The 57,671-nt window shown below is 71.8% G+C and carries 53 protein-coding genes, 2 tRNA genes and 1 pseudogene (1 of these 56 running past the window's edge); 36 read left to right on the forward strand and 20 right to left on the reverse strand.

Going from position 1 to position 57,671, the window contains the following annotated elements; all coding sequences use genetic code 11:
* The 8 genes from ACTUAL_RS11415 to ACTUAL_RS11450 form a co-directional block, all read left to right on the forward strand.
* On the forward strand, positions 1–114 hold a 114-nt coding region (locus ACTUAL_RS11415), incomplete at its 5' end, for a DUF397 domain-containing protein (RefSeq protein WP_440900266.1).
* Between the two features lie 22 nt (positions 115–136).
* Entirely contained in the window at positions 137–496 is a 360-nt protein-coding gene (locus tag ACTUAL_RS11420) for a hypothetical protein (RefSeq protein WP_440900268.1), read from the forward strand.
* Complete coding sequence (locus tag ACTUAL_RS11425) at positions 439–633, forward strand: DddA-like double-stranded DNA deaminase toxin (protein WP_440900241.1); 195 nt, start codon at positions 439–441, stop codon at positions 631–633. The genes ACTUAL_RS11420 and ACTUAL_RS11425 overlap by 58 nt, the downstream gene beginning before the upstream one ends.
* 67 nt (positions 634–700) lie before the next feature.
* Positions 701–1,300, forward strand: coding sequence for a DUF1707 SHOCT-like domain-containing protein (locus ACTUAL_RS11430; protein WP_096498149.1), 600 nt, complete (start codon positions 701–703; stop codon positions 1,298–1,300).
* Between the two features lie 36 nt (positions 1,301–1,336).
* Positions 1,337–2,872, forward strand: coding sequence for an SDR family oxidoreductase (locus ACTUAL_RS11435; RefSeq protein ID WP_232520107.1), 1,536 nt, complete (start codon positions 1,337–1,339; stop codon positions 2,870–2,872).
* A 61-nt stretch (positions 2,873–2,933) separates the two neighbouring features.
* Complete coding sequence (tdh, locus tag ACTUAL_RS11440) at positions 2,934–3,968, forward strand: L-threonine 3-dehydrogenase (RefSeq protein WP_015805731.1); 1,035 nt, start codon at positions 2,934–2,936, stop codon at positions 3,966–3,968.
* Positions 3,968–5,152 (forward strand): glycine C-acetyltransferase, encoded by a 1,185-nt coding sequence (locus ACTUAL_RS11445; RefSeq protein WP_440900242.1) that lies wholly within the window; start codon positions 3,968–3,970, stop codon positions 5,150–5,152. Before tdh ends, ACTUAL_RS11445 begins: the two co-directional genes overlap by 1 nt.
* Before the next feature lie 60 nt (positions 5,153–5,212).
* Positions 5,213–6,100 (forward strand): LysR family transcriptional regulator, encoded by an 888-nt coding sequence (locus tag ACTUAL_RS11450; protein WP_096497503.1) that lies wholly within the window; start codon positions 5,213–5,215, stop codon positions 6,098–6,100.
* Here the strand turns inward: ACTUAL_RS11450 and ACTUAL_RS11455 are convergent.
* The 3 genes from ACTUAL_RS11455 to ACTUAL_RS11465 form a co-directional block, all read right to left on the reverse strand.
* Complete coding sequence (locus ACTUAL_RS11455; RefSeq protein ID WP_440900243.1) at positions 6,097–6,531, reverse strand: DUF4303 domain-containing protein; 435 nt, start codon at positions 6,529–6,531, stop codon at positions 6,097–6,099. The genes ACTUAL_RS11450 and ACTUAL_RS11455 overlap by 4 nt on opposite strands.
* 14 nt (positions 6,532–6,545) lie before the next feature.
* Entirely contained in the window at positions 6,546–8,177 is a 1,632-nt protein-coding gene (gene ptsP, locus ACTUAL_RS11460; protein WP_440900244.1) for a phosphoenolpyruvate--protein phosphotransferase, read from the reverse strand.
* A gap of 72 nt (positions 8,178–8,249) precedes the next feature.
* Positions 8,250–9,101, reverse strand: coding sequence for a ribokinase (locus ACTUAL_RS11465; RefSeq protein WP_440900245.1), 852 nt, complete (start codon positions 9,099–9,101; stop codon positions 8,250–8,252).
* Positions 9,102–9,200: 99 nt separating this feature from the next.
* On the opposite strand from ACTUAL_RS11465, the gene ACTUAL_RS11470 reads away from it, so the two are divergent.
* On the forward strand, positions 9,201–11,081 hold the full coding sequence (locus ACTUAL_RS11470; RefSeq protein ID WP_440900246.1) for a DUF2339 domain-containing protein: 1,881 nt from the start codon (positions 9,201–9,203) through the stop codon (positions 11,079–11,081).
* Between the two features lie 279 nt (positions 11,082–11,360).
* On the opposite strand, the gene ACTUAL_RS11475 is transcribed toward ACTUAL_RS11470, so the two are convergent.
* Complete coding sequence (locus ACTUAL_RS11475) at positions 11,361–13,496, reverse strand: MMPL family transporter (RefSeq protein ID WP_440900247.1); 2,136 nt, start codon at positions 13,494–13,496, stop codon at positions 11,361–11,363.
* Between the two features lie 125 nt (positions 13,497–13,621).
* Between ACTUAL_RS11475 and ACTUAL_RS11480 the strand changes: the two genes are divergently transcribed.
* A complete protein-coding gene (locus tag ACTUAL_RS11480) occupies positions 13,622–14,368 on the forward strand; it encodes a TetR/AcrR family transcriptional regulator (RefSeq protein WP_096497508.1) in 747 nt (248 codons plus the stop codon).
* Between the two features lie 63 nt (positions 14,369–14,431).
* Here ACTUAL_RS11480 and leuS read toward each other — a convergent pair whose 3' ends face one another.
* The gene (gene leuS, locus ACTUAL_RS11485) at positions 14,432–17,233 is read right to left on the reverse strand and encodes a leucine--tRNA ligase (protein WP_440900248.1); all 2,802 of its coding nucleotides are present in this window, start codon (positions 17,231–17,233) and stop codon (positions 14,432–14,434) included.
* 302 nt (positions 17,234–17,535) lie between these two features.
* Here leuS and ACTUAL_RS11490 point away from each other — a divergent pair, with 302 nt between their 5' ends.
* Positions 17,536–17,940, forward strand: a complete 405-nt coding sequence (locus ACTUAL_RS11490; RefSeq protein WP_232520109.1) for an SdpI family protein — start codon at positions 17,536–17,538, stop codon at positions 17,938–17,940.
* Between the two features lie 22 nt (positions 17,941–17,962).
* Here the strand turns inward: ACTUAL_RS11490 and ACTUAL_RS11495 are convergent, their stop codons facing one another.
* Positions 17,963–18,544: a YqgE/AlgH family protein gene (locus ACTUAL_RS11495; RefSeq protein WP_015805744.1), complete on the reverse strand. Its 582-nt coding sequence runs from the start codon at positions 18,542–18,544 to the stop codon at positions 17,963–17,965.
* Between the two features lie 100 nt (positions 18,545–18,644).
* On the opposite strand from ACTUAL_RS11495, the gene ACTUAL_RS11500 reads away from it, so the two are divergent.
* Positions 18,645–19,964, forward strand: coding sequence for an MFS transporter (locus tag ACTUAL_RS11500; protein WP_440900249.1), 1,320 nt, complete (start codon positions 18,645–18,647; stop codon positions 19,962–19,964).
* On the opposite strand, the gene ACTUAL_RS11505 is transcribed toward ACTUAL_RS11500, so the two are convergent.
* Both ACTUAL_RS11505 and ACTUAL_RS11510 read right to left on the reverse strand, forming a co-directional pair.
* Positions 19,947–20,213: a response regulator transcription factor gene (locus ACTUAL_RS11505; protein ID WP_096497512.1), complete on the reverse strand. Its 267-nt coding sequence runs from the start codon at positions 20,211–20,213 to the stop codon at positions 19,947–19,949. The two genes, ACTUAL_RS11500 and ACTUAL_RS11505, sit on opposite strands and share 18 nt — an antisense overlap.
* Positions 20,214–20,368: 155 nt before the next feature.
* Positions 20,369–21,919: a CCA tRNA nucleotidyltransferase gene (locus ACTUAL_RS11510; protein WP_309142036.1), complete on the reverse strand. Its 1,551-nt coding sequence runs from the start codon at positions 21,917–21,919 to the stop codon at positions 20,369–20,371.
* A gap of 93 nt (positions 21,920–22,012) precedes the next feature.
* Between ACTUAL_RS11510 and ACTUAL_RS11515 the strand changes: the two genes are divergently transcribed.
* From ACTUAL_RS11515 to ACTUAL_RS11560, 10 genes are all read left to right on the forward strand, one after another.
* The gene (locus tag ACTUAL_RS11515; protein WP_440900250.1) at positions 22,013–22,537 is read left to right on the forward strand and encodes an NUDIX hydrolase; all 525 of its coding nucleotides are present in this window, start codon (positions 22,013–22,015) and stop codon (positions 22,535–22,537) included.
* Entirely contained in the window at positions 22,534–24,828 is a 2,295-nt protein-coding gene (locus ACTUAL_RS11520) for a DUF6049 family protein (protein ID WP_440900251.1), read from the forward strand. Before ACTUAL_RS11515 ends, ACTUAL_RS11520 begins: the two co-directional genes overlap by 4 nt.
* Positions 24,825–26,459: a murein biosynthesis integral membrane protein MurJ gene (murJ, locus tag ACTUAL_RS11525; protein ID WP_232520110.1), complete on the forward strand. Its 1,635-nt coding sequence runs from the start codon at positions 24,825–24,827 to the stop codon at positions 26,457–26,459. The genes ACTUAL_RS11520 and murJ overlap by 4 nt, the downstream gene beginning before the upstream one ends.
* Before the next feature lie 37 nt (positions 26,460–26,496).
* Positions 26,497–28,005 carry a protein kinase family protein gene (locus ACTUAL_RS11530; RefSeq protein WP_096497516.1) on the forward strand — a complete coding sequence of 503 codons (1,509 nt, stop codon included), beginning with the start codon at positions 26,497–26,499 and terminating at the stop codon, positions 28,003–28,005.
* A gap of 140 nt (positions 28,006–28,145) precedes the next feature.
* Complete coding sequence (gene sigM, locus ACTUAL_RS11535) at positions 28,146–28,757, forward strand: RNA polymerase sigma factor SigM (protein WP_015805751.1); 612 nt, start codon at positions 28,146–28,148, stop codon at positions 28,755–28,757.
* The gene (locus ACTUAL_RS11540) at positions 28,754–29,617 is read left to right on the forward strand and encodes an anti-sigma factor family protein (RefSeq protein ID WP_096497517.1); all 864 of its coding nucleotides are present in this window, start codon (positions 28,754–28,756) and stop codon (positions 29,615–29,617) included. The genes sigM and ACTUAL_RS11540 overlap by 4 nt, the downstream gene beginning before the upstream one ends.
* 213 nt (positions 29,618–29,830) lie before the next feature.
* Positions 29,831–30,826, forward strand: coding sequence for a thioredoxin-disulfide reductase (trxB, locus tag ACTUAL_RS11545; protein ID WP_096497518.1), 996 nt, complete (start codon positions 29,831–29,833; stop codon positions 30,824–30,826).
* 29 nt (positions 30,827–30,855) lie between these two features.
* On the forward strand, positions 30,856–31,182 hold the full coding sequence (gene trxA / locus ACTUAL_RS11550) for a thioredoxin (RefSeq protein ID WP_015805754.1): 327 nt from the start codon (positions 30,856–30,858) through the stop codon (positions 31,180–31,182).
* 196 nt (positions 31,183–31,378) lie between these two features.
* Positions 31,379–32,518, forward strand: coding sequence for an N-acetylmuramoyl-L-alanine amidase (locus ACTUAL_RS11555; RefSeq protein ID WP_015805755.1), 1,140 nt, complete (start codon positions 31,379–31,381; stop codon positions 32,516–32,518).
* A 102-nt stretch (positions 32,519–32,620) separates the two neighbouring features.
* Positions 32,621–33,079: a DUF6247 family protein gene (locus ACTUAL_RS11560; protein WP_440900252.1), complete on the forward strand. Its 459-nt coding sequence runs from the start codon at positions 32,621–32,623 to the stop codon at positions 33,077–33,079.
* A 390-nt stretch (positions 33,080–33,469) separates the two neighbouring features.
* Here the strand turns inward: ACTUAL_RS11560 and ACTUAL_RS11565 are convergent, their stop codons facing one another.
* Positions 33,470–34,102 (reverse strand): GNAT family N-acetyltransferase, encoded by a 633-nt coding sequence (locus ACTUAL_RS11565; protein WP_015805756.1) that lies wholly within the window; start codon positions 34,100–34,102, stop codon positions 33,470–33,472.
* A 151-nt stretch (positions 34,103–34,253) separates the two neighbouring features.
* On the opposite strand from ACTUAL_RS11565, the gene ACTUAL_RS11570 reads away from it, so the two are divergent.
* Both ACTUAL_RS11570 and ACTUAL_RS11575 read left to right on the forward strand, forming a co-directional pair.
* Positions 34,254–35,570, forward strand: coding sequence for an aminotransferase-like domain-containing protein (locus ACTUAL_RS11570; protein ID WP_096497521.1), 1,317 nt, complete (start codon positions 34,254–34,256; stop codon positions 35,568–35,570).
* A 13-nt stretch (positions 35,571–35,583) separates the two neighbouring features.
* Positions 35,584–36,528 (forward strand): D-alanine--D-alanine ligase family protein, encoded by a 945-nt coding sequence (locus tag ACTUAL_RS11575; protein WP_096497522.1) that lies wholly within the window; start codon positions 35,584–35,586, stop codon positions 36,526–36,528.
* 88 nt (positions 36,529–36,616) lie between these two features.
* On the opposite strand, the gene ACTUAL_RS11580 is transcribed toward ACTUAL_RS11575, so the two are convergent.
* The 9 genes from ACTUAL_RS11580 to rpmH form a co-directional block, all read right to left on the reverse strand.
* Positions 36,617–37,612 carry a ParB/RepB/Spo0J family partition protein gene (locus ACTUAL_RS11580; RefSeq protein WP_440900253.1) on the reverse strand — a complete coding sequence of 332 codons (996 nt, stop codon included), beginning with the start codon at positions 37,610–37,612 and terminating at the stop codon, positions 36,617–36,619.
* Positions 37,609–38,529, reverse strand: coding sequence for a ParA family protein (locus ACTUAL_RS11585; RefSeq protein WP_041838671.1), 921 nt, complete (start codon positions 38,527–38,529; stop codon positions 37,609–37,611). The genes ACTUAL_RS11580 and ACTUAL_RS11585 overlap by 4 nt, the downstream gene beginning before the upstream one ends.
* A 100-nt stretch (positions 38,530–38,629) precedes the next feature.
* A complete protein-coding gene (gene rsmG / locus ACTUAL_RS11590; protein ID WP_440900254.1) occupies positions 38,630–39,301 on the reverse strand; it encodes a 16S rRNA (guanine(527)-N(7))-methyltransferase RsmG in 672 nt (223 codons plus the stop codon).
* 467 nt (positions 39,302–39,768) lie between these two features.
* A complete protein-coding gene (locus tag ACTUAL_RS11595) occupies positions 39,769–40,236 on the reverse strand; it encodes an NUDIX hydrolase (protein WP_015805762.1) in 468 nt (155 codons plus the stop codon).
* A 404-nt stretch (positions 40,237–40,640) separates the two neighbouring features.
* Complete coding sequence (locus ACTUAL_RS11600) at positions 40,641–41,192, reverse strand: Jag family protein (protein ID WP_096497525.1); 552 nt, start codon at positions 41,190–41,192, stop codon at positions 40,641–40,643.
* Between the two features lie 28 nt (positions 41,193–41,220).
* Positions 41,221–42,297: a membrane protein insertase YidC gene (gene yidC, locus ACTUAL_RS11605; protein ID WP_096497526.1), complete on the reverse strand. Its 1,077-nt coding sequence runs from the start codon at positions 42,295–42,297 to the stop codon at positions 41,221–41,223.
* A 4-nt stretch (positions 42,298–42,301) separates the two neighbouring features.
* Positions 42,302–42,571, reverse strand: coding sequence for a membrane protein insertion efficiency factor YidD (gene yidD, locus ACTUAL_RS11610; protein WP_015805765.1), 270 nt, complete (start codon positions 42,569–42,571; stop codon positions 42,302–42,304).
* A complete protein-coding gene (gene rnpA / locus ACTUAL_RS11615; RefSeq protein ID WP_096497527.1) occupies positions 42,568–42,912 on the reverse strand; it encodes a ribonuclease P protein component in 345 nt (114 codons plus the stop codon). The genes yidD and rnpA overlap by 4 nt, the downstream gene beginning before the upstream one ends.
* A 13-nt stretch (positions 42,913–42,925) precedes the next feature.
* Entirely contained in the window at positions 42,926–43,069 is a 144-nt protein-coding gene (rpmH, locus tag ACTUAL_RS11620) for a 50S ribosomal protein L34 (protein WP_015805767.1), read from the reverse strand.
* Between the two features lie 432 nt (positions 43,070–43,501).
* Here rpmH and dnaA point away from each other — a divergent pair, with 432 nt between their 5' ends.
* The 11 genes and pseudogenes from dnaA to ACTUAL_RS11675 all read left to right on the forward strand — a co-directional run bounded on the left by dnaA (position 43,502) and on the right by ACTUAL_RS11675 (position 55,942).
* On the forward strand, positions 43,502–45,235 hold the full coding sequence (gene dnaA / locus ACTUAL_RS11625; protein WP_096490921.1) for a chromosomal replication initiator protein DnaA: 1,734 nt from the start codon (positions 43,502–43,504) through the stop codon (positions 45,233–45,235).
* A 797-nt stretch (positions 45,236–46,032) separates the two neighbouring features.
* On the forward strand, positions 46,033–47,169 hold the full coding sequence (dnaN, locus tag ACTUAL_RS11630) for a DNA polymerase III subunit beta (protein WP_440900255.1): 1,137 nt from the start codon (positions 46,033–46,035) through the stop codon (positions 47,167–47,169).
* A 23-nt stretch (positions 47,170–47,192) separates the two neighbouring features.
* On the forward strand, positions 47,193–48,125 hold the full coding sequence (gene gnd / locus ACTUAL_RS11635) for a phosphogluconate dehydrogenase (NAD(+)-dependent, decarboxylating) (protein ID WP_440900267.1): 933 nt from the start codon (positions 47,193–47,195) through the stop codon (positions 48,123–48,125).
* A gap of 7 nt (positions 48,126–48,132) precedes the next feature.
* A complete protein-coding gene (gene recF, locus ACTUAL_RS11640; RefSeq protein ID WP_096490924.1) occupies positions 48,133–49,248 on the forward strand; it encodes a DNA replication/repair protein RecF in 1,116 nt (371 codons plus the stop codon).
* Between the two features lie 187 nt (positions 49,249–49,435).
* A complete protein-coding gene (locus ACTUAL_RS11645) occupies positions 49,436–49,867 on the forward strand; it encodes a DUF721 domain-containing protein (RefSeq protein WP_012782642.1) in 432 nt (143 codons plus the stop codon).
* Between the two features lie 238 nt (positions 49,868–50,105).
* Positions 50,106–52,079: a DNA topoisomerase (ATP-hydrolyzing) subunit B gene (gene gyrB / locus ACTUAL_RS11650; protein WP_096490925.1), complete on the forward strand. Its 1,974-nt coding sequence runs from the start codon at positions 50,106–50,108 to the stop codon at positions 52,077–52,079.
* A gap of 46 nt (positions 52,080–52,125) precedes the next feature.
* Positions 52,126–54,645 (forward strand): DNA gyrase subunit A, encoded by a 2,520-nt coding sequence (gene gyrA, locus ACTUAL_RS11655; RefSeq protein ID WP_440900256.1) that lies wholly within the window; start codon positions 52,126–52,128, stop codon positions 54,643–54,645.
* A gap of 34 nt (positions 54,646–54,679) precedes the next feature.
* Positions 54,680–55,549, forward strand: a complete 870-nt coding sequence (locus tag ACTUAL_RS11660; protein ID WP_440900257.1) for a DUF3566 domain-containing protein — start codon at positions 54,680–54,682, stop codon at positions 55,547–55,549.
* A 54-nt stretch (positions 55,550–55,603) separates the two neighbouring features.
* Positions 55,604–55,677: transfer RNA gene (locus tag ACTUAL_RS11665), tRNA-Ile, on the forward strand.
* A 36-nt stretch (positions 55,678–55,713) separates the two neighbouring features.
* A pseudogene (locus tag ACTUAL_RS11670) lies at positions 55,714–55,824 on the forward strand (DLW-39 family protein); the annotation flags it as partial.
* A gap of 45 nt (positions 55,825–55,869) precedes the next feature.
* A tRNA-Ala gene (locus ACTUAL_RS11675) sits at positions 55,870–55,942 on the forward strand.
* Between the two features lie 337 nt (positions 55,943–56,279).
* On the opposite strand, the gene ACTUAL_RS11680 is transcribed toward ACTUAL_RS11675, so the two are convergent.
* Entirely contained in the window at positions 56,280–56,711 is a 432-nt protein-coding gene (locus ACTUAL_RS11680) for a DoxX family protein (protein ID WP_096490927.1), read from the reverse strand.
* 136 nt (positions 56,712–56,847) lie between these two features.
* On the opposite strand from ACTUAL_RS11680, the gene ACTUAL_RS11685 reads away from it, so the two are divergent.
* A complete protein-coding gene (locus ACTUAL_RS11685; RefSeq protein ID WP_096490928.1) occupies positions 56,848–57,393 on the forward strand; it encodes a DUF2020 domain-containing protein in 546 nt (181 codons plus the stop codon).
* A gap of 82 nt (positions 57,394–57,475) precedes the next feature.
* Here ACTUAL_RS11685 and ACTUAL_RS11690 read toward each other — a convergent pair whose 3' ends face one another.
* Positions 57,476–57,671, reverse strand: partial view of a hypothetical protein gene (locus ACTUAL_RS11690; RefSeq protein WP_157767418.1) — the final stretch only. It continues 410 nt past the right edge of the window; only the last 196 of its 606 coding nucleotides appear in the window; the start codon falls outside the window, past its right edge; it ends in the stop codon at positions 57,476–57,478.

The following is a 57,671-nucleotide window of genomic DNA, read 5'->3' on the forward strand; positions in this document are numbered from 1 at the left end:
TGCGTCGAGGTCGGGCGCGCGGCCGGGTGGTGCGGGGTGCGGGACTCGAAGAACCCCTCCGGGCCGGTGCCGGTCTTCGTGGCGGCGGTCAAGCTCGGCGGGTTCGCGGGGTAGCGCTGGCGTCGGGAGGCCGCAGGTGACGGAGTCGCTGCTCTCCCGGGTGTGGGCACAGGTCGCCATTGCGCTGGACCGCGCCGCTTCCGGAGCCGCGAGGTCGCTGTGGCGGATGCAGTGGAAATACCTCCAGGCCGAACGATCGCTGCTCGCTTATGTCGCTCGACTGGGTGGGGTTCTGCCCACACGATCCGTCGCGTTCCCCGGCCACGTCGAACCGGACGCGCGCTTCGGCCCCACCCCGGACCGGCACCACCCGGCACTGGTCGAGGTGCCGATCGTGTGGGCCGGGTGGCAGGAGGACCGCACGAGCACATCTCGCGAATGCTCTCCAGCGGCTTCTTCGACGGAAAACCTCTGGACACCAAGAGCGACCACTTGAGGATGCTCAACTACGCCAGCACGCACGTGGAGCCCAAAGCCGCGATCTGGGCGCGGGACTCCGGGGTGCTACCAGGCGGTCGAGGGCGTTCTCCGCGAAGGGCAGACCATGCGCGTGTGGCCGCCCGCCCCGGATAGCCTTGACCGGAGACGAGCCGCTCTTCCGGGACGAGCCGCCGTTCTTCTTGAGGGGGACCGAGTGACGATGACCGATCCCAAGCAACTCCGGGTGTCCGACGCCGAGCGCGAGCACGTCGTCGGCCTGCTGCAGAAGGCCATCGGGCGGGGGCTCATCACGCTCGACGAGTTCTCCGAGCGCACCGACCAGGCGCTCGCCTCGCGCACCAGGGGCGAGCTGAACGCCGTCCTCGTCGACCTGCCCGGCATGCTCAACTCCGAGCAGCCGGTCGAGGACGTGATCCCCGCGCAGTTCGGGGGCGCCCCCCGCGAGCGCGTGGAGCTGAAAACCACGCTGTCCCACGTCCGGCGCAAGGGGCAGTGGTCCGTCCCGCGCACGATCGTGGTGCAGAACCGGATGGGCAACACCGACCTCGACTTCCGGGAGGCGCACCTGCCTCACCCGGTCGTGACGATCGACCTGGACGTGTTCGCCGGGTCCGTGCGCATCCTGCTGCCCGAGGGCAGCTCGGTGAACACCGACGACCTGCGGCTGAGCGCCAGCGCGCTGCAGGACAGGGTCCGGTTCGAGTCCGGCGGGCGACCGCACTTCGTCGTCACGGGGAACGTGAAGGCCGGTTCGGTCGAGATCAAGGCGAAGCGGAAGTTCAGCTTCAGGAACGCCTGAGCTGCGGGATGACGCCGGTGCGCCGATGATCGGGTGGTGCGATGCCTAGTCACCGGCGCGACCGGTTACCTCGGCGGACGGCTCGTGCCCCGGCTGCTGGCCGAGGGGCACCAGGTCCGCTGCCTAGTCCGCGATCCAGGCAAGCTCCGCGACGTCCCCTGGGCGAAGCAGGTCGAGGTGGTGCGCGGCGACGTGCTCGACCCCGGCTCGCTCACCGGGGCGATGCGGGACGTGGACGTCGTGCACTACCTGGTGCACTCCCTGAACAGCCCGGACTTCGTCGACGCCGACCGGCGCGCCGCGGAGAACACGGCGCGCGCCGCCGAGGACGCGGGTGTGGGGCGGATCGTCTACCTCGGCGGGCTGCACCCGTCGCGCGGCAGGCTGTCCCCGCACCTCGCCTCGCGCAAGCAGGTCGGCGACGTCTTCCTCGCCTCGCGCGTCCCCACCGTCGTGCTCAAGGCGGCGGTGATCATCGGGTCGGGGTCGGCGAGCTTCGAGATGCTGCGCTACCTCACCGAACGCCTCCCGGTGATGGTCACCCCCCGGTGGGTGCACAGCCGGGTCCAGCCGATCGCGGTCCGCGACGTGCTGCGCTACCTCGTGCAAGCCGTCACACTGCCGAAGGACACCAACCGGTCGTTCGACATCGGCGGCCCCGAGGTGCTCACCTACCTGGAGATGATGCACCGGTACGCGCGCGCCGCCGGTCTCCCGAAGCGCCGCGTGCTGCCGGTCCCCCTGCTCACCCCCCGGCTGTCCTCGCACTGGGTCAACGTCATCACCCCCGTCCCCCGCTCGATCGCCAAGCCGCTGGTCGAGTCGCTGGTCCACGACGTGGTGTGCCACGAGAACGACCTGCTCGCGCTGCTGCCGGGTCCCCAGATCGGGTACGACCGGGCGGTGGAGCTGGCGCTCAACCGGGTCCGCGACGCCGACGTGGAGACCCGCTGGTCGAACGCCTCGCTGCCGGGCGCGCCGTCCGACCCGCTGCCGAGCGACCCCGAGTGGTCCGGCGGCTCCTCGTACACCGACATCCGCACCCACCTCACCTGCGCGACCCCCGAGCAGCTGTGGCGGGTCGTGGAGGGCATCGGCGGCGAGAACGGCTGGTACTCGTTCCCGCTGGCCTGGGCCGTGCGCGGCTGGGCGGACCGGCTGGTGGGCGGGGTGGGGCTGCGGCGCGGGCGGCGCGACCCCGGCAGGCTCCAGGTCGGCGAGGCGCTGGACTGGTGGCGGGTCGAGGAGATCGAGCGGGGCGTGCTGCTGCGGCTGCGGGCGGAGATGCGCGTCCCCGGCAAGGCCTGGCTGGAGCTGCGGGTGCAGCCGCTGGTGGACGGGAGCGCGCGCTACCTGCAGCGGGCCGTGTTCGTGCCGCGCGGGCTGGTCGGGCACCTGTACTGGTTCGCGGTGTGGCCGTTCCACGGGATCGTGTTCGGCGGCATGGTCAGCAACATCGCCACCGCGGCCGGTGCGGCCAACGCGGAGGACCGGCGGGCGTCGGCCTGGACGCCGCCACCGCCGAGGTCGGCCGAGCAGGCGCCGGGAAGATCGCCAGTGAAGCCGAGCTGACAAGCGAGTTCAGAAAGTCCTGATGGACCGAACGGCGCAACCCGGAGCAGACTCCACCGCTGTGAAGGCACTGGTCAAGGCTGAGGCCGGGCCGGGACTCTCGTTGACCGAGGTCCCCGACCCCACCCCCGGCGCGGGGGACGTGCTGGTGCGCGTCCTGCGCACCGGCATCTGCGGCACCGATCTGCACATCGACTCGTGGGACGAGTGGGCGGCGCGCACCGTGCGCGCCCCCCTCGTGCTCGGCCACGAGTTCACCGGCGAGGTCGCGGCCGTCGGCTCCTCGGTCACGGACGTCAAGGTCGGCGACCTGGTCAGCGGCGAGGGCCACCTGGTGTGCGGGGCGTGCCGCAACTGCAAGGCGGGCCGCAGGCACCTGTGCGCCAACACGCGCGGCCTGGGCGTGCACGAGAACGGCGCGTTCGCCGAGTACGTGGTGCTGCCCGAGGCGAACGCCTGGGTGCACCGCGCGCCCGTCGACCTGGACGTGGCGGCGATCTTCGACCCGTTCGGGAACGCCGTGCACACCGCGCTGTCGTTCCCGGTGATCGGCGAGGACGTGCTGATCACCGGCGCGGGCCCGATCGGGATCATGGCCGCCGCCGTGGCCAGGCACGCGGGCGCCAGGCACGTGGTGATCACCGACGTGAGCGAGCACCGGCTGGAGCTGGCCCGCGCGGTCGGCGTGGACCTGGCGCTGGACGTGTCCCGGCGGACGCTGGCCGAGGCGCAGGTCGAGCTGGGCCTGACCGAGGGCTTCGACGTCGGCATGGAGATGTCCGGCCAGCCCGTCGCGCTCCAGGACATGATCGGCAACATGGCGCACGGCGGGCGCATCGCGATGCTGGGCCTGCCCGCGTCGGACTTCGCCGTCGACTGGAGCAGCGTGGTGCTGAAGATGCTGCACCTCAAGGGCGTCTACGGCCGGGAGATGTTCGAGACCTGGTACTCGATGTCGGTGCTGCTGGAGCGCGGGCTCGACCTGTCCCCGGTGATCACGCACCGGTTCGACCACACCGACTTCCGGGAGGCCTTCGCCACGGCGCGCGGGGGCAAGTGCGGCAAGGTCATCCTCGACTGGACGGGAGCTGCCTGATGTACGGCGCGATACGCGAAGACCTGCGGGCCGGGTTGGACGAGATCAGGTCGGCCGGGCTGTACAAGTCCGAGCGGGTCATCGGCGGGCCGCAGCGGTCGGCCGTGCGGGTCGGCGAGACCGACGGCCTGCTGAACTTCTGCGCCAACAACTACCTGGGCCTCGCGGACCACCCGGTGCTGGTCAAGGCCGCGCACGACGCGCTGGACCGGTGGGGCTTCGGGATGGCGTCGGTGCGGTTCATCTGCGGGACGCAGGAGCCGCACAAGGAGCTGGAGGCGCGGCTGTCGCGGTTCCTCGGCACCGACGACACGATCCTCTACAGCTCGTGCTTCGACGCGAACGGCGGCCTGTTCGAGACGCTGCTCGGCGCCGAGGACGCGATCATCTCGGACGAGCTGAACCACGCGTCGATCATCGACGGCGTGCGGCTGTCGAAGGCGCGCCGGTTCCGCTACCGAAACCGGGACATGGCCGACCTGGAGCAGCAGCTCAAGGACGCCGCCGACGCCCGCTACCGGCTGATCGCGACCGACGGCGTGTTCTCCATGGACGGCTACCTGGCGCCGCTGGACGAGATCTGCGACCTGGCGGACAAGTACGACGCGCTGGTCATGGTCGACGACTCGCACGCGGTCGGGTTCACCGGTCCGGGTGGTCGTGGCACGCCGGAGCTGTTCGGGGTGCAGGACCGGGTGGACGTCGTCACGGGCACGCTCGGCAAGGCGCTGGGCGGGGCGAGCGGCGGGTACACGTCGGGCCGGGCGGAGATCGTGGAGATGCTGCGGCAGCGGTCGCGGCCGTACCTGTTCTCCAACTCACTGGCCCCGTCGATCACGATGGCGGCGATCGCGGCGCTGGACCTGCTGAGCTCGTCGGGCGAGCTGCTGGAGCGGCTGCGGGCGAACACCGCGCTGTTCCGGTCGCGGATGACCGAGGCGGGGTTCGACCTGCTGCCGGGCGAGCACCCGATCATCCCGGTGATGATCGGCGACGCGGCGCGGGCGGGGCGGATGGCGGAGCTGCTGCTGGAGCAGGGCGTGTACGTGATCGGGTTCTCGTACCCGGTGGTGCCGCACGGCAAGGCGCGGATCCGCACCCAGATGTCGGCGGCGCACACGACCGAGGACGTCAACCGGGCGGTGGACGCGTTCATCGCGGCGCGGGAGCGCATGACCGGCTGAGCCGGGGTGGAGCCGACGGCCCTGCGGGTCCCCGCGGGGCCGTTGGCCCACAATGCGCAGGTGATCGATCCTCGCAGGTTGCGCGTGCTGCGCGCGCTGGCCGACCACGGCACCGTGACGGCCGCGGCGGGCGCGCTGCACCTGACCCCGTCGGCGGTGTCGCAGCAGCTGGCCGCGCTGGAGTCGGAGGTGGGGCACGAGCTGCTGCGCAGGCGCGGGCGCCGGGTGGCGCTGACGGCGGCGGGCGAGCTGCTGGTGGGGCACGCGAACGCGGTGGCGGCGGAGCTGGAGCGGGCGCGGGCGTCGCTGGCGTCGTTCGCGGCGGGTGGTGGCGGGCGGGTCGTGGTGGCGGGGTTCGCGTCGGCGATCACGCAGGTGGTCGCGCCCGCGCTGGCGGTGCTGCGGGCTCGGGCGCCGGGCGTGGTAGTGCGGGTGCGCGACGCCGAGGGCAACGCGAGCGTGCCGCTGCTGCTGGACGGCGAGATCGACCTGGCGGTGACCGAGGAGTACCGGCCGGGCGGGCGGGACGACCGCCGGATCACCAGGTTCCCGCTGTACACGGAGCCGTTCGACGTGCTGCTGCCGCCGGGGCACCGGTTGGCGGGGGAGGCGGCGGTGGAGCTGCGGGAGCTGGCGGACGAGGAGTGGGTCGCGCCGCAGCTGGGGAACCCGGTGCGGGACGCGGTGGAGCTGACCTGCGAGAACGCCGGGTTCGCGCCGGTGGTGACGCACGTGTCGGATGATTTTCGGGCGATCGGGGCACTGGTGGGCGCGGGGGCCGGGGTGGCTCTGGTGCCGCGCGCGGCGGGGGCCGGGGTGCCGGTGCACGGCGTGGCGCCGCTGCGGCGGGTGTTCGCGGCGGTGCGGGCGGGGAGCGAGGAGCACCCGTTGATCCGGGGGGTGTTGAACGCGCTGTCGGAGGCGGTGAGCGGGTTGGGGCGCGGTTAGTCCTCCGCCGCCTCCGCCAACCACCGCTCCAGCACCGCCGAAGGCCGGTTCAGCCGCAGCACCCGAGTGGTGTTCGTGTGGTCCGGGGGCATGATCTCGGCGGCCAGGAGCAGGGACGCCCGTTGCGCGCCCGTGCCGAACGCGCCTTCCGCGTCCAGGACCGCCAGCGCCTCCACCGCGGTCTCCAGCGCCCGATCCGGGTCACCCCTCGGGAACCGCACCCCCGCCAGCCACTCCTCGCCCCAGGCGCAGTACGGCGAGTCCGCGTACGACCACCGCAGCCCCTCGTCGCCCACCCGCGCCAGGGCCTGCTCCGACCACGCCGTCAGCGCCAGCCGCTCGCCCTCGCCCGACGTCGTCAGCGTGACGTAGTACCAGTCCTCCCGATGGGCGCGGCGCAGGTCGGTCCAGGCCGACCGCACCGCGGCCACCACCGCCTCCAGCACTAGTGCGGCGCCCTCGCCGCCAGCTTCGCGGACGCCGGGTCGCCCGCGCCCAGCGCGCCGCGCGCGGCCAGCTGGCACAGGTCGTAGCTGGTCGTCGCCAGCTTCGCGCCGACCGTGGCCAGGGCCGTGTGGTTCATCGACAGGCTGCTCACGCCCAGCCCCACCAGCACGCACGCCAGCAGCGGGTCCGCCGCCGCCTCGCCGCAGACGCCCACCGGCTTGCCCAGGGCGGTGCCCGCCTCGCCGACCAGGGCGATCAGCCTGAGCAGCGCGGGCTGCCACGGGTCGTTCAGCGCGGCCACGGCGCCCACCTGGCGGTCCGCCGCGAACACGTACTGCGCCAAGTCGTTCGTGCCGATGGACGCGAAGTCCACCTCCGCCAGGACCTCCTTCGCGGCCAGCGCCGCCGCCGGGATCTCGATCATCACGCCGACCCGCGCGATCCCCGCCTTCCTGGCGCGCTCGGCGAACCACGCGGCCTCGGCGGCGGTCGCCACCATCGGGGCCATCACCGACACCTCGGCGCCGCTGTCCTGCGCGGCCAGGGCGATCGCCTCCAGCTGGCGCTCCAGCACGTCCGGCCGGTCGAAGGCCACGCGCAGGCCGCGCACGCCCAGCGCCGGGTTCGGCTCGGCCTCGGGGTTCAGGAACGGCAGCGGCTTGTCCGCGCCCGCGTCCAGGGTCCTGACCACCACCGGCTTGCCCGCGAACGGGGCCAGGACCGCCGCGTACGCCTTGCGCTGCTGGTCGACCGTCGGCTCCTCCGACGCCGACAGGAAGCAGAACTCGGTGCGGAACAGCCCGACGCCCTCGGCCCCCGCCGCGACGGCGGCGACCGCATCCGCCTCGGCGCCCACGTTGCCGACGACCTTCACCCGGTACCCGTCGCGCAGCGTCCCGACGCCGTTCCACTCCACGCGCGGACCGAGGTGGGCCGCGCGGACCACGCCGTCCGACTCCACGACCGCGCCCGTCTCGCCGTCCACCGACAGCGCGTCCGCGCTCAGCGACAGCACGCCCCGACAGGCCACGACCGCCGGGATGCCGAGGGAGCGGGCCAGGATCGCGGTGTGCGAGGTCGGGCCGCCCTCCTCAGTCACCAGCGCCAGCACCTTCGCCGGGTCCAGCCCGGCCGTGTCGGCGGGCGCCAGGTCGCGGGCCACCAGCACGCTGGGCGCCTCCAGGTCCGGCACACCCGGCGCGGGCACGCCCAGCAGCTCGGCGACCAGCCGGTCCCGCACGTCGCGCACGTCGCGCGCCCGCTCGGCCATGTACCCGCCCGCCGCCTCCAGCGCGGAGATGAACCCGGCGGCGGCCTGGTGGACGGCGCGCGCGGCGGGCAGCGACTCGGCGGTGACCAGCTCCTCGGCCTGGCCGAGCAGCGCCGGGTCCGCCGCCATCGCGGCGGTGGTCTCCAGCACGGCCCTCGCGTCGCCCTCCACCGTCGCGGCCTTCGCCGTCAACCGCGCGGCCACGGCCTCCGCGGCGGGGGCGATCCGCGCGGCCTCGGCGGCCGGGTCGGCCGGGGCCGGGGACGCCGGTGGCTCCCCGAGGGCCTCCGCCACCCGGACGACGGGCCCGGCGGCCCTCCCTGCACTGACCCCGACACCGCTCAGCCGCGCGTTAGCCATGATCTAGACCGTACTCCCAGGTGGGCGGCTTGTTCGAGGGTGCTTCACCACGCGGCGGGACGATCTCGCCGCTCACCGCTCGCCCAGCTCGGCCAGCGTCGGGTAGGACGGCTGCGCCCCCGCCCTGGTCACCGAGAACGCCGCCACGCGCACCGCGAACGCCGCCGCGTCCACCAGCTCCCGCCCCTGCGCCAGCCGCACCGCGAGCGCCCCGGCGAACGCGTCCCCGGCCCCCGTGGTGTCCACGACGTCCACCTCCGGCGCGGGCACCTCCAGCACCCCGGACCGGGTCACCACCGCCGCGCCGCGCGCCCCGAGGGTCACCACCACCGCGCGCGGTCCCAGCTCCAGCAGCCCCTCGAACGACGGCGCCAGCTCGGCCGCCTCGTGCTCGTTGACCACCAGCGGGTCCAGCGCGGCCAGCACGTCCGGGGCGACGCCGACCACCGGCGACAGGTTCAGCACCACCCGGACCCCGGCCGCCGACGCCGCCCGCACCGCCTCCTCCACCACCGGGACGGGCACCTCCAGCGAGCACACCAGCACCGCGAACCGCCCCCACGGGGCCTCGGCGACCACGTCCGCGTTGGCCCCCGGCGCGACCACGATCGAGTTCTCGCCGTCCGGGGTGACCGCGATGTAGGCGGCCCCGGTCGGCCGCCGGGACACCGCGACCAGCGCCGCGTCCACCCCGGCGCCCTCCAGCGACCGCCGCAGCAGCGCGCCGTTCCCGTCGTCGCCGACCGCGCCGAGCAGCGCCACCCGGCCACCGGCGCGGGCGGCGGCCACGGCCGTGTTCGCGCCCTTCCCGCCGGGCAGCACGACCGTGTCGGAACCGAGCACGGTCTCCCCGCCCGCCGGTCGCCGGGGCACGGACACCACGAGGTCGGCGTTGGCCGACCCGAGCACGAGGACCTGAGCCATGCCCGGCACTCTGCCGCACCGACGCGGTCCGGGGTGAGCAGGCGCGGGTTGAGTAGTGGTACCGATGATTTGTCCGCTTCGCGCGGCGATCCTGGACGCATGACCGGTCCGGACCCGCTGACAGCCCTGGCCGCCGAGGTCGACGCCCTGTCCCGCCGCCTGACGCAGGTGGGCGCGGAGCTGCGGACCCTGCGCCGCACGACGACACCCGCGCCGCCCCCCGAGGCCACCACGACGGCGGTGACCGCGGCGGAACCGATCGCGCCCACTCCCGAGCACGCGGTCGGGCAGGCCGTCGGAGCCGCCACCCCGGCCCAACCGCAGGCCCAGCCGCAGCCGCAGCTCACCGCGACCGGGCAGGTCCCGCCCGCGCCCCACCACCCGTTCCCGCAGCCCCCGTTCCCGCAGTACCAGCCGTACGCCCCGCCCCCCAGGGTCTCGCTGGCCGAGCGGCTGGGCCAGGACGGCGCGGGCAGCCGCCTGCTGGCCTGGGTCGGCGGCGCGGTCACCACGCTCGGCGTGGTCATGCTGCTGGTCCTGGCCGTGCAGCGCGGCTACCTGGGCCCGGTCCCGCGCGTGGTCGGCGGCGCGCTGCTGGGCGCCGCGCTGGTCGGGCTCGCGCTCCGGCTGAACCGCAAGCCGGACAACCGCACGGGCGCGCTCGCGGTCGCCGCGACCGGGTTCGCCGTGCTCTACCTGGACGTCGTCGCCACCACCGCCCTCTACGGCTACTTCCCGACCTGGCTGGGCCTGCTGTCCGGGCTGCTGGTGGCGGGCGCGGGCCTGTGGCTGGCGGTCCGCTGGGACGAGGCAGTGCTCGCGGTGGGCGTCGTGCTGGCCTGCGCGGTGTGCGCCCCGGTGATCACCGGGGTCCTCGCCGTGGAGCTGGTGCTGTTCCTGCTGGTCCTGCAGCTGGTCGCGGCCCCGGTGCACCTGCTGCGCAGCTGGCCGGTGCTGGCCGTGGCCGCCGGGCTGCCGCCCGCGCTGGGCGCGCTGCCGGTGCTGACCGCGAGCGGCGCGGCCACCTCGACCTGGCTGTCGGTCGCCGTCGCGGTGGTGGGCCTGGCGGTCGCGGTGGTCAGCGCCCGGCGCACCGGCGGGAACCCCGGCCTGGTCGCGCTGCTGGCCACCGCGCCAGCGCCGGTGCTGGTCGCCGCCCTGCTGCTGCCCGACGGCCGGGGCGAGCTGCTCGCGGGCGGGCTGGCCGCGGTGCTGCTGGGGCTGTGGGTGGTGCTGCGCCGGACCGGGAAGCCGGAGTTCGGCGGGGCCTTCTCGACGGCGCTCGCCGCGATGGGCCTGCTGGCCGCGTTCGAGGCGACCGCGCTGGTCTCGGGCCTGCGCTCGTTCGGCCCGGCGGTGCTGGCCGAGTCGGCGGCGCTGGCCGTGCTCGCGGGCCGGACGCGCTCGCGCGGCGCGCTGGTCGGCGCGCTGGCCTTCGGCGTCCCCGGCCTGCTCGCCGCGCTGGGGGAGACCCTGGAGGTCTCCCTGCTGCTGGGCTCCTTCGCGCGCGCCACCCCGACCGACCTGGTCGCGGGCGTGTTCACCGCGCTCGCGCTCGCGGCGGCGGCCGTCACCACGACCTGGGCGGCGACCAGGGCGGGCGCCGTGCCGCCGGGCCCCAACAGCTGGATCGCGGCGGGCGCGCTGGTGCTGTACTCGACGACCGGCCTGGTGGTCTGCGCCGCCCTGCTGGTCTCACCGACGGTGACCGCGTTCCTGTTCGGCCACGCGCTCGTGACGGTGGCCTGGGCGGTGGCCGCGCTGGTGCTGCTGAACCGGGGCGTGGACAGCGCGCCGCTGCGGGTCAGCGGGCTGGTGCTGGTCGGCGCGGCGCTCGTGAAGCTGGTGCTGTTCGACCTGTCGGCGCTCAACGGGTTCGCGCGGGTCCTGGCGTTCCTGGGCGCCGGACTGGTGCTGCTGGCCGCGGGCACCCGCTACGCCAAACTAGTGGCCGCGAAGAAAAAATCGGCAAATTCGTAGCACTCCGGAGCCAATCCGCCCCCGGTTACGTCATTTTGGTGGTATGCCTCACTTGGTCGGGGCAGGACCACCGGTGCTCAGCGCCGGTTGGAACCCGGCGCCGGTCGTTTCGCCCCCCGAGCGACCGGCGCCGGGTGCCGCCTGCTGCCGCCCGCTCCGCCGTCGCGGGCGGCAGCTCGCGTGCGGGCTGCCCGACCGAACCCCCGGCGGGCCGGACCGCCCCGCGGAACGCGCGGAGCCCGGCCGCCGAGGCGAACCGGGCTCCACGAGCACGTCGGGTCAGACCCGCGCGGGCTCCTTGCCGTCCTCCACCGAGCCGTCCTCCACCGAGCCGTCCTCGACCGAATCGCCCTCGTGGATCGCCATCCGCTCCTGGATGCGCTTGAGCGGACCGGGCGCCCACCAGGACGCGTCGCCGAGCATCCGCAGCACGGCGGGCACCAGCAGCATCCGGACCACGGTGGCGTCCAGCACCAGCGCGAGGATCATGCCGACGCCGACGAACCGCATCACGGTGATCTGGGAGAACGCGAACGCGCCGGTCACCACGATCAGCAGCAGGGCCGCCGCCGTGATCACCCGGCCGGTCTTGGCCAGACCGGTGGTCACCGCCTCCTCGGTGCTCGCCCCGCGCCCGCGCGCCTCGACCATGCGCGAGAGCAGGAACACCTCGTAGTCGGTGGACAGGCCGAACACCACGGCCGCCATCAGCACGACGATGCCGGACTCCAGCGGCGCGGGCGTGACGCCGAGCAGCGAGGCGCCGTGGCCCTCCTGGAACACCAGGACCAGCACGCCGAAGGTCGCCGCGAGGCTCAGCGCGCTCATGACCACGGCCTTGATCGGCAGCAGCACCGACCCGAACGCCAGGAACATCAGCACGAACGTGGCCAGCACCAGCACGCCGATCATGATCGGCAGGCCGTCCTGGATGGCCTTGAGGCTGTCCGAGACCACGGCGGTGCTGCCGCCGACGAGCAGCTCGTCACCGGGGTGGTCCAGCGCGCGCACGTCCTTGAGCGCCTGCTTGGACTCGTCGCTCAGCGGGTCGCCGTCCAGGCCCGCGTTGATCAGCCACACGCCGTCCTTGGGCTCGGCGCCGGGCTGCGCGTCCGCGACGCCGGGGACCTCGCTGACGCGCTGCATGAACGCCTGCGCCTCCTGGGGCGCGGGATTGCCGGTGAGGACGATCTTGAACCCGCCCGCGGCGAGCGCCCCGAAGTCCTCCTTGACCGTCTCGGCGGCCACCCGGACCTCGTTGCCCTCGGGCAGGACCTTCTCGGTGACCTCGCCGAACTTGACGTTCAGGAACGGCGAGCCGAGGCCGAGCAGCAGCACCACGATGGGCAGCGCGAACAGCACCGGCCGCTTCATCACGGTGGCGGCGAGCTTGCGCCAGCCGCTCTCCTTCGGCGCGCCGCGCTTGGCCCACGGCAGCGCGAGCTTGTCGATGTTCTTGCCCAGCAGGGCGAGCATCGCGGGCAGCAGGGTCAGCGAGGTGATGGCGGCGATGGCCACCGCCGCCATGCCGCCGTAGCTGAGGGACTTGAGGAAGCCGTGCGGGAAGATCAGCAGGCCCGCGAGGGCGATGATCAGCAGCGTGGCCGAGAACGCCACGGTGCGACCGGCGGAGCCGACGGTCCGCTTCACCGCGTCCTCGGTGCCGCGCCCGGCCGCCATCTCCTCGCGGAAGCGGCCGACCATGAACAGGCCGTAGTCGATCGCCATGCCGAGCCCGAGCAGGCTGGCGACGTTGACGGCGAACGAGTTGATCTCCAGACCGAGCGAGGCCGCGTGCAGCACGCCCAGCGCGCCCAGGATGGACAGGCCGCCGACGAGCACCGGCAGGGACGCCGCGACGAGCCCACCGAAGATCACCACGAGCAGGACCAGCACGATCGGGATCGACACCGCCTCGGCGGTGATCAGGTCGGACGAGGTGACCTCGTTGATCTCCCGCTGGGTCGGGATGAGCCCGCCGACGTGGCTGGTGACGCCGTCCTGGTGCAGCTGCGGCTCGATCTGCTCCAACTGCTTCATCTGCCCGTTGGAGTCGGCGGCCTGGAGCGTGATGACCGCCAGGACCTTGTCGCCCTCGGGAGCCGGGATCAGCGGCGTGACCTGCTTGACCGCGTCGTCCGGCAGCCCCTCCAGCCGGGTGGTGATCTCCTGGAGCTTGGCCGGGTCACCGGTTTCGTAGATCACCAGGACGTCGCCGTCCTGACGGCCGAAGGTGTCCTCCGTGACCGCGACCGCGCGGTCCGACTCGCTGCCCGGAGCCTCGTAACCGCCCTGGCTGAGCTTGTCGAAGACGCCGAGCCCCCACACGCCCCCTGCCACCGCCAGCAGCACCACCGCGATCACCACCACCCATCGGCGGCGGTAGGCGAGCGATCCCCACTTCGCGAACAACACGTCCTCCCTCGGTACCGTGCGTTACTGTTGCGTGAACGGTGTGAACTTCGTAAACACCGTTCACCGGATGACCGAGCCTGACCGTACGCGCGGTGAACACCGTTCACAACTCGATGGAGTGACACATGAGCGAAGCCACTCGCCGAGAACGGCTACGCGCGGAGACCGAACGCGACATCCTCACCCAGGCTCGCGCGCTTCTGACCGAGAAGGGCCGCGATTCGGTAACTCTCCGTGCCATCGCACGTGAACTGGGGATCACCGCGCCCGCGCTGTACCGCTACTACGACTCGCGCGAGGCGCTGCTCGCCCGGCTGTGCGAGGTCGTCTGCGAGGACCTGGAGAACACGCTCGGCGCCCTGCTCGCGGAGGTGCCGGACACCGCGCCGGTCGACCAGCAGGTGTACCTGGTGTGCCGGGGCTTCCGCAGGTGGGCGCTCGACCACCCGCAGGAGTTCTCGCTGGTGTTCGCCTCGACGGACGGCGATTACGCGGCGGGCCGGGAGGGCGCGGCCCCGGAGGAGCAGGTGCGGGACCGGTTCGGCCGGGTGTTCCTGGAGATCGCGGCCAGGCTGGTGGCCAGCCACCCGTTCCCCGACGAGGTGCCCGCGGGCGTGTCCGACCTGCTGCACGAGGACCTCGCGGTGTACCAGCAGGTGCTGATCAACCAGATCGAAGCGCGCGGCGCGCGCGTGGACGAGCGGACCCTCGACCAGGCGGCGATCTTCCACATCCTCCAGGCGTGGGTGCGGATCTACGGGCACGTGGCGCTGGAGGTGTTCGGGCGGTTCCCGTTCGCGGTGACCAACCCGGAGGAGATGTACGACCAGATGCTCGCCCAGCTCCTCGGCGAGCTGGGGCTCCGGGGCTGACCGACCCCGCGAACAGCGGTGGCGGGGACCCGCGGGCCCCCGCCACCGGTGCTCAGCCGCGCGTCACAGCACGATGTTGACCAACCTGCCCGGCACCACGATGACCGTCCTCGGCTCGCCGGTCAGCAGCGCCGCCACCGCCGGGTCGCCCAGCGCGGCGGCCTTGACCTCGTCCGGCGAGGCGGACGCCGACACCGTCACCCGCGCCTTGACCTTGCCGCCCACCTGCACCGGGTACAGGACGGTGTCCTCCACCAGGTAGCGCTCCTCGGCCACCGGGAACGGCCCGTGCGCCAGCGAGTCGCCGCCGCCCAGCCGCTCCCACAGCTCCTCCGCCACGTGCGGCGCCAGCGGGGCCAGCAGCTGCACGACCGGACCGGCCAGCGCCCTCGGCGCGCCCGCCGGGTAGTGCTTGGTGATGTGGTTGTTCAGCTCGATCAGCTTCGCGACCGCCGTGTTGTAGCGCAGGTTCGCGTAGTCGTCGTGCACGCCCGCGATGGTCTTGTGCAGCAGCCGCAGCGCGTCCTCGGACGGCTCGACGTCGGCCACCCGCAGCTCGCCGCTGTCCTCGTCGACCAGGTTGCGCCACAGCCGCTGCAGGAACCGCTGCGCGCCCACGACGTCCTTGGTCGCCCACGGCCGGGACACGTCCATCGGGCCCATCGACATCTCGTACACCCGGAACGTGTCGGCGCCGTAGTTGGCGCACATCTCGTCCGGCGTGACGACGTTCTTCAGGCTCTTGCCCATCTTCCCGTACTCGCGGGAGACCTCGGCGCCGTCGTGGAAGAACTTGCCGTCCTTCTCCACGACCTCCTCGGCGGCCACGTACGCGCCGCGCGCGTCGGTGTACGCGTACGCCTCGATGTAGCCCTGGTTGAACAGCCTGCGGTACGGCTCGTCGCCGGACACGTGGCCCAGGTCGAACAGCACCTTCTGCCAGAACCGCGAGTACAGCAGGTGCAGCACCGCGTGCTCGACGCCGCCGATGTACAGGTCGACGCCGCCGGGGTCGTTCGCGCCGTGCTCGGCGGGGCGCGGGCCCAGCCAGTACCGCTCGTTCTCGGCGTCCACGAACCGGCCGGGCTCGGTCGGGTCGACGTAGCGCAGCTGGTACCAGCAGGAACCCGCCCAGTTGGGCATGGTGTTGGTCTCGCGGCGGTACCGCTTGGGCCCGTCGCCCAGGTCCAGCTCGACCTCGACCCACTCCTGCGCGCGGGTCAGCGGCGGGGACGGCTCGGAGTTCGCGTCGTCCGCGTCGAAGGTGCGCGGCGAGTAGTCGTCCACCTCGGGCAGCACGACCGGCAGGTGCGACTCGGGCAGCGCGACCGGGGTGCCGTCCTCGTCGTAGACGATCGGGAAGGGCTCGCCCCAGTACCGCTGCCGGGAGAACAGCCAGTCGCGCAGCTTGTACTGCACGGTGCCCTCGCCCGCGCCGCGCTCCTCCAGCCAGGCGATGATCGCCTTCTTGGCCTCGGCGACGTCCATGCCGTCCAGGAAGCCGGAGTTGATCGCCGGGCCGACGCCGGTGAACGCCTCGCCCTCGAAGCCCTCGGCAGGCTGGACGGTGCGGATGATCGGCAGGTCGAACGCCTTGGCGAAGTCCCAGTCGCGCTGGTCCTGGCCGGGCACCGCCATGATCGCGCCGGTGCCGTAGCCCATCAGCACGTAGTCGGCGACGTAGACGGGCAGCTCGGCGCCGTTGACCGGGTTGACCGCGACCGCGCCGGTGGCGACGCCGGTCTTCTCCTTGCTCTCCTGCCGGTCCAGCTCGGACTTGCGGGCCACCTCGGCGCGGTAGGCGGCGATCGCGCCCGCCTGCACGGGGGAGGCGATCGCGTCGACCAGCGGGTGCTCGGGGGCCAGCACGACGTAGGTGGCGCCGAACAGGGTGTCGGGGCGGGTCGTGAAGACCTCGATCCGCTCCTCGGTTCCGACCGCGCCCTCGCCCGCCCGCACCTCGAACCGGACCCGCGCGCCGTGGGAGCGGCCGATCCAGTTGCGCTGCATGGACTTGACCTTCTCCGGCCAGTCCAGCCGGTCCAGGTCGTCGACCAGGCGGTCCGAGTAGGCTGTGATCCGCATCATCCACTGGCGCAGGTTGCGGCGGAACACCGGGAAGTTGCCGCGCTCGCTGCGGCCGTCGGAGGTGACCTCCTCGTTGGCCAGCACCGTGCCCAGGCCGGGGCACCAGTTCACCGGGGCCTCGGACAGGTAGGCCAGGCGGTGCTCGCCCAGGACCTTCTGCTGCTCGGCCACCGACAGCTCGGCCCACGGGCGGCCGTCCGGGGTGGCGCGCTCGCCGGACGCGAACCGCTCGACCAGCTCGGCGATCGGCCTGGCCTTCTTGACGTCCGCGTCGAACCAGGAGTTGTAGATCTGCAGGAAGATCCACTGGGTCCAGCGGTAGTAGTCCGGGTCGATCGTGGAGATGCGGCGGCGCTCGTCGTGGCCCAGGCCCAGCCTGCGGATCTGGCGCAGGTAGGTCTCGATGTTGGCCTTGGTGGTCTCGCGCGGGTGCTGGCCGGTGCGCACCGCGTACTGCTCGGCGGGCAGGCCGAACGCGTCGAAGCCCATCGTGTGCAGCACGTTCCGGCCGGTCATCCGGTGGTACCGCGCGTACACGTCCGTGCCGATGAAGCCCAGCGGGTGGCCGACGTGCAGGCCCGCGCCGGACGGGTACGGGAACATGTCCTGCACGAACAGCTTGTCGGCGGGGACCTCGCCCTTGAGCTGACCGGACGGGTTCGGCGCGTGGAAGGTGCCGCGCTCCTCCCAGCGCCGCTGCCACCGCTGCTCGATCTCGTTCGCCAGCGCCGCCGTGTAGCGGTAGGCGGGCGTGTCAGCCGCCGGTTCCGTGCTCATCGGAGTTCCCTCTCCCTATCCCTGCCCCTGACATGACGAAACCCCCCAGCCGATGACAGGCATGAGGGGTTGCCGCGCTGGACCAGGAGTCGACCGGTCAGCGCGGCTTGCTAAGGAGCAGGCGCGCCGTGCTCATGGCTCAACGGTAGCAGCGCCGCGCAACTTCGTAGCGTTGGGTGACCGGATCGCCGCTGATCAACGCGGTGGGTGGCGACGGCTGTGATCAGTGCGATACCACGTCCGGTGGTGACGAGCACGGGGCGGCGCTGTGGACCGCGTGCGGCGCGCCTACCCTCGTCTGCGTGAACATCGTCCTGTTCGTGGTGCTGCTCCTGGTCGGCCTGCCGCTCGGTGCGGCTGGGGTCCTGGGCCTGCGCGGCACCCTGCCCCGCAACCGCTTCCTGGGAGTGCGCTCGAAGGCGTCGCTGCGCGACGACGAGACGTTCGCCCTCGCCAACCGGGTGGCAGGCGTGCCGAACCTGGTCGCCGCCGCCGTCGCCGTGCTGGCCGGGATCGCCGCGCTGCTCGCCCCGGAGACCGCGCTGGTCGTCGGCCTGGTCGGGCTGGTCGGCGCGATCGGCATCGGCGCGGCCGGTGGCGTGCTCGGCCACCGCGCGGCCGAGGCCGTCCCGGAGCCCGAGCCCGCGGCGGGGTGCGGCGGCTGCGCCTGCGCCGGCGGCGGTTGCAGCGTCCTGACCAGGGCCTGAGCGCCCTCTCCCGGCGGTCCGCTCAGTTGCGGCGGACGTCCTCGGGGTAGGTGGCGAGCAGCGCCGTCGGCATCCCCTGGCGGCGCAGCACCCGACCCCACAGGTCGACGCCCGGCGGCGACAGCACGTCGTCGGGCAGACCGGGCACCACGATCCAGTCCTCCCGCTCCACCTCGCCCTCCAGCTGCCCCTCGCCCCAGCCCGCGTACCCGGCGAACACCCGCAGGCCGCGCACGCGGGGGAGCAGCGACTCGGGCTCCGAGTCCAGGTCGACCAGCGCGACCGGCCCGTGCACGCCGACCACGCCGTCCAGCGAGCGGTGGTCCTCGCCGGGGCGCAGCGCCGCCAGGCAGAGCGCGGTCTTCTGCTCGACCGGGCCGCCGATGAACACCGCCTGCGGGCGCGACACGTGCGGCCCCCAGGCGGGCAGGACGTCGTGCACGGCCACTTCGGAGGGCCGGTTCAGCACGACCCCCAGTGAGCCCTCGCCGCGGTGGTCGATGACGTAGACGACCGTACGGCGGAAGTTCGAGTCGTTCAGGGTCGGCGCCGCGACCAGCAGCGACCCCGGTTCGACCTCGGCATCAGCACCCACGGGCCCCATGATCCCAGAACCGCCCGCGCGGTGAGGCGGCGCGAGAGCCGCGGGCGCGGGGCGGACCGCTCACCCGTCGCCGACCGCGGACCCGTCCTACCCTCGGTCCGTGACCAGCGCCGACGCGGGGGTGCGCCACCTCGGGGTCCGCGGGCTCCTCGCCGCCCCCGGCTTCCGCAGGCTCCTCGCCACCCGCCTCGCCGCCCAGTGGGGTGACGGCCTGTTCCAGGCGGGCCTCGCCGGGGCGGTGCTGTTCAACCCCGAGCGGGAGGCAGAACCGGGGGCCGTCGCCGCCGGGTTCGCCGTCCTGCTGCTGCCGTACTCGCTGCTCGGGCCGTTCGCGGGCGCGCTGCTCGACCGGTGGGACCGGCGGCGGGTGCTGGTGGTCGCCGCGCTGCTGCGGGCGCTGTCCGTGCTGCTGACCGCCTCGGCCGTGGGCGCGGGGCTGGGCGGCGTCCCGCTCTGCGCGGCGGCGCTGCTGGTCACCGGGGTCAGCCGGTTCACCGGGTCGGGGCTGTCCGCCTCGCTGCCGCACGTGGTCCCGCGCGCGCACCTGGTCGAGGCGAACGCGGTCGCCACCACGGCGGGCTCGGTGACCGCCGTCGTGGGCGCGGCCACGGCCGTGCTGCTGCGCGGGGCGCTCGGCGCGGGCGACGGCGGCTCGGCCTGGACCACCGCGTGCGCGGCGGCGGGCTCGCTGCTGGCCGCCGCGCTGGCCGCCGGGTTCGCGCGGGACGCGCTCGGCCCGGACCGGGGCGCGGGCGCCGTCCCCGGTGCCACCCGCGCGCTCACCTCCGTCGCGCACGGCCTCCTGGACGGGGGCAGGGCCGTGCTGCGGACGCCCGCGGTGCGGTCGGCGCTGGCCGCGCTGGTGGCGCACCGGATGGCGTTCGGGATGTCGCTGGTGGTCACGCTGCTGCTGATGCGCAACTCGTTCACCGACCAGGGCCCGTTCCGCGCGGGACTGGCCGGGCTCGGCCAGGTCGCCGCCTGCGGCGGCGCGGGCGTGCTGCTGGCGGGCCTGGTCACCGACCGGCTCGTGGGCGCGCTCGGCCGCGCGCGGGTCGTGCCGGGCGCGCTCGGGCTCGCCGCCCTCACCCAGCTCGGGCTCGGGCTGCCGATGCGGCTGCCCGCCGTGCTCGCGGCGGCGTTCCTGCTGACCTTCGCGGGCCAGGTGGTGAAGCTCTGCGCGGACGCGGCGGTGCAGGCCGAGATCGGCGACGAGGTGCGCGGGCGGGTGTTCGCGCTCTACGACACCCTCTTCAACGTCACGCAGGTCGTCGCCGTGTCGGTGGCCGCCGCGCTGGTGGCCCACGACGGCCGCTCGCCCGGCCTGGTGCTGGCCGCCGCGCTGGTCCACCCGATCGGCGCGCTCGGCCACCTGCTGCTCGCCCGGCCGGGCGGCGGCGGCTCAGCGGGGCGCCGGTAGGGGCATCCGGATCATCCCCGCCTCATGGGCGAAGACGACGGCGGAGATCCGGTCGCGCAGGTTGAGCCTGCGCAGGATCTCCGCCACCTCCCCGCCGACCTGCCTGCTGGTCAGCCGGAGCACCCCGGCGATCTCGTGGTCGGCCAACCCCCTGGCCAGGCAGCGCAGCACGGCCCGCTGCCGCTCGTCGAGCAGTTCGAGGTCCGGCAACCGGGTGCCGCGAGCGGCGGACAGTCCCCAGGCGTTCACACGTCATCACCCCCTGTGCGCGTCGGGCGCACACAGGGTCATGCTCTCGCAACCGGCAGTCACTTCGCTAACACTTCGGAGCAAATTGGTCACTCCGGGTGGTCGTCATGATCCGACCGGTTCCTGCCCGCAGCGCCCTGACCAGGGCTTTGCCGCTATTCGACCTCGGGAGCGCCTGCGGAGTCAGCCCCTTCGGGCAACCCCTCGGCCGCCGCCCCGCCGGACGCCCCGGCTGCTCCCCCCGCGGTCCCGGAGCCCACCGACCCGACGCCCTCGGCGCGCGCCCAGGCCAGCAGCTCCACCTCGGCCTCGTCGCGGTCCAGCGGACCCCGGTCCAGCCGCAGCTCCTTGAGGAACTTCCACGCCCGCCCGACCTGCGGCCCCGGCGGCAGCCCGAGCAGCCGCATGATCTCGTTGCCGTCCAGGTCCGGCCGCACCCGGCGCAGGTCCTCCTCGGCGGCCAGCCGGTCGATCCGCTCCTCAAGGCCGTCGTACGTGCGCTGGAGGGCGTTCGCCTTGCGCTTGTTGCGCGTGGTGCAGTCGGCCCGCACGAGCTTGTGCAGCCTGCTCAGCAGCGGACCCGCGTCGGTGGCGTAGCGGCGCACCGCCGAGTCGGTCCACTCCCCGTTGCCGTACCCGTGGAACCGCAGGTGGAGGTACACCAGCTGGGCGACCTCCTCCACGACCTCCTTGGAGTACCGCAGCGCCCGCAAGCGCTTGCGCACCATCTTCGCGCCCAGCACCTCGTGGTGGTGGAACGAGACGCCGCCGCCGGACTCGAACCGCCGCGTCCCCGGCTTGCCGATGTCGTGCAGCAGCGCCGCGAGCCGCAGCACCAGGTCGGGGGAGTTGTCCTCGTCCTCCAGGTCGATCGCCTGCTGGAGCACGACCAGCGAGTGGTCGAACACGTCCTTGTGCTGGTGGTGCTCGTCGATCTCCAGCCGCATCGCGGGCAGCTCGGGCAGCACCACGGCCGCGAGCCCGGTGGACTCGAACAGCTCGACGCCGCGCCTCGGGTGCGCGCCGCACAGCAGCTTCGACAGCTCCTGCTGCACCCGCTCCGGCGTGATCCGCTCCAGCTCGCCCGCCATGGCGGTCATCGCCTCGACCACCCGGTCGGCGGGCGTGAACCCGATCTGCGACACGAACCGGGCCGCGCGCAGCATCCGCAGCGGGTCGTCGCCGAACGACTGCTGCGGCGTCGCGGGCGTGTCCAGCACCATCGCGGCGAGCGCCTCGCGACCGCCGGTCGGGTCGACCAGCTCGCGGGCCACCACGTCGAACGCCATCGCGTTGACCGTGAAGTCGCGCCGGACCAGGTCCCCCTCGACGGTGTCGCCGAAGGTCACCTCGGGGTTGCGGGTCACCCCGTCGTAGGAGTCCGCGCGGAAGGTCGTGATCTCGACGGTCCGGCCGTGCTTGGTCGCGCCGACCGTGCCGAACGCGATGCCGGTGTCCCACAGCGCGTCCGCCCAGCCGGACAGCAGCCGCTGGATCTGCTCCGGTCGTGCGTCGGTGGTGAAGTCCAGGTCGAAGTCACCCCCGGACAGCCGCCCGAGCAGCGCGTCGCGCACGCTCCCGCCGACGAGGTACAGCCGGTGCCCCGCCTCGGCGAAGCGGGCGGCGAGCTCATCGGCCACGGGGAGGTCGCTGAGCAGCTCCACGAGGGCATCGTCCCGCGAGGTGGGCGCGTTCGAACCAGACACGAGGAGGCAGCGTATCTGCCCTGGCAAAGCGGTTACCCCCGGCGATGATCGGGAGACGGCCCGTGGCGACGCCCCCGCACTACCATCAGGGCCATGTCCCAGTCGTCCGGCGGCACCGGCGGACCGGCCCCGAGGCGCAGGCCCCGGCGGCGCGGTCGGCGGTTGAAGTCGGTGGACGAGACGTCCGCGGGAGGGCTCGTGGTGGACGTCACCCGAGGCCGTGCGGCCGTCATCGGGCGGTTGGACCGGCGCGGCAGGCTCCTGTGGTCGCTGCCGAAGGGGCACATAGAGCCTGGTGAGACCCCGGAGCGGACCGCGGTGCGAGAGGTCCGGGAGGAAACCGGTATTCATAGCAGGGTAATGCGGCGGCTCGGCTCGATCGACTACTGGTTCGCAGCCGAGGACCGCAGGGTCCACAAGACCGTCCACCACTTCCTCCTCGAAGCGCTGGGCGGCGACCTTTCCGACGAAGACGTGGAGGTCACCGAGGTGGCGTGGGTGCCCCTTGGCGAACTGGACGAACGGCTCGCCTACGCGGACGAGCGGCGCCTGGTGCGCCGCGCCGCCGAACAGCGCGCCGAGTTCGGCGTTGACCTGGATGGAGCGGAGTCGGCGTGAAACGGCTGCTGTCCGTGCTGGCCGCGGTGTCGACGCTGCTCGTCGCGGGTGCGACCACCGCGCCCGCGGCGAGCGCCGACTCCCCGGAGGCGGAAGCCCGCAGCACCATCGGAGAACCACCACCCGCGACCCAGGTCTGGGCGACGCGGGCGGTGTCGAAGCAAGGTCCGCAGCCGCAGACCTTCCTCAGGCTCGACGTAGAGCAGCTCAGCCCGCGCGTGGTGATGGCGGGCAGCAGCGACTCGGTCACGATCAGCGGCAAGGTCACCAACGTGGGTGACCGCCTGCTGCGCGACATCGACCTGAGGCTGGAGCGCGGCAACGCGCTGACCAAGGAGGAGGAGGTTCGCACGGCGCTGCGCGAGGGCGCGGACTCCGAGGTCGAGCAGCCGCTGTTCACCAAGATCGCCGACAAGCTGGAGCGCGGCGAGAGCAAGGACTTCACCCTGACCGTGCCGCTGCACGGCAACGACCCCAAGTCGCTGCGGGTGGACGAGCCCGGCATCTACCCGGTGCTGGCCAACATCAACGGAACCCCGGACTTCGGCGGGCGGGCGCGGCTGGCCGCGCTCAGCACGCTGCTGCCGGTCCTGACCGTCCCCGGCGGTTCGACGCAGAACGCGCCGGGCGGCGGCTCGAAGCTGACGCTGCTGTGGCCGCTGGCCGACCGGCCCCGCCTGGTCGAGCAGCTCCCCGGTGACCGGTCGGTGCTGACCGACGACGAGCTCGCGGCCTCGCTGGCGCGCGGCGGCAGGCTGTACGGCCTGCTGGAGGGCTACAAGACGGCGCTGGACGGCGAGCTGACCGGGTCGGTCTGCCTGGCCGTCGACCCCGACCTGCTGCGCACCGTCAAGATCATGTCCCAGGGCTACCAGGTGCGCGGTCTCGGCGCGGGCAAGGGCGCCGACGACGCCAAGCTGTGGCTGGACCAGCTGCGCAGGCAGGTGAGCGGCAAGTGCGTGGTCGCGCTGGCCGACGCGGACGCCGACCTGGTGGCGCTCAGCCGCGCCGGGCTCGGCGACCTGGCCTCGAACGCGCTGGCCGAGGGCGCCCAGGTGGTCGGCGACGTGCTGGAGTCCCAGAAGCCGCTGCAGGGCGTGGTGTGGCCCGAGGACGGCGTCCTCGACCAGGCCACCCTCGACCGGCTGACCGGCCAGGGCGTCACCGGCCTCGTGCTGGAGCAGCCCGCCGTCGCGGGCACGACGGGCACCGGCCCGGTGACCGTCGGCGGGGACAAGAAGGCCTCGGCCGTCCGCGTCGACACCATGGTGTCCGACGCGCTGGTCGGCTCGGCCAGCCCGATCGCGGGCGCCACCACGGCCAGCACCGAGCAGGCCGTGTCGGTGCAGAACGCGCTCGCGGCGCTGGCGTTCCGCACCGGGTTCCAGGGCAACGACCAGAACGTCGTGGTCGCCCCGCCCCGGCGGTGGAACGCCCCCGAGGGCGAGATCTCGATGTTCCTGCAGACGATGAAGTCGCTGGTGGCGGGCGGCTACGCCAAGCCCGCGGGCCTGGAGTCGCTGCTGGACGCCACGCCCGGCGGGCAGAGCGCGGCGCTGAGCTACCCGGTCGAGGCGGGCGCCACCGAGGTGTCCCCGGCGGTGACCACCGAGCTGGCTCGGGCGTGGCGCGGCGTGCAGGACATCGCGTCCTCGATGAGCCAGCAGGACGCCGAGGCCGCCAAGCCCGAGGACCTGGTGGCCCCGCTGCGGCTGGCGCTGCTGCGCGCGGCCTCCGGGGCGTGGCGCGGCGACGAGGCCGCGGCCCGGCGCGCGCTGACCATCGGCCTCGACCGCATCGACGGCCTGGAGTCCCAGGTCACGGTGGCGGAGCCGGCCAGCCCAATCCTGCTCGGCTCGGACAACAGCCCGCTGCCGGTGAACATCTCCAACAAGCTGGACGTGCGCATCACGGTGCGGGTCGTCGTCGAGGACGTCCCCGGCGTCAGCGTGACGCAGATGCCGGACCTGGTGCTGCCCGCGCGCGGCGCGCGCCAGGTCATGGTGCCGCTGGAGGCGCTGCGGTTCGGCAAGTTCAGCGTGCACGTGCGGCTGACCACGCCGAACGGCGTCGAGCTGGGCGACCGCGCCCGGCTGGAGGTGTCCTCCAACTCCTACGGGACCATCACCATCGTCATCACGGGCGCGGCGGCGGCGCTGCTCGTCCTGCTGTCCGGGCGCCGGATCTACCGGCGGGTGCGGGCGTCGCGGGCGGCGGCCGCGCGGGTGGCGACCGAGACCAAGCACGAGGACCAGATGCCGGCCACGCCGGAGAAGTCGAGCGCGAGTTGAGCGGACCCACCACAGCACGAGAGCAGTCCAAGCAAGGGCCGTCGCTGGCGCAGGCCAGCGGCTCGATGGCCATCGCCACGATCGTCAGCCGCGCCTCCGGCCTGCTGTCCAAGCTGATGCTCATCACGATCATCGGCTCGGGCGCGCTGAACGACTCGTACCAGGCGGCGACCACGCTGCCCACGATGATCAACGAGCTGCTGCTCGGCGGTGTGCTCACCAGCGTGGCCATCCCGATGCTGGTGCGCGCCGAGAAGGAGGACCCCGACGGCGGGGAGTCCTACGCGCAGTGGCTGGTCACCATGGCGGTGACGCTGCTCGGCATCGGCACGATCATCGCGATCGCCTGCGCCCCGCTGCTGACGGCGCTGTTCGTCGGCGACGCGGACCAGGCCAAGCCCGAGCTGGTCACCGCCTTCGCCTACCTGGTGCTGCCGGGCATCGTGTTCTACGGCCTGTCGGCGCTGCTGGGCGCGATCCTGAACACCAAGAACGTGTTCGGCCTGCCCACCTGGGCCCCGGTGCTGAACAACGTCGTGGTGATCGTGACCCTGGCGGTCTACGCGCTGGTCCCCGGCGAGATCACGCTGGACCCGGTGCGGATGGGCGAGCCGAAGCTGCTGATCCTCGGCCTGGGCACGATGCTCGGCGTCGCGGTGCAGGCGTCGGTGATGGTGCCCGCGATGAAGCGGACCGGGTTCAGGTTCCGCTGGCGGTGGGGCTGGGACCGCAGGCTCGCCGAGTTCGGCGGGCTGGCGTTCTGGGTGCTGCTGTACGTGGGCCTGGGCTTCGTCAGCATGGTCGTGCTGACCCGCGTCGCCATGAACGGCACGGGCGCGCTGACCGCGTACAACTACCAGTGGCTGGTCGCGCAGGTGCCGTACGGCGTGCTGGGCGTGTCGCTGCTGACCGCGCTGATGCCCAAGATGAGCCGGGCTGCGGCCGAGAACGACACCCAGTCCCTGGTCGGCGACCTGTCGCTGGGCAACCGGATGTCGACGATCATGCTGATGCCGTTCAGCGCGCTGATGACGGTCGCTGGTGTGGCGATCGGCGTCGCGGTGTTCTCCCACGGCGCTTCCGGCCTGGAGGGCGGCGAGCGGATGGGCACCGCGCTGGCGCTGTCCGCGTTCGGCCTGGTGCCGTACGCGATCACGCTGCTCCAGCTGCGGGTGTTCTACGCGCTCAAGGACGCGCGGACGCCGACGATCATCCAGGGGATCATCGTGGTGGTCCGGATCGGGCTGCTGTACGCGTTCCTGGCGATCTCGCCCCCGGACAAGCTGGCGGCGGGCGTGTCCATCGCGATGTCGCTGAGCTTCGTGGTCGGCTGCCTGGTCGGCCAGCTGTGGCTGCGGGTGCGCCTGGGCAGGCTGCGCACCGGGTACACCGTGTGGACGGTGTGCCTGTCCGTGGTGGCGTCGGCGATCGGGTTCGGCGTGGCGACGGGTCTCGCGTGGGGCCTGGTGTCGGTGCTGGGGCTGGAGAGCCCGGTGCCGACGGCCGCGTGCGAGCTGGTCGTCCAGACCGTCGTCGGGCTCCCGCTGAGCTTCGGGCTGATGGCGCTGTTCCGGGTGCCCGAGGTCAAGCCCGCGCTCGACAAGGTGATCCGCCTGGTGCGTCGCCGGTGAACGCGGAGCGACGTCCACTTCCCGTACGCTCGGCAGCGTGAGCGGCGGTCAGGCCCACAGCACCCCGTTGGTTCCCGGCGGGGTCATCGGCGACGGCAGGTACCGGCTGCTGGCGCTGTGCGGGCGGGACAACCGGTGCGACGCGCAGCTCTGGCACGCGCGCGACGGTCAGCTGGGGCGCGACGTGGCCCTCACCGTGCTGGTCGGGATCCACACCGACCACGCGGCGGCCACGCGGGCGAAGCGGACCGCCGAGCGGGCCATGCACGCGTCCAGCTTCACCCACCCCGGTGTCGCTCGGGTGATGGAGGTGCTCACGCCGGGCAACGGCGTGAAGTTCACCGAGGGCATCCTCGCGATCATCGTCGCCGACTGGACCCAGGGCACCGACCTGGTGGAGCTGCTGGCGGGCGGGTCGCTGGGCGCGGGCGCGACGACCACGCTGGTCGAGCACCTGGCGGCGGCCGTCGAGGGCGCGCACCACGCGGGCCTCGTGCTCGGCGTGGACCACCCGCAGCGCGTCCGGGTCACCCCGGAGGGCAGGCTGCGGCTGGCGTTCCCCGGTCCGAGGCCGGACGCGATCGCGCGCGACGACGTCCGGGGCCTCGGCGCCCTGCTGTACCTGCTGCTGACCGCGAGGTGGCCGCTGCCGGGCGCCCCCGAGGGCTACCGGGCGGCGCAGACCGGTCAGGACGGCTCGCCGGTCGCGCCGAGCTCGCTGAACCCGCAGCTGCCGCACGAGCTGTCGTCGGTGGCCGTGCGGAGCCTCCAGGACACGCCGGGCGGCATCCGGACCAGCGCGGCGATCCTGCAGGTGCTGGACCAGATCTCCCGGTCCGAGGCGCAGACGGCGATGATCGAGCCGGTCGGCGGCGGCAAGGACGACGGGGTCGTGTGGACGACCCAGCGGCCCGTCGCCGGGCGGGAGCACAACCGGAAGCTGATGATCAGCGTCGGCGTGCTGGCGCTGCTGACGCTCGCGGTCATCGGGTGGCTGGGCTTCCAGATCGTCAGCTTCTTCAGCACGGACACGTCCAAGGGCAGCGGGCCGACCGTGGTGGTCGGCCAGTCGTCCCAGCCGGGGCAGCCCGACGCCCCGGTGCCCGCCGAGCCGGTGCAGCCCGCGGCGGTGGGCGTGTACGACGTGACGAACGAGCCGGACAACCCGAACCGGGCCAACCGGGCCGTGGACAACAACCCGACCACGGTGTGGCAGACCGAGGAGTACGCGCAGCCGTTCCCGGCGGTGAAGCCCGGCATCGGGCTGATGGCCTCGTTCGCGGAGCCGCTGCGGATGGCGTCGGTGTCGGTGACGTCGCCGAGCGCGGGCACGGTCGTGGAGATCCGGACGGCGCCGTCCAACGACGCGCCGCTGGAGCAGACCAGGGTGATCGCCCAGGCGACGCTGTCGGCCGGGCAGACGCAGCTGCAGCTGGGCGAGCACGAGGCCTCGCAGCACCTGCTGGTGTGGGTGACGAAGCTGGCCGAGAACGACAAGGGCAGCCAGTCCGAGATCGCCGAGGTGGTGTACGTGCGGGCTCAGTAGGACGCCCGCCCGCTCTTCCCGGACGGCGGGTCCCCCCCGTGCGGGGGGCCCGCCGTCCGGCCGTCAGCGGCCTTCGCGGGCGGCGGGGTTCCCCACCCGCACTGGCGGTAGCACGCCGGGGAGCCGATACGCTCTCCCGCGTGACCGCCGCAGCCAGCTCGGACGCCGAACTCATCTCGGCTCACGCCGCGGGTGACCCCCACGCCTTCTCCGAGCTGGTCAAACGCCACCGGGATCGGATGTGGGCGGTCGCGCTGCGGACGTTGCGCGACCCGGACGAGGCCGCCGACGCGCTCCAGGAGGCGTTCATCTCGGCGTTCCGGGCCGCCGCGGGGTTCCGGGCGGAGTCGCAGGTCACGACCTGGCTGCACCGAATAGTCGTGAACGCCTGCCTCGACCGGTTGCGGCGGCGACAAACAAGGCCGACCGTGCCGCTGCCCGAGGCAGGGCCCGGCGAGCCGGTTGCTCCGCGTGACGCAATGAGTGAACGGGAAACCCGGTTGGTGGTCCAGGCTGCGCTGAACGAGTTGCCCGAGGAGCAGCGCGCCCCGATCGTCCTGGTGGACGTGGAGGGGTACTCGGTGGCCGAGACCGCGCGGTTGCTCGGCATCGCCGAGGGGACGGTGAAGTCGCGGTGCGCCCGCGGCAGGGCCAAGCTGGCCAAAGTTCTGGGGCACCTCCGGAACCAGAGTGCAAGTGCGAACGTCCCAGGTGATGGTGTCAAGCAGCAACGTCAGTGGGAGGAACGATGACCGGCAATGTGCGGCGTCCGGGGCCGCCGTGGTCCGTCGACCTGCTGGCGGACCTGCACGCCGGAGCCCTCACAGCGCAGGAGGAGGACGAGCTCCGCGCGCGCATCGCCGACGACGCCGAAGCCCAGGAGATCCTCGCCGCGCTCGACGCCACGCTGAGCGACCTGGGTGCGCTGAGCAACCTCCCGGTCCCCCGGATGCCTGAAGACATCGCCGCCCGACTGGATGACGTGATCGCCGCCGAACAGCGCAGTCGTGTTGCCCAGGTCGGCGCGCCGGGCATCCCGCAGCAGACCGCGGTCGCTCCCGCGCTCCCCGAGGCGGGTTACCCCGCGCAGCGGCAGCTCCCGGCTTTCGCCGCACCCGCGGCCCCTCGGACGGCCGCGCACCCCCCGTCGAACGTGGTCGACCTGGCCGCGCGCAGGCGCAAGCGCCTCGGCTGGGGCGCGGGCCTGCTGACCGCGGCGGCGGCCGTGGTGGGCGTCGCCGTGGTCGTGGCGCCGCAGCCGGGCGCCGGTGACAACGTCGTCGGCCAGCCGAGCGCGGCCCCCACGTCGGCCTCTCCGGGGGTGCCGGAGGTGGAGGGCGGCAACTTCGGCCCGGTGTTCGGCGAGGTGCTGGCGGCGAAGGACTACGGGCAGCTGGAGAGCCCGGAGAAGCTCAAGCAGTGCCTGGCGGGCGGCGGCGTGACGTCGACGCCGGTCGGCTTCGCGCCGGTGAGGCTGGACGGCAGGGACGCGGTCATGTCGATCCTGCCGGGCGGCAAGTCCGGTTCGTGGCGCGTGGTCGTGCTGGACCCGAAGACCTGCGGCCCGACGAACCCGGAGGGCGTGCTGGCCGACGAGGTGATCAACCGCTAGTCCCACCTGTCGCGCGCGGGGAACCCGGTGGTGGCGGCCGGGGCGCCCGGCGCCGGGTCCGGGTGGTGACGCAGCGGGCACGGGCGAGCGCGCTGCGCCAGCTCGGGTGACACCTCGGGCCGTTGTCGACCTCACTGCGCCCGGCCGGAATTACCGCGCCCTACGATCCGTTGAGCACGATGCACGCCTGTCGCGTCAAACGGAGGTCGTAGGGTGTCGGACGTTCGGAACCTGATCATCGTGGGATCAGGGCCCGCCGGGTACACCGCGGCGGTCTACGCCGCCCGCGCGCAGCTCGAACCGCTGGTGTTCGAGGGCTCGCAGTACGGCGGCGCGCTGATGACCACGACCGAGGTGGAGAACTTCCCCGGTTTCCGGGACGGCATCATGGGGCCCGACCTCATGGAGCAGATGCGGGAGCAGGCGAAGCGGTTCGGCGCCGAGCTGCGGGCCGAGGACGTGGACGCGGTGGAGCTGGAGGGCGACGTCAAGTACGTCACCGCCAACGGCACCCGCTACGCGGCCAAGGCCGTCGTGCTGGCGATGGGCGCCGCCGCGCGCTACCTGAACGTCCCCGGCGAGCAGGAGCTGCTCGGGCGCGGCGTGTCCGCGTGCGCGACCTGCGACGGCTTCTTCTTCCGGGACCAGGACATCGCGGTGCTGGGCGGTGGCGACTCCGCGATGGAGGAGGCCACCTTCCTCACCCGGTTCGCCCGCTCGGTCACGATCATCCACCGGCGCGAGGACTTCCGCGCCTCGCGGATCATGCTGGAGCGCGCCCGCGCCAACGAGAAGATCAAGTGGCTGCTCAACTCCGAGGTGACCGAGGTCGTCGGGACGGGCGGCGCGGTCTCCGGGCTGAAGGTCCGCGACACCAGGACCGGCGAGACCGCCGAGCACCCGTTCACCGGCTTCTTCCTGGCGATCGGCCACGACCCGCGCAGCGCCCTGGTGCGCGGCCAGGTCGACGTGGACGACGAGGGCTACGTCAAGGTCAAGCCGCACAGCACCTACACCAACGTCGACGGCGTGTTCGCCGCCGGTGACCTGGTGGACCACACCTACCGCCAGGCCATCACCGCCGCCGGTTCCGGCTGCTCGGCCGCGATCGACGCCGAGCGCTGGCTGGCCGAGCACGGCAGCGACGAGGCCGCCGTCACCGCCGAGCACGTCGGCGGCGGCTACGGCGAGCCCGCCACCACCGGCTGATCCCCACCCCCACCCGAGGAGAGAACAACATGGCAGGCTCGACCGTGGTCGTGTCCGACAAGACCTTCGCCGACGACGTGCTGACCAGCGAGAAGCCCGTCCTGGTCGACTTCTGGGCGACCTGGTGCGGTCCGTGCAAGATGGTCGCCCCGGTGCTGGAGGAGATCGCGGCCGAGCACGCCGACAAGATCACCGTCGCGAAGCTGGACATCGACGCCAACCCCGGCATCGCCCGCGACTACCAGATCATGTCGGTGCCCACCCTGATCCTGTTCCAGGGCGGTCGCGCCGTGAAGCAGATCGTGGGCGCCAAGCCGAAGGCGGCGCTGCTGAACGACCTCGCCGACGTTCTCTGAGACACATCTGACGCCCACTGGGCGCAGCCCTGTTACGTGGCCCGTCCGTCTTTCGATAAGGCGGGCGGGCCACGTTCGTGTGGCCCGTGTGGGTTTCCTGCTAGCCCTGGGTGAGTCCGCCGCTGTGGCAGGGGCACAATAGGGCGATATGTCTAGCGTCGGCCCGTAGTCGACGCCCGTAGTGAGCGAGGGGTGAATGCTGCTACTCCGCCGCGGCGATGTCGGCCAGGACGTGGCCGAGGTCAGGGCCACCCTCACCAAGCTGGGGCTGCTGACCGATCCGCACGCGTCACGGGTGTTCGACCTGTCGGTGGAACACGCGGTGCGCACCTTCCAGCAGCAGCGCGGCCTCATCACCGACGGCTTGGTCGGTCCGGCCACGTACCGCGCGCTGCGCGACGCGAACTACCGGCTCGGCGACCGCCCGCTGGCGTTCCTGATCGCCCAGCCGGTGACCGGCGACGACGTGCTGACCCTCCAGGAGCGGTTGCTGGAGCTGGGCTACGACGCCGGGCGCGCGAACGGCGAGTTCGGCCAGCAGACCGAGCAGGCCCTGCGCAGCTTCCAGAGCGACTACGGCCTGGTCGTGGACGGCATGTGCGGCCCGGACACGGTGCGCGCGCTGCGCCAGCTCCAGCCGAAGGTGCGCGGCGGCAGGCCGGTGTTCCTGCGCGAGCAGGAGCGGGTGCGCAGGGCGGGCCCGAGGCTGTCCGGCAAGCGCATCATCATCGACCCCGGTCACGGCGGTGACGACCGCGGCGTGGTGGTCGACGGCGTCGCCGAGGCCGACCTGATGCTGGACCTGGCGCGCCTGCTGGAGGGCAAGATGGCCGCCACCGGCATGGAGGCCCTGCTGACCAGGGGCCCGAACAACAACCCGGACGAGAGCGAGCGGGCGAGGTTCGCGAACGACGCGGGCGCCGACCTGATCCTGTCGCTGCACCTGGACGCGAACCGGTCCCCGCACGCGTCGGGCGTGGCGAGCTTCCACTACGGCACGGGCAACGGCACGTCGTCCACGGTCGGCGAGGGCCTGGCGGGCTTCATCCAGCGCGAGATCGTGGCGCGCACCGGGATGCAGGACTGCGGCACCCACCCGAGGTCGTGGGACATGCTGCGGATGACCCGCTGCACGGCGGTCCGCGTGGAGATGGGCTACCTGACCAACGCGGGCGACCGCGAGCGCCTGATGAACCCGGCGTTCCGCGACGTGGTGGCCGAGGGCGTGCTGGTGGCGGTGAAGCGCCTGTACCTGCTGGGCAAGAACGACCAGCCGACGGGCACCTTCTCCCTGGCCGACCTGGTCCGCCACGAGGTGACGCCGCAGGCGGGCTGAGCGCAGCCCGAACGCTGATGACGAAGGCCCCTGTGTCACGTGAAACAGGGGCCTTCGTCATACGCACTAGCCAAGACTTCTGAAGAAGTTCAGAATTGACGCATGTCGACCGAGGTCCAGTGGAGTCAGCTGCAGCGCGATCCGAAGAGCGTCGCCGCGCTCGCGGACGAGGGCGACGTCCGGGTGCGCAGGCGTGACGGCGCGGACCTGCTCCTGACCAGGGAGGACCGCGTCTCGGCTTCTGCGGAGGGAGCCGTGTCCGCCGCCAAGGCGCTGCGCAACGTCCTCAGCCACCTGCCGCCGGAGGCAGCAGCGGGCGCGCTGGTCGACGAGTTCCCCTGGGTCGACGTGCTCCCCGAGGACGATCGCGCGCACTTCGTGGCCGACTTCGCCAGGGCCTTCCAGGCGTCGGCCGAGCTGGGCCAGTGGTCCGTGCTGGCCCAGGTGGTGCGGGAGTGGCGGAACACGGCGGCGGTCCACGCGGATCCTGTCCTCGCGGCCGAACTGGCCCGGCCCGTGACAGACGACTTCGGCGTGGTTCCCGCGCCACTGAAGTCGTGACGTGGCGGGCAAGCGCGGAGACCGCGTGGCCTCTCCCGGCCGTCCAGGAGCCCGGGAAGCGCGCTTTGCCACCCCAGAAGCCGCGAAGGGGTGGGAGGAGCTGTGCCGAGCGGCGCGCTCGAACACCTGGGAAGCGTGGATCGTGCTGACCGAACGGCCCACCACGCCGGAGAACCTGGCCAGGCAACACCCACTGCGCGGCTCGCTCAGCACCAAGGTCGTGGGGGCCAGGACGCTGGAGCAGTGGTAGTACGAGGTCACTTCCAGCGGGCGCATCTGGTACTGCCCTGATCCGGAGAAGCGCGTCGTCTGGGTCGTGTACGCGAGCTGCGCACACCCCAAGCAGACCGACTAACGCACAGCAGCCCGTTGCGACCGCCTGAGCGCCCCTCAGGCGGGCCGGAAGCTCGGTTCCGCCGTGGTGACCGTGACGGTGTTCAGCAGGCGCTCCAGGGCCGCCTCGACGTCTTCCTTCCACGACGACGCGCTGCGCAGCTCCAGCCTGAGCCTCGGCCAGCGCGGGTGGGGGCGGACGGTCTTGAAGCCCACCTGGAGCAGGAAGTCGGCCGGGGTGACGCAGGACGGCTTGTCCTCGGAGGGCTGGTTGTCGCCGAAGGCCTCGATCGCCTTCACGCCGCGCCGGGTCAGGTCCTTCGCGACGCCCTGCACCAGGACCCGCGCGAGGCCGCCGCCGCGGAACTCCGGCAGCACCTCCAGCGAGGTCATCAGCACCGCGTCCGGGCTCACCGGGGAGGTCGGGAACGCCAGGGAGCGGGGGACCGCGGCGGGGGGAGCGTAGAAGACCGAACCGGCGGGGATGCCGTCGCAGTAGATGATGCGACCGCAGGAGCCCCACTCCAGCAGCACGCTGGAGACCCAGGCCTCCTTCTCGAACTCGGTGTCCCCGAACTCCTCGGCCTGCTCCTTGAGGTGTGGCGCCAGCTCCCAGAACACGCACGTCCGCCCGTGCTTGGACAGGTGCTCCAGGTTGTCCAGCGTGACGCCAACGACGCGACGCGACACCCGGACCTCCAGATTGTTAACCGCAAGGCGAACCACCATGAGGATAGGCGGATGTGACCCCGGCCCGGAAGCGGGATGCCCTGAACGGGACGGTGGTTACACTCAGCCGGGACCGACCTTCCCGGTACGCAGCCACCACGGAGTGCCCCCAATGACCGCACCCGGACAGCCCGCCAAGCAGGGCCCCAGAAGTCTCGACCCGCATCTGCGCAGGTACGCGGCGCGCACCGCGGGCATGACGGCATCGGAGATCCGGGCGCTGTTCGCGGTGGCGAGCCGTCCCGAGGTGGTGTCGCTGGCGGGCGGGATGCCCCACTTGGCCGCGCTCCCGATGGAGTCGCTGAGCGCCGAGGTCGGCCAGCTCCTGGCCACCGACGGGCTCGTGGCGCTCCAGTACGGCTCCGCGCAGGGCATCCCGGTGCTGCGCGAGCAGATCTGCGACGTGATGGCCCTGGAGGGCATCTCCGCGCACCCGGACGACGTCGTGGTGACCGTCGGCTCCCAGATGGGCCTGGACATGGTCACCCGGCTGTTCTGCGACCCCGGTGACGTGGTGCTCGCCGAGGGCCCGTCGTACGTGGGCGCGCTCGGCTCGTTCGCCGCCTACCAGGCGCAGGTCGTGCACGTGGGCATGGACGCCGAGGGCCTGGTGCCCGAGGCGCTGCGGGAGGCGATCGCGGGCGTCGAGCGCGCCGGGCGCCGCATCAAGTTCCTGTACACGATCCCGAACTTCCACAACCCCGCGGGCGTCACGCTCGCCGTGCAGCGGCGGGCCGAGGTGCTGGAGATCTGCCGCAGGCACAACATCCTCGTGGTCGAGGACAACCCGTACGGGCTGCTCGGCTTCGACGGCCAGACCTACCCGGCGCTGCGCTCCAGCGACCCGGACAACGTGGTCTACCTGGGCTCGTTCTCCAAGACCTTCGCCGCGGGCCTGCGGGTCGGCTGGGTGCTCGCGCCGCACGCCGTGCGGGAGAAGCTGGTGCTGGCCGCCGAGTCCGCCACGCTGTGCCCGCCCACGCTCAACCAGATGATCGTCTCCCGCTACCTGGAGACGCACGACTGGAAGGGCCAGATCAAGACCTACCGCGAGGCCTACCGCGAGCGCCGGGACGCGGCGATCTCCGCGCTGGAGCAGCACATGCCGGTTGGTTCCACGTGGAACAAGCCCGACGGCGGGTTCTACGTGTGGCTGTCCGTGCCCGAGGGCATCGACACCAAGGCGATGCTGCCGCGCGCGATCACGCAGCGGGTGGCGTACGCCTCGGGCACCGGTTTCTACGCGGACGGGTTGGGCAGCAGGCAGCTGCGCATCTCGTACTGCTACCCGACGCCGGAGCGCATCCGGGAAGGCGTCCGCCGACTGGCGAACGTCATCAAGGACGAGATGGAGCTGCACGAGACGTTCGGGCCCGCCGCGGGTCGCGCCGTCTCCGGTCCGCAGGCCCCCTCGCCCGACACCGCATGATCAGGAGTTGACGTTGTCCAACCGCTGGGTCGCAGTGCTGTCCGGTGGCCTTTCGCACGAGCGGGAGGTGAGCCTGCGATCCGGTCGGAGGCTCTCCGCCGCCCTGCGCTCGGCCGGTCTGGTCGTGGAGGAGTGGGATGCCGACGGGCAGCTCCTCAGCAGGCTGAAGGAGCACCGGCCGGACGCCGTGGTGGTCGCCCTGCACGGCGGCGAGGGCGAGAACGGCTCGGTGCAGACCATCCTGGAGCTGGCGGGGGTGCCGTTCGTCGGCGCCGACTCGCGCGCGTGCCGCCGGGCGTGGGACAAGCCGACCGCGAAGGGCGAGCTGTCCCGCGCCGGGCTGGCCACGCCGGAGTGGGCCGTCCTGCCGCACGCGACGTTCCGCGAGCTGGGCGCGCGGCCCGTGCTCGACTCGATGATCGACCGGCTGGGCCTGCCGCTGATGCTCAAGCCCGCGCAGGGCGGGTCCGCCCTGGGCGCGCAGGTGGTGCGCGACGCCGCGGACCTGCCGTCCGCGATGGTCGGCTGCCTCGCGTACGGGGACACCGTGCTGGCGGAGCGGTTCGTCGAGGGCGTCGAGGTGGCGGTCGCGGTGGTCGACGGCCCGGACGGGCCGCACGCGCTGCCGCCGGTGGAGATCGTGCCGGAGAGCGGGGTGTACGACTACACGTCCCGGTACACCGCCGGGCTGACCGACTTCCACGCGCCCGCGCGCCTGGACGAGGTGGCGGCGAAGGCGGTGGGGGAGCTGGCGGTGTCGGCGCACCGGCTCCTCGGGCTGCGGGACGTGTCGCGGACCGACGCGATCGTGGCGCCGGACGGGACCGCGCACTTCCTCGAGGTGAACGTGTCGCCGGGGCTGACCGAGACCTCGACGCTGCCGATGGCGGTGGAGGCGGCGGGCACGTCGCTCGGGGAGATCTACGCGGCGTTGATCGAGCGCGCGGTGTCCCGCTGAGCCCGGTGCGCTGAACTTTTGCCACGAATACGGCCCGTGTCCAACCGGACACGGGCCGTATTCGTCACCGTTACATAAGTCCCTGGGGTCATCCCATGCTGTCGGAACGACCTTGCTGGGCCCCTTCCGGCGACATGAGACCGATGATCCGCTCCAGGTCGTCCACCGAGCCGAACTCGACGACGATCCGGCCCTTCCGCTGACCCAGCTCGACCTTCACGCGCGTGTCGAAGTTGTCCGACAGCCGCTCCGCCAGCTCCTGCAGCCCCGGCGCCTCCACCGGCTTCCGCTTGGCCTGCTTCGCCTTCGCGGGCTCCGCGCCCCTCGCCAGCACGACGGCCTCCTCGGTCGCCCGCACCGACATGCCCTCGGCGACGATCCGGGTTGCCAGGTCCTCCTGCGCGCCGGGGTCGTCCAGTCCGAGCAGCGCCCGCGCGTGACCGGCCGACAGCACGCCCGCCGCCACCCGGCGCTGCACGGGGAGCGGGAGCTTCAGCAGCCGGATCGTGTTGGTGACGACCGGGCGGCTGCGGCCGATCCGCTCCGCCAGCTCCTCGTGGGTGACGTCGAACTCCTGCAGCAGCTGCTGGTACGCCGCCGCCTCTTCGAGCGGGTTCAGCTGCACGCGGTGGATGTTCTCCAGCAGCGCGTCCCGCAGCATCGCGTCGTCGGCGGTCTGGCGGACGATCGCCGGGATCGTCTTCAGGCCGGCGAGCTGGGTGGCGCGCCATCGGCGCTCACCCATGACGAGTTCGTACTGACCCGGCTTGAGCAGTCGCACGACGATCGGCTGCATGAGGCCGAACTCGCGGATCGAGTGCTCCAGCTCGTGCAGCGCGTCCTCGTCGAACACGTGGCGCGGCTGCTTCGGGTTGGTCCGGATCGAGGTGACCGGCAGCTCCTGGTACACCGCGCCCGCCACCTCGACGGGCGGGGGAGCGGCGGCGGGCGGCTCCTCGACGGCCGGTCGCGCAGGGGCGCCGCTGGGGACGCTCCGGAGCGGGGCCGGTGCACCCGGCGGGGGACCGCTCGGGATGAGGGCCGCGAGCCCGCGCCCCAGGCCACCCTTGCGCTGTTCCGTCATGCCAACCCCATCTCCGAGCCGTAGACCGCGATCTCCCGAGCGGCGTCGAGGTAGCTCATCGCGCCTCGTGAGCCCGGATCGTAGGCCAGGATGGTCTGCCCGTAGCCCGGTGCCTCGGACACCTTCACGCTGCGGGGGATCACGGTCTTGAGCACGGTGTCGCCGAAGTGGCCGCGCACCTCGCTGGTCACCTGGTCGGCGAGCTTGGTGCGACCGTCGTACATCGTCAGCAGGATCGTGCTGACGTTCAGGTGCGGGTTGAGGTGCGCCTGCACCAGCTCGATGTTCCGCAGGAGCTGACCGAGCCCCTCCAGCGCGTAGTACTCGCACTGGATCGGGATCAGGACCTCCTGGGCCGCGCACATCGCGTTGACCGTCAGCAGGCCCAGCGACGGCGGGCAGTCGATGAACACGTAGTCGGGCTGGAAGTCGTCCAGCGCCTCCGGGCTCAGCGCCTCCTTGAGGCGGGACTCGCGGGCCACCATCGAGACGAGCTCGATCTCGGCGCCCGCGAGGTCGATCGTGGCGGGCACGCAGTAGAGGTTCGGGGAGGCGGTGCTCTGCTGGGCGGCCTCGGAGATGGAGATCTCGCCGATCAGCACCTCGTACACGGACGGGGTGCCGGAGCGGTGCTCGACGCCGAGCGCCGTGCTCGCGTTGCCCTGGGGGTCGAGGTCGATGACGAGAACCTTGAGCCCGTGGATGGCCAGCGCGGCGGCGAGGTTGACCGTGCTGGTCGTCTTGCCCACGCCGCCCTTCTGGTTCGCCACGGTCAAGACGCGGCGCCGGGTGGGCTTGGGGAGTTGGAGGGAGTCGGGATGCAGGACGCTAGTGGCGCGAGCTGCTTCCTCCGCGATCGGGGTCCACACGGTGCTGTCTCCTACCGGGTCCGCGTTGTCGTCAGGCCGGGACTCCAGCCCGACCCCACCTTCGTTCGGCTCGGTTTCACGTGGAACAGCCGTTTCACGTGAAACAGCGGGCTCCCGGAACTCCGGGACGAGGTGTCCGCCCACCACCTCACCGAGCCTTCCTTGCTCTGCGGTCCTTCCGGGCCGCCGGTTCAGCGCGCTCGACGACCACCAGCGTCGTCGGCACGTCGAGCACGTCACCGCCGCAAGAGGCCACGCGCGGCCGGACACCGCCGGCCCGCCGCACCGCCTCCGCGTCGCGGTCGATCTCCTCCTGCGCGCTCTCGCCCTTGAGGGCGACGAGGTGGCCGCCCGGCCGCAGCAGCGGCAGGCACCACCCGGCGAGCCGTTCGAGCGGGGCCACGGCGCGCGCCGTCACGACGTCCCTGTCCGCCAGCCGCTTCCGCACCGGCCCCTCCTCGGCCCGACCGCGCACCACCTCGACCTGCAAGCCGAGCGCGTCGACCACCTCGGCCAGCCACGCGACCCGGCGGGCCATCGGCTCCAGGAGCACCAGCTCCAGATCCGGCCGAGCGATCGCCAGGGGGATGCCGGGCAGGCCCGCACCCGAGCCTACGTCCACGACCTTGCTCCCCTGGGGAAGCAACTCCGCGACAACGGCTGAATTCAGGACGTGCCGCTCCCAGAGGCGGTCGACCTCTCGGGGACCGATGAGCCCGCGCTCGACCCCGTGCTCGGTGAGCATGGCGGTGAACTCCACCGCCTTGGCGCTGTGCTCGCCGAAGACCCGTTCAACGCGGGCATCAACTTCTCCGGTCATGTCTCCCGTTCCACGTGAAACCACACGCCGCTCAGAACGCGGGTGGGGGTGAGGGGTGCGGCCTCCGCCGGGCGTCGCGCCCGTGAACTGTGCCGACGACCACTATGACGGATCACCCCGGCGACACGCCAAACGCCGTGACGAGATCGACGCTGTTTCACGTGGAACAGGGGGTGGTGTTTCACGTGAAACGGGGGAGCGGGTCTGCGGGCGGAGCGTCACGCGCGCGACTCGGCCGCGAGGCCAACCTCAAGCGCGACCGCGCGGGGTCGCGCTCCAGGCGGGGTCGCACCGCGGTGCGACCGGACTTCGGGTGCTGCGCTTCAGGTCGGGCAGAGCGACGAACTCGGGGACGGGTCAGGCGCGTCCCGGCGCGATGCGCCTCGGCGAGCGCGGTCCGGTTCGAGCGCGTCCCGGTTCAGCGTGGCCGCGCCGAGGCACGGCCACGTTCCACGCGCGACCACGTTTCACGTGAAACTCGGCAGGTGCCCGTGCGGCGGCGCGGCGCGCAGGAGTTCCAACCCGAAGTCGACGGACTCGACGTGGTCGAGCGCGGGCACCTGGTCGAGCGGGAACCAGGCCGCCTCGTCGGTGGACCCGTCCACCTCGAAGGTCAGCTCGCCGCCGACGACCTTGGCCTCGTAGATGATGCGCAGCCGGTGGTAGTCGTACTCCAGTCCGTCGACGTTGCTGACGCGCTTGCCAACCGAGGTCTGCATCCCGAGGAGCCGCTGGACCTCCACGTGGTACCCGGTCTCCTCGTGGACCTCCCTGATGACCGCGTCGTAGGGGTCCTCGCCGAACTCGATCCCGCCACCCGGCAGGATCCACAGCTTCTCGCCGGAGCCGATCCAGCGGGAGAGGAGCATCTTCCCGTCGTCGATGACGACCGCGTAGGCAGCCACGCGGAACTTCCTCGGGTTGAGCTGAGTCATCCACGGACCGTTTCACGTGAAACACGAGAGCGGAAGAGGCTTGGCGAGTGGGGTGGATGACCTTCGCGGGAGGGGTTCGAGTGCTAGGGGTGACCGGCTGAGGCGGGAGCGCCAAGAGGCGGGTGCTTCTCCCAGAAGCGTTCTCTCCGGAAAACCGCCCGCGCGAAAAACCCACCCCGCCGAACCCCGCGCCTCCTCGCGCCCGCCCCGGACGGCTGGACGGCGCGGCAGCCGGGCAGTCGGGCAGTCGGGCAGTCGGGCAGCGTGACGGCCGAGCCACCCCGACACCTCCGGCGGCAGCACGGGCCGATTCTCGGAACCACCCCGGACAGCAGAACGGCCCGGTCCCCACCGGGGACCGGGCCGTCGTGCTCACGTCGCGCCCCTGGGGGCCGCGTCCGCGCTCAGCTCTGCGGGAGGACCACGACCCGCCGCTGGGGCTCCTCGCCCTCGCTCTCGCTGTGCACGCCCGCCACCGCGGCGACCGCGTCGTGCACGACCTTGCGCTCGAACGGGGTCATCGGGTGCAGCCGCACCTTCTCCCCGCTGGCGGCGACCTTCTCCGCCGTGGTCCGGCCCAGCTCGGCCAGCTCGGCGCGCCTGCCTGCCCGCCACCCGGCGATGTCGAGCATGAGCCTGCTCCGCACGCCGGTCTCCTGCTGCACCGCCAGGCGGGTCAGCTCCTGGAGGGACTCCAGGACCGTCCCCCTCGGGCCGACGAGCTTCTCCAGGTCGTCGCCGCCGTCGATGCTGACGATGGCTCGCCCGGCCTCGACGTCCAGGTCGATGTCGCCGTCGTAGTCCAGCAGGTCGAGCAGGCGCTCCAGGTAGTCACCGGCGATGTCGCCTTCCTGGACGAGCAAGTCCTCGGCGGAACCGGACGACCGGTTCTCCGCCACGCCCTCCGAGTCCGCCTCAGGCGCGTCCACGTCGGCCGCCTGCAACGTCTCCGACACGTTGTCTCCTCTCCAGGGACGCGAGCGCTCAGCGGCGCTTCTTGTTGCCCTGCTTCTTGCTTGGGGAACGGTCTGGGCTCAGACCGGAAATCTGGTTCGCCGAGCTGTCCGACGTCGTGCCCTCGTCCGCCGCACCGCTGTCCGGGGTGGCGGTGGGCTTGGGGGCCGTGCCGTTCTTGGGGCGCTGCGTCGGCGGCTTGAGGCCCGCCGCCTTGGCGTTGACGGCCTTCACACCCGCGTTGCGGACCGGCTTGGCGCCGGGCTTCGGCTTCGTGCCGGGCTTGGGCGCGAGGTTCTGGCGCTGCTCGATCGCCGCCGCCTTCTGGGCGGCTTCCTCGCGGTCGATGCGGCCGTACACGACGCGCTGCTGCATCAGGGTCCAGCCGTTGTTGCTCAGCCAGTAGAGCAGGATCGCGACGGGGAAGAAGAAACCACCGGCGAGCGCGCCCAGCGGGAAGACGTAGACCACCAGCTTGTTCATGATGGCGGTCTGCGGGTTCTCCGCGGCGGCCTGCGTCTGGCGGGCGACCGAGTGGCGACCGGTGAAGTGCGTGGCGACCGCGGCGACCACGGCCAGCGGGATGGCGACCGCCATGACGGCGGTGCGCGAGGTGCTGAACAGCTCCAGCTGGTCGGCGGGCATCGTGATGAACGTCGACAGGTTCGCGCCGAAGAGCTTGGCCTGGACGAACGAGTCCACCCCGGCCTTGTCGAAGAAGTAGACCTCGCCCCAGCCGGGCTTGAACGAGCGCAGCACGTGGAACAGACCGATGAACACCGGGATCTGCACCAGCATGGGCAGGCAGCCGCCGAGCGGGTTCACGCCGTGCTCGGCCTGGAGCTTCTGCATCTCCTGGGCCTGGCGCTGCCGGTCGTTCGCGTACTTCTTCTTGATCTTCTGGAGCTCGGGGGCGAACTCCTGCATCTTGCGCATCGAGCGGACCTGGCCGACGAACGGCTTGAACAGCAGGGCGCGCAGGGTGAAGACCAGGAAGATCACGGACAGGGCCCAGGCGATACCGCTCGACTCGCCGAAGATGCGCCCGAACACCCAGTGCCAACACCACAAGATGAAGGACACCGGGTAGTAGATGAAGTTGAGCACTGAGCTACTCCTCGGCAGCGACGTCGGGGACCCGTTTCGGCGGAACGGGGTCCAGGCCTCCAGGGTGCCAGGGTCCGCAGCGGCCGAGTCTGCGCACGGTCAGCCAACTGCCGCGGAGCGCACCGTGGACGGTCAGGGCTTCCACCGCGTAGGAGCTGCACGTGGGGTGGAAGCGGCAGGTGGGGGGCAGGTACGGCGAGATGAACCGCTGGTAGAAGCGGATCGGCAGCACCAGTACCCGCACCGCGGGGCGGACGGGCGCGGGGTCGGTCATCGGACCAGCCTGCGCAGCGCGGCGTCGACGTCCTCGGCCAGCTCGGCGCTCGACGCGGTCGCCGCCGGGGGCAGCGCGCGCACCACGAGGGACGAGCCGCTGGGCAGCGACGCCAGTCGGTCCCGCAGCACGTGGCGCAGCCTGCGGCTGACGCGGTGGCGGACGACGGAGTTGCCGACGGCCTTGCTCACGACGAAGCCCACCTTGGACTCTGCGTCCAAGGTGGGCTGCACCGGAATCATGGCGTGCACGACCAGCCGAGGCCGTCCTGCTCGGCGGCCTCGGCGGACCACCAGGCCGAAGTCCTGGCTGCGGGTCAGCCTGCCGGCCGCTGGGAGCACGGCGGCGCGGCGATCAGGCGGAGAGCTGCTTGCGGCCCTTGGTGCGGCGCGCGGACAGGATCGCGCGACCCGCACGGGTGCGCATCCGCAGCCGGAACCCGTGCGTCTTCGCACGACGGCGGTTGTTGGGCTGGAAGGTGCGCTTACCCTTGCTCACGGTCGGACTCCCGAGTGCTTAAAACTGCAAAGCAGGTCTGTGGTTGTCCCCTGCGCCGGTGAGGCGCGCAGGCACGCTAAACGCACCTCGCACAAGACGGGAGACTCTGTAGAGAGTACGCAGCCCGGGTGCGTTGACTCAAATCGGGGGTCCCCCGGGGCCGCGCGGGGGCGGCCGACCTGCGGTCCTTGTGGCACCGGCGGTGACCTTGTTAGCGTGCTCCCTCCGCGTGCGGTCGTGGCAGGAGCGCCAGGCGCACGGGCGAGCACGACGTCCGGGGAGCAACGGGGGGACCGCTGCGCCCGGGTCCCACGTCAATGCACAGTTGTGGATAACTCTGTGGATACCTCTATTCTCCGGGTCCACGTGTGGACGCTCCCCGCCGTGCGGGGGTCTTCCACAGGGGGAGTGCGAGGGGAGGGGAGCGCGGAGGTGTCCGACCACCAGGCCGACTTGGGTCTCGTGTGGGAGCAGGTGGTGGAGGAGCTGGCGAACAGCGCCCTCTCGTCCAGCACCCTGTCCCCGCAGCAGCGCGCGTGGATGCGGGTGACCCGGCCGATCGGCCTGCTCGACGGGACGGCCCTGCTCGCGGCGCCCAGCGACTTCGCCAAGGAGGCGATCGAGCGGGCCCTGCGCGAGCCCATCACGGCGGCGCTGTCCCGCAGGCTCGGCCGCGCGGTCTCGCTCGCGGTGAAGGTGGACTCGCCGGAGCCGCCGATGGCGAGCGGCCCGCCGACGACCCCGATCCCCGTGCCCATGCCGCCGGTCCCGCCGAGCGTCGCGCACGGCATCACCTTCGGCCAGCAGGTGCTCGGCCCGGTCGGCCCGAACGGCCAGACCTCGCTGCCCATAGGCGGTCAGGCCGACGGCCCCGCAGGTCCGCAGCCCCCGGCCCCGACCGGTCTCCCGCTGGAGCAGCCCGCGAACGCGCAGGCGCCCGCGGAGGGCGCGGAGTCGGACGCCGAGCCGGAGGAGGGCGACGAGGAGCGCGAGACGCTCGCGACCGTCAACGAGATCTGGCCGAAGTTCTCCGGCGGCGCGGGCGGTCAGCCGACCCCGCCGAGCGGGACGCCGTTCACCCGGCCCGCGAACCCGGCCTCCTCGCAGACCCGGTTGAACGAGAAGTACAACTTCGACACCTTCGTCATCGGCGCCTCGAACCGGTTCGCCCACGCGGCGGCGGTCGCGGTGGCCGAGGCTCCCGCCAGGGCGTACAACCCCTTGTTCATCTGGGGGGAGTCCGGTCTGGGGAAGACGCACCTGCTCCACGCGGTCGGGCACTACGCGCAGCGGTTGTTCCCCGGCATGCGCGTTCGCTACGTGTCGACCGAGGAATTCACGAACGACTTCATCAACTCGCTGCGCGACGACCGGAAGGTCGCCTTCCAGCGCCGCTACCGGGACATCGACGTCCTCCTCGTGGACGACATCCAGTTCCTGGAGGGCAAGGAGGGGACGCAGGAGGAGTTCTTCCACACCTTCAACACCCTCCACAACTCGAACAAGCAGATCGTGGTGTCCTCGGACCGGCCGCCGAAACGGCTGGAGACCCTGGAGGACCGGCTGCGGACGCGGTTCGAGTGGGGCCTGATCACGGACATCCAGCCGCCCGAGCTGGAGACGCGGATCGCGATCCTGCGGAAGAAGGCGGCGCAGGACCGGTTGGCGGCGCCCGCCGAGGTGCTGGAGTTCATCGCGGCCAGGGTGGTGCGGAACATCCGCGAGCTGGAGGGCGCGCTGATCCGGGTCACGGCGTTCGCGTCGCTGAACCGGCAGCCGGTCGACGTCCAGCTCGCCGAGATAGTGCTGCGCGACCTGATCCCGGACTCGCACGTCCCGGAGATCACCGCGCCCACCATCATGGCGGTGACCGCAGAGTTCTTCGAGGTCACCATCGAGGACCTGTGCGGCCCAGGGAAGACCAAGGTGCTGTCCACGGCCAGGCAGATCTCCATGTACCTGTGCCGCGAGCTGACGGACCTGTCGCTGCCGAAGATCGGGCAGACGTTCGGCGGCCGGGACCACACCACGGTCATGTACGCGGACAAGAAGATCCGCAAGGAGATGGCCGAGCGCAGGCGCATCTACGACCAGGTCCAGGAGCTCACCTCGCGCATCAAGCAGCGCTCGCGCTACCTGGTGGCGCCCCCGGTCGATCCGGCCTGACCTGGGCCTTCCAAGCCCTCGCAGGGGGCCGGTATTCCGTACTAAAAACTACCGTTCACCGCTTCAGAGCTACCGATGGGCGCTTCTCCACGAGGAGGGGCGCCCATTCCGCTTTTCCGCCACTTGGAGCGTTTTCGCAGGTGGGAGCACTGTTTCGGGCGCATCGGACGGCCGTCGAGTTGTCCACAGAGTTATCCACAGACAACTGCATATTCGGACTAAAATTCCCAACAGCAGGAATTTTCTACTGTGAGTCTGTTCCGATTCCACGAATCGTCACTCTGTGGTGTGGGGATTCCAACATAGAGTTACCGAGGGGTTGTTGAGAACCCGGGGATAACTACCCCCAAACCCGGGGATGAGCCCGGGGATAAGTCGGCCGCATCTGTGGACCGATGGGCGGACCATCTGAGTTATCCCCGGGGACACCGAGTTGTCCCCGGGTTCATCCCCGGGTTATCAACAGGGGGTCACCACCTCTGAACTGCGAAAACGGCGGTTATCCACACTTTCCACAGGCCCTACTGCTGTTGCTGTTCTCTCCCTTGAAGAGAAGAAGAACTGAAAAACAGGCGGCGGGGAGGGCGGGAGGGCTCGGTCGATCGGTGGTCGATCGGGCCTGGACCCGAGGTGACGGACTGGCGGTCGACGCTCTACGGTGGTGAGCCTGAAGTCCCCGGGGTCGAGGCCAGTCCGGACAGGGACACCGACCCCAGGGGGCGACCCGTGCCAGGACACCCCGATCGCAACCGCTCCAGTTGCGCCTCCCGCTGTGCCGCACCGAGGAAGGACGCCCCATGAAGATCCGCGTCGAGCGCGACGGTCTGGCCGACGCCGTCGCCTGGGTCGCCCGCAGCCTGCCGTCCAGGCCGCCCGTCCCGGTCCTCGGCGGCGTCCTGCTCGACGCGGGTGCGGAGGACGGCTCCGGCGACGCGCTGACCGGCTCCGGCTTCGACTACGAGGTCTCCGCCCAGTGCGGCGTCCCGGCCACCGTCTCCGACGGCGGCAAGGCCCTCGTCTCCGGCAAGCTCCTGGCCGACATCACCAAGGCGCTGCCGAACCACCCCGTCGAGATCAACGTCGACGGCGCCCGGATGACCATCAGCTGCGGCAGCGCCAAGTTCAGCCTGCCGACCATGCCGGTCGAGGACTACCCGGCGCTGCCGTCCATGCCGCAGCTCGCGGGCGAGCTCCCCGGCGAGGTCTTCGGCGAGGCCGTCGCCCAGGTCGCCGTCGCGGCGGGCAAGGACGACACGCTCCCGATGCTCACCGGCGTCCGGCTGGAGATCGCGGACGGCAAGCTCGTGCTCGTCGCCACCGACCGGTTCCGGCTGGCCATGCGCGAGTTCGAGTGGACCCCCGACGAGACGCTCGGCGACGTCGCCGTCCTCGTCCCGGCCAAGACGCTCAACGACTCCGCGAAGACGCTCGGCGCGTCCGGCGCGAAGGTCGAGCTGTCCCTCGCCGCCAACGACGGCCTCCTCGGCCTGTCCGGCAACGGCCGCCGCACCACCACCCGGCTGCTCGACGCGGACTTCCCCAAGTACCGCCAGCTGCTGCCCAGCGAGCACTCCGCCGCCGCGATCATCAGCGTCGACACCCTGGTCCAGGCGATCAAGCGGGTGTCCCTGGTCGCCGAGCGCGGCACGCAGGTCAGGCTGGAGTTCGGCGACGCGGGCCTCAAGCTCTCCGCCGGTGGTGACGACGAGGGGAGCGCCGAGGAGGAGCTGCCCGTCGACTACCAGGGCGACCCGGTGACCATCGCGTTCAACCCCACGTACCTCCTGGAGGGCCTCCAGGCCGTCCGGACGCCGAGGGCGCACTTGTCCTTCACCACACCCAGCAGGCCGGCACTGCTCAAGCCCGTGAACGAGGATGGGGAGGTGGCGGAGGGCTACGTGTACCTGCTCATGCCCGTCCGCCTGCCCGGCTGATCCACTCAGCGGGGATCTACTCGATCAGGGAGAGAACGACCGTGCAGCTCGGAATCGTCGGCCTCGGCAAAATGGGCTTCAACATGCGCGAGCGGGTCCGCCGCGCTGGTCACGAGGTCGTCGGCTACGACCGCAACCCGGACGTCAGCGACACCACGTCGCTCGCCGACCTCGCGGCCAAGCTGACCGGCCCCAGGGTGGTCTGGGTGATGGTCCCCGCCGGGGAGATCACCAGGAACACCGTCGCTGAGCTCAGCGAGGTGCTCAGCGAGGGCGACCTCGTCATCGACGGCGGCAACTCGCGGTTCACCGACGACGCCCTCAACGCCGCCAAGCTGGCCGAGAAGGGCATCGGCTACCTCGACTGCGGCGTGTCCGGCGGCGGCTGGGGCCTGGAGACCGGCTACGGCCTGATGGTCGGCGGCGCCGCCGCCGACGTCGAGCGCGCCATGCCGATCTTCGACGCGCTGCGCCCCGAGGGGCCGCGCGAGGAGGGCTTCGCGCACGCGGGCAAGCTCGGCGCGGGCCACTTCGCCAAGATGGTGCACAACGGCATCGAGTACGGCCTGATGCAGGCGTACGCCGAGGGCTTCGAGCTCCTGGAGGCCTCCGAGCTGGTCGAGAACGTGCCCGCCACCATCAAGGCGTGGCAGCGCGGCACCGTCGTCCGCTCCTGGCTGCTCGACCTGCTGGTCAACGCCCTGGAGTCGGACCCGGAGCTGGACGACCTGCGCGGCTACGTCGAGGACTCCGGCGAGGGCCGGTGGACCGTCGAGGAGGCGATCAACCACGCGGTCCCCGCGCCGGTGATCTCCGCCGCGCTGTTCGCCCGCTTCGCGTCGCGCCAGTCCGACTCGCCCGCCATGCGCGCGGTCGCGGCGCTGCGGAACCAGTTCGGCGGGCACGCCGTGCAGACCGCGGGCCCGACCTCCGGTTCCGGCAGCACGCAGGGCTGACCCCGAGTTGTACGTCCGGCACCTCCAGGTGACCGACTTCCGGTCGTGGGAGCACGCGGACCTGGCCTTCGAGCCGGGGGTCAGCGTGCTGGTCGGTCGCAACGGCCACGGCAAGACGAACCTGGTCGAAGCGCTCGGCTACGTCGCCACGCTCGGATCGCACCGGGTGGCGTCGGACGCGCCGCTGATCCGGAGCGGCGCCCAGCGCGCCGTCGTCCGGACGGCGGTGGTCAACGAGGGGCGCGAGCTCCTCGTCGAGCTGGAGATCACTCCGGGCAGGGCGAACCGGGCGCGGGTCAACCGCGGCCCGGTTCCCCGGCCCCGCGACGTGCTCGGCATCCTGCGCACGGTGCTGTTCGCGCCGGAGGACCTGTCGCTGGTCCGGGGCGACCCCGGCGAGCGCAGGCGGTTCCTGGACGAGCTGCTGACCCTGAGGGCGCCCCGGTACGCCGGGGTGCGCTCGGACTACGAGCGGGTGCTGCGGCAGCGCGGGGCGCTGCTGAAGACGGTGCGCTCGGTGCGGTCGGCGGAGCTGGGCACGCTCGACGTGTGGGACGGGCACCTGGCCAGGCACGGGGCCGAGCTGCTCGCGGCCAGGCTCGACCTGGTCGCCGCGATCGCCCCGCACGCCGCCGCCGCGTACGCCGAGGTGGCCCCCGAGTCGCGGCCCGCGCTGCTGTCCTACCGGTCGAGCCTGGGGGAGGCGTTCCCCGGCGCGCACGACCGGGAGGTGCTGGAGGACGCGCTGCTCGCCGAGCTGCACCGGCTGCGCCCGCAGGAGATCGACCGGGGGGTGTGCCTGGTCGGCCCGCACCGGGACGACCTGGAGCTGTCGCTGGGGGAGCTGCCCGCGAAGGGCTACGCCAGCCACGGCGAGTCGTGGTCGTTCGCGCTCGCGCTGCGGCTGGGCGCGTACGAGCTGCTGCGCGAGGAGGGCGCCGAGCCGGTGCTGGTGCTCGACGACGTGTTCGCCGAGCTGGACCGGGGCAGGCGGCGGCAGCTGGCGAAGGTGGCTGCGGCGGCCGAGCAGGTGTTCATCACCGCCGCGGTCGCCGAGGACGTGCCCGAGGAGCTGGACGCCGTGCGGTTCCACGTCGGCCACGGGGAGGTGCGGCGTGACTGAGCCGCCGCTAGACCGAACGGGTGTGACTCGATCCACACCTGGGGATAAACCTGTGGATAGTGTGGATAACTCGCCCACTTCCGGGGGAGTTTCCACACCTCAACCCGCTCCTGAGGGTGTTCTGCGGGGTTCCGACCTCGCCCGTGCCGCGCTGGAGGCCGCCCGCGCGGCGAACAAGGCGCGCGGCGTGCGGAGCAGGCGCGCCACCGGCGGGGCCGCCGCGCGCAGGCGCAGGCGCACCTGGTCCGGTCCCGGCCCGGACGACCGCGACCCGCAGCCGCTGGGCAGGCTCGCGTCCCGGATCGCCGCCGACCGGGGGTGGGCGGAGAAGCTCAGGGGCGGCCAGGTCATCGCGCAGTGGCCGAAGCTGGTGGGGGAGGACGTCGCCGAGCACGCGCAGCCGGTGTCGTTCGAGGACGGCGAGCTGACCGTCCAGGCCGACTCGACGGCGTGGGCGACGCAGCTGCGACTGCTCCAGCGGGAGCTGCTGAAGAAGATCGCCGCCGGGTTGGGCCCGAACGTCGTCAAGCGGCTCAAGGTGCTGGGTCCCGCCGCGCCAAGCTGGCGCTACGGCCCCAGGCACGTTTCGGGGCGTGGTCCGCGCGACACCTACGGGTGAGCCGAGGGCGGTCCGCAGCGTCGATCCTGTGGCGCGGTGAGCGGGCGGCAGCGCTTTCCGGAGCAGGGGTTGGCGGTCGCCCCTCGCTGTGAGTCGCTTCCGGGCTTCTGTGAGCAACTGAGGTGCGTCCTTGATGCGCTCCTGTCGGTGTGCCCCGGTAGACTCTTGGGTAAGCGTTACCAATCTGCCGCAGAGTTGCGGCATCCCTGTCGCTCCAGTTCGAGGAGACACCAGGCCCGTGGCAGCCCAGAAGAAGGATTACGGCGCGTCGTCGATCACCGTGCTGGAAGGGCTGGAAGCGGTCCGCAAGCGCCCCGGCATGTACATCGGCTCCACCGGGGAGCGCGGTCTGCACCACCTGATCCAGGAGGTCGTGGACAACTCCGTCGACGAGGCGATGGCGGGCTACGCCTCCAAGGTCGTGGTGACGCTGCTGGCGAACGGCGGTGTCCGGGTCGTCGACGACGGCCGCGGCATCCCGGTCGACCTCCACCCGGTGGAGGGCAAGCCGACCCTGGAGGTCGTGCTCACCAAGCTGCACGCGGGCGGCAAGTTCGACAGCGACTCCTACGCGGTGTCCGGCGGCCTGCACGGCGTCGGCATCTCCGTGGTGAACGCGCTGTCCACCGCCGTCGACGTCGAGGTCAAGCGCCAGGGTTTCACGTGGAACCAGCGCTTCGAGGCCAGCAAGCCCGCGCACGAGCTGGAGCGGGGCGTCCCGACGTCCGAGACCGGCACCACGATCACGTTCTGGGCCGACCCGGCGATCTTCGAGACCACCGACTACAACATCGAGACCATCTCGCGCAGGCTCCAGGAGATGGCGTTCCTCAACAAGGGGCTCAGCATCGTCCTGCGGGACGAGCGGGTCGCCGAGGAGGGCGCCGAGGAGGCCGACGCCGAGGGCCACGTGGCCAAGGTCCGCGAGCGGGTCTTCCACTACCCCGGCGGCCTGGAGGACTTCGTCCGCCACCTCAACCACACGCGCGAGGCCGTCCACCAGAAGGTGGTCAGCTTCGAGGCCAAGGGCGACGACCTCGAGGTCGAGGTCGCGATGCAGTGGAACACCGGCTACACGCCGTCGGTGTACACCTTCGCGAACACGATCAACACGCACGAGGGCGGCACCCACGAGGAGGGCTTCCGCGCCGCGCTGACCCGCGTGGTCAACGAGTACGCGCGCGACAAGAAGCTCATCAAGGAGAAGGACGCCAACCTCACCGGCGACGACATCCGCGAGGGCCTCGCCGCGATCATCTCGGTGAAGCTCAAGGAGCCCCAGTTCGAGGGCCAGACGAAGACCAAGCTGGGCAACAGCGAGGCCAAGTCGTTCGTGCAGAAGTCCACGAACGAGCACCTGGCGGACTGGTTCGAGCGCCACCCCAACGAGGCGAAGACCATCATCACCAAGGCGGTCTCGTCCTCGCAGGCCCGCATCGCCGCCCGCAAGGCGCGCGAGCTGGTGCGCCGCAAGGGCGCCCTGGACATCGGCGGCCTCCCCGGCAAGCTCAAGGACTGCCGCTCCTCCAACCCGGAGGAGTGCGAGGTCTACATCGTGGAGGGCGACTCCGCGGGCGGCTCGGCCAAGGAGGGCCGGGACTCCATGTACCAGGCGATCCTGCCGATCCGGGGCAAGATCATCAACGTGGAGAAGGCCCGCATCGACCGGGTGCTCAAGAACACCGAGGTCCAGTCGATCATCACGGCGATGGGCACCGGCATCCACGACGAGTTCGACGTCAGCAAGCTGCGCTACCACAAGGTCGTGCTGATGGCGGACGCCGACGTCGACGGCCAGCACATCCGCACCCTGCTGCTCACCCTGCTGTTCCGCTTCATGCGGCCACTGCTGGAGCACGGGCACGTGTACCTCGCGCAGCCGCCGCTGTACAAGATCAAGTGGCAGCGGTCCGAGCCGGAGTACGCCTACAGCGACCGCGAGCGCGACGGCCTGATCGAGCGGGGCCTCGCCGCCGGTAAGAAGATCGGCAAGGACGACAACATCCAGCGCTACAAGGGCCTGGGCGAGATGAACGCCGAGGAGCTGTGGGAGACCACGATGGACCCAGCCAACCGGGTGCTGCTCCAGGTGACGATGGACGACGCCGCCGCGGCCGACGAGCTGTTCAGCGTGCTGATGGGCGAGGACGTGGAAGCCCGCCGGTCCTTCATCACCCGCAACGCCAAGGGCGTCCGCTTCCTCGACGTGTGACCCGTCCCGCCCGTAGCCCGTTGTCCTCTCCCAGGAAAGAAGAACAGTGAGCGAGACGACCCTGCCCCCGATCGGCGGCGGAAGCGACCGCACCGAGCCGCGCGACCTCCAGCAGGAGATGCAGAACTCGTACATCGACTACGCGATGAGCGTGATCGTGGGACGGGCCCTGCCGGACGTGCGCGACGGCCTCAAGCCGGTCCACGTGCGCGTGCTGTACTCGATGTTCGACTCCCGCTTCCTGCCCGAGCGCAGCTACAACAAGTGCGCCCGCGTCGTCGGCGACGTGATGGGCAACTACCACCCGCACGGCGACTCGGCGATCTACGACGCCCTCGTGCGCCTGGCCCAGCCGTGGGCGATGCGGTACCCGCTCATCGACGGCCAGGGCAACTTCGGGTCCCAGGGCAACGACCCGGCGGCGGCCATGCGGTACACCGAGTGCCGCCTCACCCCGCTGGCCATGCGGATGCTCGCGGACATCGAGGAAGACACCGTCGACTTCCGCGACAACTACGACGGCCGCATCCAGGAGCCGACGGTCCTGCCGTCGCGGGTGCCGAACCTGCTCATCAACGGCTCGTCCGGCATCGCGGTCGGCATGGCCACCAACATCCCGCCGCACAACCTCCGCGAGGTCGCGGACGGCGTGGTGTGGGCGCTGGACAACCCGGAGGCCTCCGACGAGGAGACCCTGGAGGCCATGATCGCCCGCATCAAGGGTCCGGACTTCCCGACCTACGGGCAGATCCTCGGCACCCAGGGCATCGAGGACGCCTACCGCACCGGTCGCGGCTCGGTGAAGATGCGCGCGGTCGTCGAGATGGACGAGGACGCCAAGGGGCGCACCATCCTCGTCGTGTCCGAGCTGCCCTACCAGGTCAACCCGGACAACCTGGTCGAGAACATCGCGTCGCTGGTGCGCGACCAGAAGATCAACGGCATCTCGAACATCGCCGACGAGTCCAACCGCCGCTCCGGGATGCGCATCGTCATCACGGTCAAGCGCGACGCGGTGGCGAAGGTGGTGCTGAACAACCTCTACAAGCACACCCAGCTCCAGTACTCGTTCGGCGTGAACATGCTGTCGCTGGTGGACGGGGTGCCCCGCACGCTGCGCCTGGACCAGATGATCCGGCACTACGTGAAGCACCAGATCGAGGTCATCGTCCGGCGCACCAAGTTCCGGCTGCGCAAGGCGGAGGAGCGGGCGCACGTCTGGCGCGGCCTGGTCAAGGCGCTCGACCAGCTCGACGCGGTCATCGCGCTGATCCGCCGGTCGGACACGACCGAGTCGGCGCGCACCGGCCTGATGGAGCTGCTGTCCGTCGACGAGATCCAGTCCAACGCGATCCTGGAGATGCAGCTCCGCCGCCTGGCGGCCCTGGAGCGCCAGAAGATCATCGACCAGCTGGCCGAGATCGAGCTCCAGATCGCGGACCTCAAGGACATCCTGGCCAAGCCGGAGCGGCAGCGCGCCATCGTGCGCGAGGAGCTGCTGGAGATCGTCGACAAGCACGGCGACGACCGGCGCACCAAGATCGTCCCGTTCGACGGCGACGTGTCCATGGAGGACCTGATCGCGGTCGAGGACGTGGTCGTCACGATCACCCGGACCGGCTACGCCAAGCGCACCAAGACCGACCTGTACCGCGCCCAGAAGCGCGGCGGCAAGGGCGTGCAGGGCGCGCAGCTCAAGCAGGACGACATCGTGCAGCACTTCTTCGTGTGCTCCACGCACGACTGGATCCTGTTCTTCACCAACAAGGGCCGGGTGTACCGCACCAAGGCCTACGACCTGCCCGAGGCCAGCCGCAACGCGCGCGGCCAGCACGTGGCGAACCTCCTCGCGTTCCAGCCGGACGAGGAGATCGCCCAGGTCATCCAGATCAAGAACTACGAGGCCGCGCCGTACCTGGTGCTGGCCACCCGCAACGGCCTGGTGAAGAAGTCCAAGCTGTCGGACTTCGACTCCAACCGCTCCGGCGGCCTGATCGGCATCAACCTCCGCGAGGAGGACGAGCTGGTCGGCGCGGTGCTCACCGGCGAGGGCGACGACCTGCTGCTGGTGTCAAAGGACGGCCAGTCCATCGGGTTCCACTCCAGCGACTACGTCCTGCGCCCGATGGGCCGCGCGACCTCCGGCGTCCAGGGGATGCGCTTCAACAGCGACGACGAGCTGCTGTCGATGGGCGTGGTGCAGGAAGGGCTCTTCGTTTTGGTCGCCACCGACGGTGGGTATGCCAAGCGCACCCCGATCGAGGACTACCCGGTGCAGGGGCGGGGCGGCAAGGGCGTGCTGACGATCCAGCACGACCGCAGGCGTGGGAGGCTTGTGGGAGCTCTCATCGTCGACGTCGAGGACGAGCTGTACGCGATCACCTCCGCGGGCGGGGTCATCAGGACCAGCGCCAAGGAGATCCGCAAAGCGGGTAGGCAGACCAAGGGCGTTCGCTTGATGAACCTCGGGGAGAAGTCGACCTTGATCGCGGTCGCGCGCAACGCGGACGAGCCCGCCGACGTCTCCACCGGTGAAGAGGATCAGGCGACCGAGCCTGCCAACTGAAGCAGCGCGGACGACGAGAGGTTGAGGACAGCTCGTGACTCCACCCGAGAAAGAGGACCGGGACGCGGACAAGACCGCGGTGATCACCCGGCCGAGCGTCGAGGCGGCCAAGGCGCCCGAGGCGGCAGCCGCGTCATCGGGTGAACCGGAGAAGAAGAAGCCGGAGGAGGTCGTGACCACCGCCGCGCCCGCCGCCGCTCCGGAGGCCGCGAAGGCCCCGGAGAAGCCCGCGGAGAAGCCCGCGGACGAGAGCCCCACGGTGGCGGTGACGCCCCCGCCGTGGCAGCGCTCGACCAGCGAGGGCGGCTACAGCGAGGCCGCCCAGGTCGGGCCGGGCGACGACGTGAAGCCCGCCGAGGCGGGGGCCCCGGCGTCGCCGGTCTTCCCGTCGCTGGACCAGGACACGGTGGCGGTGGCCAAGCCGGTCCCGCCCGGCGCCGCCCCGGCGGCTGCCGCCGCGGCGGCAGCGCCGCGCACGGCGGTGAACCTGGGCAACCAGTCGAGGCCGCAGGCGTCGTCCTCGGCGCGCCGCCCCGGCAGGGGACCCCGGCGGGCCAGCCTGCAGGTGAAGCGGGTCGACCCGTGGTCGGTCCTGAAGCTCGCGCTCGTGCTCAGCGTGGCGCTGTTCTTCGTCTGGCTGGTCGCGGTCGGCGTGCTGTACGGCGTGCTGAACGGCATGGGCGTGTGGGACAAGATCAACAACACCGCGAACGACCTCCTCCAGAGCGAGGAGGCCAGCGGTGACCCGTTGATCAGCGCGGGTCGGGTGTTCGGCGTGTCCGCCATCGTGGGCGCGGTCAACATCGTCCTGTTCACCGCGCTGGCCACCGTCGGCGCCTTCGTCTACAACGTCTCGGCCGATCTCGCAGGCGGCTTGGAGGTCACGCTCTCCGAGCGCGAGTGACCCCGATTTGGGGCAACGGCGGGTCGTGTTGTAGTCTTCTCGTCGTTGCCCCGAGGGCCTATAGCTCAGGCGGTTAGAGCGCTTCACTGATAATGAAGAGGTCGGAGGTTCAAGTCCTCCTAGGCCCACCGGATGTATCCAGGGATTGCTCAGAGGGGAACACTGTGAAGAAGATCATCGCACTTGTCGCAGTCGCCGGTGCGGTCCTGTTCTTCGTCAAGCGCAGTCGTGCGGCCAAGGCCGACGCTGACCTGTGGCGCGAGGCCACTGCTCCGGCCAACTGACACCGCGAGGGCGGTTCGTTCTGCCGCCCCCCGCGAGGGGACGTAGCTCAATTGGCAGAGCACCGCCTTTGCAAGGCGGGGGTTAGGGGTTCGATTCCCCTCGTCTCCACTCGGCCGAGGCCGATCTGTGTTCGCGGAGAGCGCGAACCGGGTCGGCCTTCGTCATTTCACCGGGGGCGCGGCCTCGGACCCCGCCCGGAGGGCTTCGCTTCCGGCCCCCTGCGGTGGTCCTGATCTGCGGTAGTCGTGCCGAGGGTGCTTTCTTGCTCCGACCCTATTGGGCCGGGGTTTTTTTGTTTTGTGATCAAGAGCACCGATCAGGAGCACCGGTGGCGCGCGGGGGCTTTTCCCCCGCACGTGGAAGGGCCCGCACCCCCGGCCGGGAGGGTGCGGGCCCCTGGTTCCTCGCTGACGCCCTTGTCAGTTGGTGCTGAAGTGCCGTGCTGTCAGGCTGCGGTGTTCGCCAGCTCCCGGTTCTCGGCGTTCTTCTTCCTGGAGGCCAGGATGGTGTCCACCGCCCAGACGCCCGGACCCGTGAAGGCCAGGAGCAGGAAGGCCCACGAGTAGACCGCCGCCAGTTCGCCCTTGTTCTCGATGGGCAGCAGGCCCATCGGCTGGTGGACGACGAAGTAGGCGTAGGCCATGGCGCCGGAGACGATGATCGACGCCACGCGGGTCCAGAGACCGATCAGGACGAGCGCACCGCCGATGACCTCGATGAGGCCCGCGGGGCCCGAGGGCCAGTTCATGGGCGAGAAGCCGCCCTTGCCGCCCAGCACGCCGAAGACCTTCTGGGCTCCGTGGCAGATCATGAAGAAGGCGATCACGATCCGGAAGATCGAGAGGAACTGCTCCCGACCACGGTCCAACAAGCTCATTTCGATTCAGTCCTCACTTGGCAGGGGCGAGTGGCAGGTAAGGACAAGCTAACGGTCTTCACGTTACGTGCCTAGATCGTCACGCTGTCGATTCGCTGTCTGGGGTCTGTCGGCGATCTGGTTGACTTGCCGCGCCATGAAGCGACTGCTGCCCTCCCTGCTGATCCTCGGCGCGCTCACCGCGTGCGGGGGTCAGGAAAGCCCCGGTGGGACCTCGGCGCAGGCATCCCAGCCCGCGTCAACGCAGGTCACCACGTCCTCCACGCCCAGCGGGCCGCCCCCGGCGCCCGAACCGGCGGTCGAGGGCACCTGCCCCTATCTGGACAAGTCCGAGGTCGCTCAAGCCAACGGGCAGCTCGTGCCCAAGGTGATGCTGTCGAGCGACAAGACGAATCCCGCGTGCTTCTTCTACGCGAACGCGACTGAGATCCAGTTGACCGTTCGGGTGTACCGGGGTGACGCCACAACGGCCAAGGCGTTGGTCAACGAGGCGGCGCCGATCGCCGATTCCAACCCCGCCACCGAGCCCGCGGGCTGGGAGGGCGGGTCGATGGCCACCGACGCGGGCGCCGTGTACGCGGTCGCCAAGGCCGGGGACGCCGTCGTCATCACCAGCAACCAGAAGCAGACCATCAAGGCGAAGCAGATCGCCAAGCTGGTCGTCCAGGGCCTGGCGGGCTGAGCCAGGCCGCCCGGAGCGCGCGAAGCGCCCGTCCCCCTGCTTTGGAGGACGGGCGCTCGCGGTTCGTGGTGGGTTCGGGGCGTCAGCTCCGCTCGGTGACCCGGCCGTTGCGGGACGCGGCGTCCCGGTCGGTCGTGCCGGAGGACGGGATGTCGCCGTTGAGCGGGTGCAGCGGGGCCTCCTCCTCCAGGAGCACCTCCTGCGGGCGCTTGTTCAGCGCCGCCCAGCCCGCGACCGCGCCCGCGGCGAGCAGGCCGAGCACCCAGGGCCACTTGCGC

This window comes from Actinosynnema sp., assembly GCF_052038725.1.

Excerpts from the sequence above, each read along its gene's own strand:
- ACTUAL_RS11685 (WP_096490928.1), top strand. The coding sequence starts at position 56,848 with ATGAAGCGACTGCTGCCCTCCCTGCTGATCCTCGGCGCGCTCACCGCG.
- ACTUAL_RS11465 (WP_440900245.1), bottom strand. The coding sequence starts at position 9,101 with ATGGCTCAGGTCCTCGTGCTCGGGTCGGCCAACGCCGACCTCGTGGTG.
- ACTUAL_RS11580 (WP_440900253.1), bottom strand. The coding sequence starts at position 37,612 with ATGACGGAACAGCGCAAGGGTGGCCTGGGGCGCGGGCTCGCGGCCCTC.
- ACTUAL_RS11515 (WP_440900250.1), top strand. The coding sequence starts at position 22,013 with ATGTCCCAGTCGTCCGGCGGCACCGGCGGACCGGCCCCGAGGCGCAGG.
- ptsP (WP_440900244.1), bottom strand. The coding sequence starts at position 8,177 with ATGGCTAACGCGCGGCTGAGCGGTGTCGGGGTCAGTGCAGGGAGGGCC.
- ACTUAL_RS11540 (WP_096497517.1), top strand. The coding sequence starts at position 28,754 with ATGACCGGCAATGTGCGGCGTCCGGGGCCGCCGTGGTCCGTCGACCTG.
- trxA (WP_015805754.1), top strand. The coding sequence starts at position 30,856 with ATGGCAGGCTCGACCGTGGTCGTGTCCGACAAGACCTTCGCCGACGAC.
- yidD (WP_015805765.1), bottom strand. The coding sequence starts at position 42,571 with ATGACCGACCCCGCGCCCGTCCGCCCCGCGGTGCGGGTACTGGTGCTG.
- dnaN (WP_440900255.1), top strand. The coding sequence starts at position 46,033 with ATGAAGATCCGCGTCGAGCGCGACGGTCTGGCCGACGCCGTCGCCTGG.
- ACTUAL_RS11425 (WP_440900241.1), top strand. The coding sequence starts at position 439 with ATGCTCTCCAGCGGCTTCTTCGACGGAAAACCTCTGGACACCAAGAGC.
- ACTUAL_RS11495 (WP_015805744.1), bottom strand. The coding sequence starts at position 18,544 with ATGGGGCCCGTGGGTGCTGATGCCGAGGTCGAACCGGGGTCGCTGCTG.
- ACTUAL_RS11480 (WP_096497508.1), top strand. The coding sequence starts at position 13,622 with ATGAGCGAAGCCACTCGCCGAGAACGGCTACGCGCGGAGACCGAACGC.
- rsmG (WP_440900254.1), bottom strand. The coding sequence starts at position 39,301 with ATGACCGGAGAAGTTGATGCCCGCGTTGAACGGGTCTTCGGCGAGCAC.
- ACTUAL_RS11595 (WP_015805762.1), bottom strand. The coding sequence starts at position 40,236 with ATGACTCAGCTCAACCCGAGGAAGTTCCGCGTGGCTGCCTACGCGGTC.
- ACTUAL_RS11470 (WP_440900246.1), top strand. The coding sequence starts at position 9,201 with ATGACCGGTCCGGACCCGCTGACAGCCCTGGCCGCCGAGGTCGACGCC.
- ACTUAL_RS11445 (WP_440900242.1), top strand. The coding sequence starts at position 3,968 with ATGTACGGCGCGATACGCGAAGACCTGCGGGCCGGGTTGGACGAGATC.
- ACTUAL_RS11680 (WP_096490927.1), bottom strand. The coding sequence starts at position 56,711 with ATGAGCTTGTTGGACCGTGGTCGGGAGCAGTTCCTCTCGATCTTCCGG.
- ACTUAL_RS11430 (WP_096498149.1), top strand. The coding sequence starts at position 701 with ATGACCGATCCCAAGCAACTCCGGGTGTCCGACGCCGAGCGCGAGCAC.
- ACTUAL_RS11570 (WP_096497521.1), top strand. The coding sequence starts at position 34,254 with ATGACCGCACCCGGACAGCCCGCCAAGCAGGGCCCCAGAAGTCTCGAC.
- leuS (WP_440900248.1), bottom strand. The coding sequence starts at position 17,233 with ATGAGCACGGAACCGGCGGCTGACACGCCCGCCTACCGCTACACGGCG.
- ACTUAL_RS11560 (WP_440900252.1), top strand. The coding sequence starts at position 32,621 with ATGTCGACCGAGGTCCAGTGGAGTCAGCTGCAGCGCGATCCGAAGAGC.
- ACTUAL_RS11555 (WP_015805755.1), top strand. The coding sequence starts at position 31,379 with ATGCTGCTACTCCGCCGCGGCGATGTCGGCCAGGACGTGGCCGAGGTC.